Here is a 43,918-nt window from a genome sequence, read left to right on the forward strand (position 1 = left end):
CTGCTGGAACTGGTGAGAAGAGCGGAGTGATGGGAGACTGTCACGCTCCGTTCCGTGGGAGCCCAGGGCTGCGACGCCCTGGGCCACCCGACCCTCGACTGCCGACTGCCGACTGCCGACTGTCGGGGTGGTCCTGTGTGGACTTCGGCGTGTCGGTGCTCGACATGGATGCGGCCACCGTCTGATGATCTTCCGGTTCCTGGCAGAACATGAAGAGCAAGGACGGTGGCCGTGGCCACGATTCTGGACTACCTGGGCGTGCTGTTACCAACCGACCCCCCGCCGGGCGGGCCAGCGGACCCGGCGGTGGTCCTCGCCGACTTCCGGCGGGATCTCTACGCGTGCCTGACCGCTCGGGCGGACGCGTTGTTCGAGCTCGCGGACGCGGTCCTATGTGCTGACGGGCCGATGACCAGCCTGGTCGGATTGCCGTTGGTGGCCGAGTACCGGCGTGGTCACGGCGCCCTGTACGACGGGTTGAACGCCGGCCGGATCGACCTTGCCCGACTGCGGACCAGCCTTGCCAGGCTGCCGCTGCCACGTGCCACCGACGGTCGGATCGTCCTGGCGGTCGATGTCAGCAACTGGCTGCGCCCGGACGCGTCCACCTCGTCCGACCGGCTGTTCTGCCACACCTACGGCCGGGCCAGGAACCAGGCCCAGATGATCCCCGGATGGCCGTACTCATTTGTCGCCGCCCTGGAACCCGGCCGCACATCGTGGACCGCGATCCTGGACGCGCAACGGCTGGGACCGGCCGACGACGCCACCGCCGTGACCGCCGACCAACTCCGCGACGTCGTCGACCGGCTCGTCACCGCAGGCCACTGGCGCCACGGCGACCCACCGATCCTGATCGTCGCCGACACCGGCTACGACATAACCCGACTCGCCCACGTCCTGGCCGACCTACCCGTGCAACTACTCGGCCGCCTACGCGCCGACCGGGTACTACGACTACCGAAACCGCCCCGACCACCCGCGACGGTCGGTCGTCCGCCCAAACACGGGCCCGAGTTCCGCCTCAACACCCCACACACCTGGCCCACCCCGCAACACCACACCACCACCGACACCAGCCGCTACGGCACCGCCAACATCCAAAGCTGGAACCGACTCCACCCACGCCTGACCCGCCGCACCAGCTGGATCGACCACGACGGTGACCTGCCCGTCATCGAGGGCACCCTGATCCGCCTCCAGGTCGACCACCTGCCCGGCGACCGCGACCCGAAACCCGTCTGGCTGTGGTGCTCCACCACCGACGCGACCACCGCCGACATCGACCGCTGGTGGCAGGCGTTCCTACGCCGCTTCGACCTGGAACACACCTTCCGCCTGTTCAAGCAGACCCTGGGCTGGACCCGCCCCAAGATCCGCACCCCACAAGCAGCCGACCGCTGGACCTGGCTGATCATCACCGCCCACACCCAACTCCGCCTCGCCCGCACCCTCACCACAGACCTACGCCGCCCCTGGGAACGACCCGCCCCACCCGGCCGACTCACCCCCGCCCGCGTCCGCCGAGGCTTTCGGAACATCCGCACCAAAAGCGCTCTACCAGCCGGCGCACCGAAACCCACACGACCGGGCCCCGGACGTCCGCCAGGCACACCGAACCACCGACACGCACCCCGCCACGACGTCGGGAAAACCGCCGTCCGCGACCTGAGCATCACCGCCCGCAAACAACGCGCAGGTTAAAGAACAAGCATTAGAGGTTCGAGTCCCCTCGGCTCTGCGAAAGATCCTCGAACTTGATCGAGGTTTGTCGGGTCGGTTCGGGTATCCGTTCACTCCAGCCGTGCTCGTACCAGGGATCGCGGCTCACGTCCGGCGAACAGCCAGCCGAGGGCTGCGGCGACCGACGGGACGCCGACAGCGATCACGAGCAGTTCCACGAGCGGCACGCGCGCCAGCTCGTTGAGCTGGTCGCGGGATGAGCCCGCCACGATGACGGTGTACGCGGCACCGATGCCCAGGATCCCGCCCAGCAGTGCGAGCCCGCCGGCCGTTGTCGAGGTGAGCCTGCGCCGGATGCGACCCGTCGCGCCCGTCGCGGTGAGCGTGCGCAGGTCGGCTGCCGCCTCGGCCCGGATCAGCCCGACGGTCATGGCAAGGATCGCGAGCGCGAGTACGGCTCCGGCCGTTGTCGCGATCGCGCGCAGTGCCAGGAGTCCAGCGCTCTTGTCGCGGTCCTCGATGACCAGGCCCGCGTCGAGCGCGAGTTCCCGTGCTCCGGCGAGCTGCGTCGCGGTCAACGGCCGGGGGTTCTCGACCAGCCAGCCGGTCCGCACTGGTTGCCAGTTGTTGCGGTGCAGCGCCGCCGGTGTGAGGAGCGTCTTCGGAAGCGACTCGAACTGCGGGGTCGGCAGCCGCTGGGTGGCCGCCCGGGGAAAGGACCGCGCGGTCTCGCCAGACTCGGCCGGCAGCAACAGGTCCGAGTCGGGCTGCGTGGTCAGCACGTCCGTTGCCTCTCCGATGCTGGCGGGGTCGACGCCGTAGTACCGCAGGATCTCAGGTGTGGCGACCAACGGTGCCTGCCGCGAACCGGAGCCCGGGTCGGTCTGCGGGCCGACATCGACCGGCAGCCGCCCGGTCCCTCCGCCGTCGGCATCCGCCTGCGGAATCTCGATTGGGTCTATCGCGACTGCGAGTGGGATGACGGTCGGGTTGGTGAGCGTGGCGGTGTACCGCCTGACCTGGGCCTCGATCGCGGTCAGCTGATCCGGTGTGCGGTCGGGAACGCGTAGGCCGGGGACGTCGATCCAGATGAGAAGCTGACGGTCGGAGAGGTTGCTCTCGGCGGTGGTCTGCTCGACGACGTTCGCCGCGAGCACGATCCCGGTCGGGATCGCGAGCGCCACGCTGATCGCGGCCAGCGCGGCGCTCGACCGGGCCTGATGGCGGGCGAGGTCACGTAAGGCTAGTCGGGCAGCGACCGGGAGCCGGGCGCCGACGGCGGCGAGCACCCGGACCGCGAGCGGGGCGACGAACAGAAGTGCGAATCCGATCGCCAGCGTGCCAGCGACGACCAGCGCCAGATCGGCGATCTCCAGCTCGTTGTCACCCGCCGCGTTGTTGCGTTGGGCGAGCCGCAGCGACCCGACGCCCAGCACGAGGAGCACGACGGCGGCCACCGCCGAGCGGCGTGCCCGCTTGGGCCGTGGCGGGCGCGAGGACAGGGCAAGTGTTATCGGTACCCGGGCAGCGGTGCGCGCCGGCCACCAGGCCGCGGCGGTCGCCGTCAGGAGAGTCAGCAGTACGACGGCGACGATCTGCCACCACGGTAGGTCCAGCCGGTCGATGCGGTGTCCCGCCGCCGTTTCGAACCGTGGCGTCACGGCGAACCACATCAGGACGCCTGCGACGGTGCCGACCGCCGACGCCGCGGCACCGACCGCGGCACCGTGGGCCAGCAGCACGAGACGGAGGTGTCGTAGAGTCGCCCCGACTGCGGCGAGCAGGCCGAGCTGGCGCAACCGGCGGTGCGCGATGGCGGCGAAGCCGGCCGTCGCGATGAGGCAGATGAGCAGCATGCTCACCGCGAAGACGCTGAACACACCGGCGGCGGCCTCGACCCACGCGTGCGTGGGGCGCAACTCGTACACGGGCTGGCCGTGCTGCGCGCGGTATTCCGCGAACCGTGCCGGATCGGCGGCGGTGAGCACCGTGATCACCTCCGATGGTTCGGGCTGTGCCGGCGCGACGAGGATGAACTCCGCGCGCAGATCGCCGGGGTTCTCGACCAGGCCGACCACTGTCCAGGTGCGCCCGTCGAGCGTCAGCACGTCGCCGACGCGTACCCGCAGGTCTGCCGCTATCTCGTCGGTGAGCGCCGCCTCGCCGGCCGCGGTCGGGTAGCGACCCGTCAGCAGCTTTAGCATCGGCTCGCTGTACGGTCCGTGTGGATCCTGCGCCCGTAGCTCGACGGTGTCCGCCGAAGCCGGGGCCGGCAGGTACCGGTGCCCGATCACGTCGATCGTGCCGAACCACTCGCGTGCCTGCGCGATCTGTGGATCCGGTGACCGATCGTCGTCGGCGTACAGCGTGAACCGCTGGCTGGCGTCACCGAACCTGGCGGTGCCCGGCGGTGTCAGGTGGTAGCCGGCCGACACGCCCACGACGGCTGCCGTGACGGCGACGGTCAGGAGCGTCAGCACCATGATCTGCTGGCGCCACTCGCGGCGGAACAGCCGCCACGCCCAGCGGACCACCGCGCGCCGGGCCGGCAGGCCGCCGTTACGGCTCACGGGTTCGCTCCCGGTGCCAGGAGGGATTCCGGGCCACGGCTCGGTACCGTCTGGTCGACGACCCGGCCGTCCCGCAGGAACACCACGCGGTCGGCCCAGGAAGCCATCTGGGCGTCGTGGGTCACCACCACGCCGGCCACGCCATCGTGGCTGGCCAGGCGGAGCATGCGCATCACCGTCTCGCCGCTCAACGAGTCGAGCGCGCCGGTGGGTTCGTCAGCCAGCAGCAACCGCCGTTCACCGACGACGGCCCGCGCGATCGCCACCCGTTGGCTCTCGCCGCCGGACAGCTCGTCCGGAAAGCGGGTGGCCCGCTCGGTCAGGCCGAGCTTTGCGAGTACCTCCATCGCGGCTGCCCGGGCAACCCTGACCTTCACGCCGTCCAGTTCCAGCGGAAGCGCCACGTTCTCGACGGCGGTCAGCCCGGCGAGGAGGTTGTAGTTCTGGAAGACGTACCCGATGGACTGCCGCCGCAGCCGCGCGCGGTCGTGGCGGGACAGGCGCGCCAACTTGTGACCGGCGATGACGACGTCGCCGCTTGTCGGTTCTTCCAGCGTTCCGGCGATCGCGAGCAGCGTGCTCTTGCCTGAGCCGCTCGGGCCCATCACCGCCACCAGTTCGCCGGCCCGAACGGACAGGTCGACCTCGCGCAGCGCGTGGACCTCGGTGGGACCCGATCCGTGGACCTTGGATACCTGACGCAGTTCGACGGCCGCACTCATCGCCGTACCCCCGCGATCCTGCGACCGAGGCGGGGCGCGGAGGTGGTGTCCCTGCTCGCGGTGCGGGCCGGTAGGCGCTTGAGCCGGGCGTCCGTGGTGTCGAGCCACCGGACGATCGCTTCTATCCGGAACAGCTCCGAATCCACGACGAGCGACAGCTCCACCTCATCCTCGGCGATCTCGGACTTCAGATGGGTGTACTCCTGCATCGCCTGCACGAGGTGCCGTCGGTGCCCCTGGAGAAGCTCGGGCAGGTCCACACCGGGTACACGCATTGCTACGAGCACCTTGATGACGAGTTCGTCGCGCGGTGGTGGAACCACGTCCGGTGGTGTGCGCAGCCACCCGTTCAGCTCGTCGGAGCCGGTCGGCGTGATCGTGAAGACGTTCTGGGGCCCGCCGGAGCCCTCCGACTCGACGAGGCCGTCGCGCTCCAGGCGCTGAAGGGTGGTGTAGACCTGCCCTACGTTGAGCGGCCATACCTCCCCAGTTCTGGACTCGAACTCCTGCCTTAGCTGAAGGCCGTACTTGGGGCCCTCGCTGAGCAGGGCCAACAGGGCGTGCCGGATACTCATACCGAGTATGATACTCGGTATACTGGTCTCGCTGTCAACGGTTCAGGCGAGTGCCCCTGGCGCGGTGCGCATGGTGACACCTCCGGCCCACCACGCCCACCGAACTGCCTTGTCCGGCTATCTGCCGTGTTCGGAGCCCCATCGCTCGCCGCATGCCGGTGAACGAGTGCGGGGTGCCGGACCGACCCCACGCCGGCCTGGCACCCCTACCCGCTGGCCGGCGAGAACCCGTCAGGTCGCCGGCCGAGTCGTGCTTCGCCGCCTCAACTGCGGCCTCGACGGCAACCACCGCCGATGACGCACCGAAGCCGACGCCCGCCGCGACTTGTTCAGATGGATCGCCTTCCACCGCCGCCATCCCGCACTCGGCTACCTCGCCCCTGCCGACTACGAACCAGCACTCAAACCCACTACGCCGCAACAGATAGCGGCATAAGCCGGTGTCCACATCCCAGGGGGAACCTCGTGATCCGTCGGGCGGGTGGGGCGGCGCAGACGACAAGGTGCAGGGTGCGGGTGGGGGCGGTGTCGGTGGGCGCCAGCGTCCGCCGTGGGCGAGGCTGGAATGCGGTGGTGACAACGTTGCGGGTACGAATAGATGCGGCAGATCGGTGGGGCAAAGCGGCCGAGAGTTCTTCTCGGCCCGATTCGCGCCACCTTTCCTTCGAGGGATTTCCGCTGGCCAAGTCCTGCCTCCGCGCTAAGTTGCGTCCCACTCGCCAACGGCGAGCCTCTGCCGCGGACTTCGACGGCCCGGCAGCCACCTGCTTACCAGGCAACCCCTTCGCCGACAAGATTCGACCTACCAGATAGGACCCGGTGACCTGCACGTATCCCGGGGCACACTTCGGCTTGGTGGTAACACGAGAACGGGAGGCGCCGTGGCTCAGGGGTCTCCTCGCAGTACCGCCTTGCGTCGGCGGTTTCAAAGGGCGGTTCGAAGGTTTTTGGTTGATCTATGCTCTGCCTCCTCTTGAGGATCGTTCTGCGTGCCCGCATAGTTGGTTCTCTTCATATGCGTGGAAATGAGTTCCGGCCACGACCGGCCGGGATCAAGCGTGTCGGAACAGTGCGGTCGCCGTCGGTGGTGAGGGGAGTAAGTAGAGTCCGGTCATGGGTAGAACAGATCGAGCCAGCCTCCTTATCCACGTCGACAGCACGAAGGTGTTCGCCGCCCTGGTGAGCGAGGAGGCGTTGGTCACCTGGTTGCCTCCGAAGGGGATGCATGGCCGGTTCGAGCGGTTCGATATGCGTGAGGGCGGCTCCTACCGCCTCGTCCTGACGTATGACGACGCTTCCGATGCCCCCGGCAAGACGTCGGCTGGTTCGGACGTGTCGGTCGTGCGCATCTCCCGGCTCGTTCCAGGCGAGCAGATCGTGCAGGAGATCGACTTCGAGTCCGATGACCCGGCGTTCCGGGGGACGATGGAGATGGAATGGAATCTGCGCAGCGTCGACGGGGGAACCGATGTCGAGGTCGTTGCGCGGAATGTCCCGGACGGGATCCGCGCCCGTGACCATGCCGAAGGGATCACTTCGTCTTTGACGAGCCTCTCCGCATATCTCGAGCCGTAGGCGACCTGTCGGGCTTCTCCGACTGGTTCGAGGCTCGGGATCGGCGGCGATCGACCAATGGCGTGCTCGCCACCTAACCGCCGGCCCGGTGACGGTGGCCTGCGGTGAGAACTCTCGTTGTTGCGTGAACCCGGATTGCCGCACCAGCCGCTCGTGGATCACCGTGCCCTTGAGTAGTACCTCCGCCCGTAACGACGCGTCGATCATGTGCGCGAACGGCCATCTGGGCCCGTTCCTGCTCTCCAACCTCCTTGGGGCCGCTACCTGTTTGGCCGGGGGCAGCCAGATCGAGCGTCAACCCACGGGCAGGGCGCGTCTTCGGGCCGGCGGGGGCGAGAGGAACCTCTCGCCCTCCGCCGGTGGCGGTGTGGCGATGGTCAGGACTTGGTGAGGGCGGGCGTCGGGGAACCCTGGACGGCCTCGTGTCGGCGGCCGTCGGTGGCGGTGATCGCGATACGGCGCGGCTTGGACGCCTCGGCGAGCGGAATTGTCAGGGTGAGCACCCCGTCCTGCCAGGTCGCGGCGATCTTGTCGAGGTTCAAGCCGTCGCCCAGGGCGATCCGCCGCTCGAAGGTGCCGGTCGGTCGTTCCCGACGGACCCACTGCACGCCGTCGTCGCTACGGGCGGAACGCTCGGCGCGGATGGTCAGCACCTGCCGGTCGATGTCGACCTGCACCGAGCCGGGATCGACGCCGGCGAGGTCACAGTGCAGGACGTAGTGGCCACCGGAGCGGTAGACATCCAGCGGCATTGCCTGGGTAGCGGTGCCCGTGATGGCCGTACCGGTACCGAACACCTGGCCGGCGATACGGTCGAACTCGCGGAAGGGATCGAAAGTCAGCACCACGGATACCTCCTACAGACCTCGTCCACCGGCCCTTCCGGTGGACACGTGGCACTCGGCTAAAGATCGATTCTGCCGAGCCACTGCAGGCTTCCCGCGGCCCATCACCGCGAGCGACCAGCAGCGACACTTCTTATTTAGCACTCCCCGCGGCCGACTGCCAAGTCCTACACGAAGATCCACTCCGGCTGCCGAAGACGCCCGCCGCCAGGGCACAGAGATCAGGTGGCCCGACAGGGGTCTACTCGCTCAGGTCGAGCACGAACCAGCCGGCCGCGGCCCGACGGCGGTGAGCCGACAAACGGAACCTACGCGCGGCGCCACCCTCAGGCGCCTACGACCAGCCTGTTTCAGCCATCACCGAAAATGCGCTAAACGCGATATAAGCACTAAAAGACATTGCAGTAGTGGGGCGCCGAGCACCTCGCATCCACCGAGCAGCTGCGCATACTGCCAGTCACGCGGGGCACCCGGCGCCGGGTTCGAGTCACGCTGGTCGACGAGGAAGGCGCGCTTGTCGACCAGGCGGACGCGGAACTCGGGCCGGCTCCCGCCGTCAACGCGCATTGACCACCGGGATCGCGCCCCGCGAGACGGCGAGGTCGATGTCAACGCCGGCCTGCCCTTACCCCAACCGCTGACAGGCTCTGCGCGGATTAGCGGCGTACGGCACCGCGACCGAGGCGTAATCTGACGCGCGTACCTGGCGTTTGTCCTTCCAGACCACGCCACGTGATACTTGATCATCGCGTTGACGTAACAGGAGACCCCATGGCCAGGCAGGTAATCACCACGCTCATCGACGACCTGGACGGGAAACCGGCCGACCGGACCGTCGAGTTCGGAGTCGACGGCGTCAAGTACACCGTCGATCTGTCCGAGGCCAACGCGGGCAAGCTGCGCACCGCTCTCGACCCGTTCATCGAAGGCGGCCGGCGACTCGGCCGCGGCGGGCCGGCTTCTCCGACGAGCCGGCCGGCCAGCCGATCCGCGGCGGCCCCGAACAGGCGTCAGGAGAATCGTGAGATCCGCGACTGGGCCGCCCAGAACGGTTTCGAGGTCTCCGAACGTGGCCGTATCCCACAGGAAGTACTCGACGCCTACCGCACGGCACACCGGTAGCCGTCTCCACCTTCGGGCGGCACCGTCAGAGCCGTCGGTGAAACCCGAGCGCTTCGCTGTCGGGTCTGGAGGTGTTGGTCGCGGTGGCGGGTCTGCGTCGTGGCGATCGTGACGGATCCTGCGGCGAGGATGGCGGGCGCGAGCATGGCCGGTGGGCGGAACGCGATCGTGACGAGCAGGATGATGGCGCTGGTTGGGATCGGGCTCGGCTGGGAACCTGATGCCCGCGAGCGAGCCCGGCCCCGGCCTGCCCGGCCAGGGCGAGCCCGATCGCCGCGAGCACTTCATGCAGGGGCAGGCTGCGGCGGGCGGTCCGGCGGGTCAGCCCGTCGACCTGCTCGACGAGGGTTCGCCAGGCCCAGACCACCGTCTTGTCAATCACCGCCTGTCGCCGCTCCGCAAGAGAGGAGCTCAGCCTCTCTGACTGGACGCAGGCAATCGCGGGTGATGTAAGGCGCTCCGCGCTGGCGGTCGGCTCCGCGACCGAGGCGGGGACTGCGCAACCTGGCGGCGGTCCGGCATCTCATACCGGCCGCGGGCTCCCCATGCTAGGGCTTGCTGCGCCCCGATTCAGGTTCTGTAGCGCGTGTCGGTGGGATGTCGGGGAAGGGGATGGGATCGCTGGTGACGCCGATGAATGTTCCTTCGTGGCGGTTGTGGAATGCGATGATGACGTGGCGTCCGTTTCGGTCTTTGGTGATTCGGCCGGCGTACAGCGTGTCGTCGGTGAGTGGTCGGGCGTCGGTGATGTTGTAGGGCCCGAGCGGGCTGGCGGCGTGGGCGAGCCAGGTTCCGCCCGATCCGGGGTCTCGTTGACGGGAGTGCGCGAACTCCGGACGCAGGCAGGAGAATACGAGGAAGAACTGGTTGTCGATCTTTTCGATCTGCGGGACTTCGAGTTGGCCGAATCCGGTGCCGGATTGGCTCAGCGGTGGCTGCACCTGCCAGGTGAGGAGGTCGGGTGAGGTTGCGTGGCCGATGACGCCGCGGTCGTCGACCGGTCCGTGGTTGGCGCGTGTGGTGATGAGCATGTGCCATCCGTCGCCGTCGGGGTCGGCGAGGACCCATGGGTCGCGCCAGTGTTCGTCGGGCCATCCGTCGCCGAGCGGTTCGTACCATCGTGGGTCTGTGGTGAGGATGGGGTTGTTCGCTGCCTTGTGCCAGGTCATCAGGTCGGTGCTGGTGGCCAGTCCGATCTGTTGGCGGATGTGCCCGTTGACGTCGGTGGTGCCGGTGTAGAACATGTACCAGGCGTCGGGGGCCTTGATGATGCTGCCGGTCCAGGTGGCGAGGTCGTCGAAGGCGGGTGCGTCGCTCGGGACGAGTGCGTCGGCGACGCGGGTCCAGGTCTTCAGATCGGTTGAGGTGGCGTGGCCGATCGCGGCGCGGCGGTGCCTGCGTTCCGGATCGTGTAGTGCCCGTGATGCGAAGAGGAAAAACAGGTGGTATTGCTCGCCGTCGTCGACGATCCAGCAGTCCCACACCCATGAGTCGGGCAGGCTGAGCATGGAGGTCCTTCCTGTTGTGCGGTGAACGGGACCGGGTTTCAGCCCTTGAGTCCGGTGAGGGCCATGCCTCGCACGAGGTGTCGGGAGCCGAGGATGAACAGCACCAGGGGCGGCACGATAGAGATGACCACCCCGGCGAGGACCACGGCGATGTTGGAGGTCCGGGCGAAGCCGTCGAGGACGGTGAGTCCGAGGGGGATGGTCATCTTGTCGATGCTGTTGATGAAGATGAGTGGGCGGAAGAAGTCGTTCCAGGTGGCTAGTCCGCTGAGCATGGCGACGACGACCAGTGCTGGACGCGACATGGGCAGGATCACGTTCCAGAAGATGCGTAGGTGGCCGGCGCCGTCGAGTCGGGCGGCCTCCTCGTAGCTGGTCGGCAGGGTGAGCATGTGCTGGCGGAGGATGAAGATGCCCATGGGGAAGACGAGGGCGGGTAGCACCAGCGCGGTGCGGGTGTCGATCAGGTCGACCTGCCGGAACATCAGGAACAGCGGAATGACCGTGACCTGGACGGGGATCATGAGGCCGGACAGCATCAGGAGGAACAGCGCGTTGCGGCCGCGGAACTTCATGCGCGCGAAGGGGTAGGCGGCTGCGGCCGAGATGATGCATTGAAGAATCGTCGCCACGGCCGTCACGGCCACGCTGTTCAGGATGAACGAGAAGAAGGGGACGTCTCTGAAGACAGCCGTGTAGTTGGCGGTGTGGAAAGAAGTGGGTAGGAGCGCCGGCGGCAGGTTGAACGAGTCCTTCGGTAGCCGCAGCGACGTGGCCAGCATCCAGCTGAACGGCAGGAGCATGAGTGCGCTGGTCGCGATGAGGACGGTGTGGTTGACGGTCGCGCCGATACGGGGGAGCAGCCGGCTGCGGTTTCGCTGATCATTCATTGTCGTATCGCACCCATCGCTTGCTTGCCAGGAACTGAACGAGCGTGATGGCGAGGATGCACACGAACAGCACGGCCGAGATCGTGGACGCGTACCCGTACCGGCCCGCTTCGAAGTTCTGGTAGATGTACATGGTGACGCTCGTGGACGACGTGCCCGGACCACCGTCGGTGAGCACGAACGGCTCGTCGAAGAGTTGCAGGTAGTTGATGAACGACAGCACGACCACGAGGAAGGTTGTTGGCGTGAGCAGCGGCAGGATGATGTAGCGGAACCGCTGCCAGGCGTTGGCGCCGTCCACGTCGGCCGCCTCGAGGTAGCTGTGCGGGATGTTCTGCAGGCCGATGAGGAAGAACAGGTAGGGCGTGCCGACGAACTTCCACACGCTGAACACGATGATTGCCGGGATGCTCCACGTCGGTGAGACCAGCCATGGGATGTGCGGGGCGCCGAGCTTGGCCAGGTAGTAGTTGACGACGCCGTTGTCGGTGTCGAGCATGAATCCCCAGGCCACCGCGACCGACACGGTGGTGACGATGGTCGGGAAGTAGATGATGGCGCGGTAGATGGATGCGGTGCGCGCGGCCACGCGGAAGGTCGCATAGGCGAGCCCGAGCCCGAGGATGCAGTGCGCGGCGACGAGTGGGAGCAGCATCTTCAGCGTGTTGCCGAATACCTGCGGGACCATCGGGTCGTCGAAGAACCGTCGGAGGTTGTCCAGGCCGATGAAACGCGGCTGGCCGATGATGCGGTAGTCGAGGAAGACGAGGGCGAACGCCCCCAGCATGGGTATGCCCACGAGGATCAGGAACAGCCCGAGCGCGGGTGTCAGGAAGCCGTAGGCCGCCAGCGGCGACCGGGTCCGGCGGCGGGACCGCCGGGGGCGCGGCATGCCGCCGGTGCCGGCGGCGGCTGGCGCGGGTGGGGCTTTGGGGATAACCACCGGATTGCCTTTCGCGGTGCACCGAGGTGGCCTGCGGCTGCGGGCCGCAGGCCACCGGCCAGGGCTAGCTGTCGAGCGCGCGATTGATGTCCTTCGCGGCGTGGTCGAGGGCTTCCTGCGCGGATTTCTGGTTGGAGTAGACCTCGGACAGGGCCTTGACGAAGATTGTCGACACGTCGGTGTATCGCACTGGTGCCTGGATCGCCTTGACGCTGTCGGCGGATTCCTTGAAGATTCCGCCATTGGCCGGGGGCGCCGCGGTCGTGACGGAGGTCATCACGTCCTGGCGGGACGGGATGGAGTCCACCGCGAGGAAGTTTGTTTGCGAGTACTCGCTGGCCGACAGCCACATCGCGAACTTCTGCGCCTCTTGCGGGTGCTCGCTCGTCTTGAGGACGGGAAACGTGCCGCTGCCGAAGGCCGCCGTCTGCGACTGGAACGTGGGCAGGTACTGCACGTCGAAGTCGCTGAAGTCGTTCTGCTGGTAGCTCGCGACCGGCCACCGCCCTGCGGGATACATGGCAAGTTTGCCGGCCATGAACAGCCGTCCGGCGTCGACGTTGGGGCCGGGCACCGGCGAGACGCCGTGGGTGTAGACGAGGTCGTGCATGAACTGCACGACCTCGACGGCGTTCGGTTGGTTGACCGTTGCCTTGGTCATGTCCTCGTTGAGAACGCTGGCGTTGTTGCCGTACAGGAAGGCGGTGGTGAGGAAGTAGTCGTTCGGGATCATGAACCCGTACTGCTTCTGGCCGTCGACGGTCTTGGTCAGGGCCTGTGCCGCCTTGAGGAAGTCGTCTTTGGTCCAGTTCTCGGCGGGCAGCGGTACGCCCGCTTCCTCGAACAGTTTGGTGTTGATGTGCATGACGACGTTGTTCCAGTCGAAGGCGTAGCCGTATGTCTTGCTGTCGATCTGGAGCGGTGCCTGGATGTTGGGATGGATCTGGTCCAGTCCCAGCGAGGTGACGTAGTCGCCGTGTTGGGCGGCGTAGTCGTCGAACGGCATGGCGAGGTCGTCGTCGACGAACTGTCGGATGCCTTCGACCGCCAGGCGTAGCAGGTCCGGGGCGTCACCACCGGCGACCATGGTCTTGACCTTCGTGATGTATTCGGACCAGCTCGTGAACGGAATGAACACGTACTTGACTGATACATCGGGGTTCGACTTCTGGTATTCGCGTACGAGTGCGTCGAGCTTGGCCTGAGCGTTCGGATCACTCGGGTAGGCCAGGGTCAGGGTGACCTTCCCGTCGGACTCGGATGAATCGCCGACGCCGCATCCGGCCACGCCCGCTGCGAGTATGGCGGTGGCGGCTATGGCAAGGATCTTGCGGAACATGATGTCTCCTACTGGATGAGACCGGTGGTGGGGGGCAGGTCGCGGACGCGGTCCTCGCTTGGAGGCAGTGGCGCCAGGCGTGCTGGGGTCGACTGGTACCAGAAGGCGACCGCGCTGTAGTCGTCGCTGCGTTCGAACAGGCAGACATCGGCACCGTCGACGGTGCCGGCAGCGCGGTACAGCAGCGAAGCGTCGCCCAGCGCCGCGAGGGCGGTGGCCCTGCTGCCCGCGCCGAGCTGTTGGATGGTGACCCGTAGGCTGGAGTCGAAGTAGATCGGGTCCGGGACGTGGAACCGGTACAGGGAGTAAAGCCCGGCTTCGTCGTCTACCAGGGGTGCCCCCTGGTAGGGACTGACCACTTCGGGCGTGCCCCAGGCACTGCCGATGTAGTCCTCCGTGCCGGTGCCGCAGATGGTCGGAAAGGTCTCGCCGTCGAGGTAGAACTTCACCTCCCCCTCGCCCCACCACTCCGTCTTGTCGGTGTAGAGGCTGCGGATGCCGATGACCGTGCCGAGGAACACTCCGGGACCGCCACCGGCGTCCAGGATCACGAAGTCCTCACCCAGGGGAACCGGGTTCTGTCGCCGGAACGACGCGTGAAACAGGCCCGCTGCGGCCAGGTCGTCGCCGAGGGTGTAGTCGACCTGGTAGAAGAACATGGCGACGTCGGTGGAGGACTCGTTCGTCACCGTGATCCTGGCATTGTCGTGGAACGGCATCGGGATCCAGCAGTTGAAGCCGGTCGCGCCCTGCATGGCGACGCACGCGGTGTGCAAGGGCCGCTGCTGACCGTGCGAGAGACCAAAGAAGTCGCCGATGGGCACCTCGACGCTGGGATACTCACAGCCGTTCCAGTACATCCGCAGGATGACGTTGCGCAGATGGTCGGGATCCCCTGGCGGCAGGGTGCACCAGATCCGTCGAACGACGCCCGGGCCGGTCGCCTCGAGTAACGTGACGCTCTGGCCGCGGGACAGCGGCTCGATACAGGGTCGACCCTTACGTCCGTTGTTGGCGCGACCACCCGCGCCCGGCTCGCCGGTCGGGTTCTCGGCTGTCACCGATCGAGATGCGACATTCTTGGGCAAAAGGTACATTTCAGGTCCAGGTTGGTTGTTGTCGGGTAAGGATCTGTTGGCGGAGGTGCCGTACGGGCTCGTCGGAGCGGTGCGGGCCCCCGCGTCAGGCGGTCTCCGCCGGCGGCCGGTCCACCGAGTCGCGTCGAATCAGCGGAGCCGGCATCATGCAGGTACGTGGCAGAGGGTCTTTGTCGCCGGCGAGCCGGGTCAGTGCCGTCCTGGCTGCCCATCGCCCCATGTCGAGGTGCGGTAGCTGGATGGTGGTCAGCGGCGGCGCCACGGAGTCAGCCACGAACTCCTGGTTGTCGAAGCCGACGACGGACAGGTCGGTGGGAATCGTCAGGCCGAAACCACGTGCGGCCCGGTAGGCCCCCATCGCGATTCGGTCGCTGAAGCAGAACAGGCCAGTGGGCCGATCGGGGCGGGCGAGCAGCCGGGCCGCCGCCTCGGACCCGTGGACCGCGGTGTTGCCGTCCGCGGCGACGACAAGCGACTCGTCGACCGTGAGCCCTGCCTCTTGATGGGCGGCGATATACCCGGCGAGACGACTTCGGGTAGCGGGTACGTCCTCGCGTTGGGTGCACATGCCGATGCGGGTGTGACCGGCCTTGATCAGTTCACCGACCGCGGCGCGGGCGCCGCCCTCGTCGTCGGGCACCACCCAGTCGATCGGACGTTCGGGCGGCTGACTGGCCGGGCGGCCGTCGAGGATGACGACGGGCAAACCGTCCGGAAGCGTCGGCAGCTCCACAAGTCGGTGGTACATACACGCGTAGATGAGCGCGTCGATGTTTCGTTGCGTGAGCGCCCGGACGGCCGGGGCGTCCAACTCGTGGTTGCCGCCCGTGTCAATGGTGAGCAGCAGGTAACCGCTGCTCCACGCCTCCTGCTGGGCGCCGGCAAGCATCTGACCGGCGAAGGGGGTGCTGGCCACCGCGTCGGACAGCAGACCGATCGTGTGCGTACGCCTCGTCTTCAGACCACGGGCGACCAGATTCGGAACGTAGCCGAGTTCCTCCGCCGCGCGCCGCACCGCTGCACCGACCGACGGTGTGACCCGACCCGCGTCACGGCCGGCCAACACCATCGACACCGTGGCCACCGAGACGCCGGCGCGACTCGCCACGTCCTTCTGCGTCGCCATCGCCCACCTCCACGTCGCAAAGTTCACTGGATCTCAACATGGTCGGCCATCGACTCGCGCCGGTGTCAGGCCCGGCACCTGTCCGCAGCGGGGCGCTGACGACACCGTCCACAACCACAGACCGACGACCCTCGACGTGGACTGCCTCGGTTGCCTCGGCCGCAACTCTCGGTCACGGCCGAGGTGTACGCGGCGGCGGCGTGTGCCATGATGACCACCTCCGTTAAACGACTAACTAGAGGTAAGCACATGGGTCGGCGTGTGTAAACAGTCCGTGGCAAATCTGTGTCATCCGTGCTCCACCTGCCGTCTGACCTGCATAGACGCGCCATCGGGGCGCGCGGGTCTGGCCGCGGAAGGCGTCAGTCACTCTGAGTGAGCAGATTCAAAGTTGGGAGTCAAAGTTGATCTTGGTTGTAGGTGAGTCCCTCGTCGACGTGATCCGGCGCGGCGACGGCACGCGGGATGAGCGGGCCGGGGGCAGCCCATTCAACGTCGCAGTCGGCCTGACGCGCCTCGGACGACCCACGATGCTGGCAACCCGCGTCGGGGAAGACGAACGAGGGCGTCGACTTGTGTCGCACCTCCGCGACGAAGGCGTGCATCTGCTCGGCGATCCGACTGGTCTGCCGCGCACCAGCAGTGCGGTCGCCGATCTCGACGACCAGGGAGCCGCGAGGTATTTCTTCGATCTCACGTGGGATCTACCTTCTGCGGCTCTCCCGGCGCGGGCGACCTTCCTGCACACCGGATCCCTCGCCACGATGATCGAGCCCGGCGCGCAGACGGTTCTGGAGCTCATGCAGCGCTCGAGGCCGAAAGTGACCATCTCGTACGACCCCAACATTCGGCCATCCTTGATAGCCGATCGGAAGCACGCGGTCGCCCACGTCGAACGCTCCGTGGCTCATGCTCACCTCATCAAGGCTTCTTCGGACGACGTCGAGTACCTCTACCCGGGCGAGCCGACGGACGCGATCGCCCACCGCTGGCTGGGCTTGGGGCCCACCGTCGTAGTGATCACCTCAGGCGCTGGCGGCGCCTCGCTGTACACCCGCCACCACACGCGACACGTTGCGGCTCCAGCCGTCGCCGTTGTCGACACCGTAGGTGCCGGCGACGCATTCATGGCCGGCCTGATCGACGCACTCGCACGCGCGGATCTTCTGCAACCACAAGCGTTCTCCTTCATCAACACCCGCACCGCGGAGACGCTCGACAATCTGCTACGACATGCCACGAGAGTCGCATCGCTCACCTGCCAACGTGCCGGAGCAAACCCGCCGACGCGGCAAGAACTCGACTGGGCAAGCCAACACGAAACCGCATGACTGGGCCTCGTCCTGGTGGTCCGCCGGCTGACCACATGCGAGAGGGACGGTTCTGAACTTGGTCGCGGCGGTGCTGCCCTGGTCGGCCACGCCGGCATCGACACCGACACCGAACAACTGGCCGCCCACGCCGACGGGCCGCGCCGGCTGCTGGTCTCCAGCGACTTCTATGCCGTGTGAACCTCAGCCGGCAGGAAGCCGACGGGCTGGTCAACCTGTACGGGCGGGCCCGATGCCCGGCGCCACCTCGTACGTGCCGGCGATGCCAACTGCACGCAGCTGCGGCACTGGACGTCGGCGTCCCCGGCCCGCATCAAGACCCTGCACGCCGCGCACGAGCAGGTGATGGCCGCCTGGGAACAGGCCCCGCGCCCGCGAGGTCCTGCGGCAAACCGGGGTGCGGATCGAGGAACTGGTCGAGCTGGCCCACACCAGCATCCGCCAGTACCAGCGCCCCAACGGCGAGGTCATCGCCCTGCTGGTCATCGCACCGTCCAACACCAACCGCGAACGAGTCGTCCCCATGTCGGCTGAGCTGTTCCACGTGATCGCCACCATCGTGCTCCGGCAGACCGCACACGGTCCGGTCCCACTCATCCCGCGCTACGACGGCCACGAACGGGTCTGGACAGCACCGATGCCCTACCTGTTCCAGCGGCAGATCGGCGGAGTCCGTCGGGTGACCAGCACCGGGACGATTCTGAACAACCTGCGTCGCCGTTGCCAGATCCTCGGAGAAACGAACCCGGCGTTCCGCGGGCTGCACTTCACCCCACACGACTTCCGCCGGCTGTTCGCCACCGATCTGGTGAACAACGGGCTGCCCATCCACATCGGCGCCGCCCTGCTCGGCCACATCAACGTGCAAACAACGCAAGGCTACGTCGCTGTCTTCGAGGAGGACGTCATCCGCCACACCTAGGACTTCCTCGCGCGTCGCCGCGCCATGCGTCCTCAGGAGGGATACCGGCCGGCCACCGAGCAGGAATGGTGCGAGTTCGAGGAACACTTCGACAAACGCAAGGTCGAACTCGGATCGTGCGGGCGCCCCTATGGAACCAGCTGCAACCGGGCGGCAGTCCTGCCACCACGGCCGGCGGGGCTGGCTGCGGGGTGCCAGGCAGAGTGCTGTCGGGCCGGCGAGTCCAGGATCGGTTGCCTAGTGTCCAGCAGCCCCACATCCGAGGCGGTGATGGGGACGGATCATCATGGTGTTGCTCCTCTCTGTGGAGCGGCGGGCGGCCCTTGGCTGTCAGGGCGGTGGGCCGCCCGCGCTGAATACGGCGTCGGCTAACGCCAAGCGGCGGTAGTCGCCGCTGTAAGGCCAGGGGCGATGTTGGCGGCGAGCTGCTGCGAGTTCGTAGGCGTCCTCGAGCAGGCGGCACAGGCCGGTGAGCAGGTCTCACATTGCCCGGCGGGGTTCGTTGACGTCTTCGGCCACCGGCTATGTCCCAGGGCCCCGGCAAAGTCGTCAGGTGATGCCGAGTAGCGCGAGGGGGCGGGTGCTGTCGCGGGCGTGATGCCGGTTGGCGGCGGCGATGTTGGTGACCCCGGTCAGGCGTAGGGCGCTGATGGCGGCGTTGCGTAGCGCGGCCATGACCTCGGGTCCGGTGCCGGTGCGGATCTGGGATCGGTCTTCGTCGTAGGTGACGTCGCGAACCCAGTGGACCTTGTTCTCGATCGACCGGTGGCCGCGGATCCATGCCGCCAGTTGTGCCGGTTTCGCTTGGTGCACGCGGAGGTCGGTGATGGCGTAGACGGTCTCGGTGGTGAACCGTTTCGGCTGGTCCAGGCGCCGTCTGCGGCGGCGGGTCTGGATGGCTTGGGCGGCGTTCGGGAAGTCGATGCCGGTGGCGATCGTCAGGATCTTCAGGCTGCGGATCTCGCGGCGGCCGTGCCCGCGGTCGGTGTCGCGTGCGGCGTCGGGGACTGCCCGCCAGGGCAGACCGGCGAGTTGGCTGTGCGGGCTGGGCTGGTTGCCTTTGACGGTCAGGATCCAGTGCCCGCCGCGTTGCGCGAGGTAGGTGACGTGTTCACGTTGGCAGTGCGGGGCGTCGGCGGTGATCACGGTGTCGCGCAGGTCGCTGATCTGGTCGAGCAGCGGTGCGTACCGGGTGATCTCGTTGGTCTTGCCGTCGACGTCGATGCCGGCCAGGACCACACCGGTGGCCTGGTCGCAGGCGGTGATCACGTGCCGGGCGGCGGTGTCGGTGGTGCGGGAGCCGCGCAGGGTTTTACCGTCGACGGCAATCGCCTGCGGGGTCGTCGAGGCAGCGGTGGTGGCCCGGCTGGCGAGCCAGACGCCGATCGCGGCGGTCAGTAGCTGCGGGTCCATGGCCTGCAACAGCCGACGAATCATCGCCTCCGACGGGCGCCGATCGGGAGTCATGCCCAGGGCGAGCGCCGTCGTGGCCGGAACATCGGCGACCCATTCGGCGATCGCCGCGTACGAGCGGTAGCCGGCGACCACGGCACACACCGCTGCGGTGACCACGACTGTCAGTTGGTGCCGGACACCTCGCCGGGCCCGTGGATCAGGCAGACCGGCGAGCGCTTCGGGTAGCCCACCAGCGGTTTCTGGCACGGTCAGAGCCGGTGCGTGGGACAAGGACGAGATCAGCGATGATGGCAGCGCGGGCATGACTCACTTCGGATGATCAGCATGGCGTAGAGAACCTTGATGATCTTCTGAACAGGTCATGCCCGTCTTGGTGCCACCAACAGCGGCGCTTCTACTCCAAGACCTACAAGTCAGACACCGTCACGACTTTGCCGGGGCCCTGCATCGCGGGGCGACGAAGCACGCCGTTCACCTGCGTCAGATGGTGCTGACGTACCTCACGCAGAACGAGATCGGAATCCTGACCGTTACTCATCGCTGCCGATCATGACATGGCGGCGAAGCCCCTGAATAGGCACGCTGTTCTCGGCTACGCGGAAGCCGAGCGAGTGCCGTGGTGAATGGTTTCTCGTTGCGCAACGTCACCAGGCCGGCCGCCACCATCGATACTGCTCAGATCAAGTTCCTCGTTCGCAGCCGACTGGCGACGCTATGAGCTCCCCGCATGATGCGCTACGGGCTTGTGTACCGGTCCTGAGCGGGCATTTCCGAGGTCGCCGAACGCGAGGGTTTCGCCGGACGTTGTCGTTTGATAGTGGCCTTTGATCTGGACTCGCATTACCCAGCGTACGGGCACATGATTGCCGTCGTATTCGCACCACAGGACCCGGGCATCGGCCAGGATGTCGCCGGCCTGGCGTCGTTCGGTCAGCCACTCCTGAAACTCGGGGTGTCGCCAGACCTGCAGCGGGATCTGTCGTTCCTTGGCGTTACGTCGTGCGCCGTCACCGATGATCGCTACCGCCGCCGCCGCGGCGGCATCAAGGGTGCTGGTGACCGGTATGGCGTTGCGTGTGGCGCATTCGCGAAGGTATCCGACGTGCGCGGCGGTTGTCGGGGCGCCGAGGACGACGCGGCCGCTGGCTTCCCATCGACCGAATTCCACGTTGGTTGTCAGGCCTGGTAGATGCCGCATGTCTCTCGGTACCCAGAACACGATGACGTCGACGATGGCGAGCCAGCGATCTTCCCAGGTGTGGTGGTCGTACTTGAGCGGTATGCCGTCGTGGGGCTCGGGTACGAACACGACGAGTTCGCCGGTTCCGGTCCAGGCGGCTTCGATGGCTTTCAGGGCTTCTGGGCGCCAGGACGGGATGTCGGTGGTTCTCGGCATCGGTCCGGCGAGGAACAGCGATGCGTCCCATGTGTCGGGTGGTTGCTGGTTGGCGTAGATCACCGTGACGGTGCCGGTCATGGCTGGACTCCGACGCGTTCGCACAGGGCGCGTAGCTCGGTCCATCCGCTTCCTCGGCGGGACTTCTCGAGCAGGTGTCGGACGGTCTCGCTGACCAGGGGGGAGAGCCGGACGCGTTGTGGCGCGAGGCGTTCGGCGTGCAGCAGCATCCGTAGCGCTTCGGTGTCTTTGTTGATGTTGCTCAGTGCGCGAGCGGTGTCGATGTAGAACGCCGCCTGGCGGGAGCGGGACACCGCCGCGAGTCCGGCGGGGTCGGCGTCCTGGGCGATTCTGACCGCTACTCGTGGGTCACCCGCGTCGGCGTTGATGCTGACGCGCCAGACGTCGATGGCTGTCGGGCCGAAGTTCAGGCCGAGTGCGGGCGATTGTCCGGTCAGTTGTGCCAGCTTTGCCGCTTCCGCGATCGCCGCCTCCGCGGTGGTGGTGTCTCCGAGCGCCCATTTGGCGAATCCCGTCACCATGTAGAGCTGGCCGAGCATCTCCTTGCCGTGCAGGTTGCCGGTGTGGGGTTCCAGCTCTGTGACGGCGCGTTCGGCTATACGTAGTGCGCGGGCGTACAGACCGCAGCCACTCGCCGCGTGTGCCTGGGACCAGGCGGCCATGCCGAGCATGACCGGATCCTGGAGGTACGAGGCGGCCTGTCGCCCGCGGTCGGCGATCATGACCGAGGAGGTCGGGTCACCGAGGTACCTGACCACGAACGACGCGGTGTCCTGGGCCAGCACCAGTGCCTCTAGGGCGCGCTCGCGTTCGTCGCCGAAGGCGGCGGCATGCAGGTCCTGCAGCAGGGAGGGTATGAGTTTGGCGGCACCGATGTAGTCGCACTTGAGGCGAAGGTCGACGACGAGGTCGAGCCGCTCGACCAGTCGCTCGATCGGTGTCGCCGCGACGGCTGGAGCGTCCTCGAGGTCGGCCTCGATGACGGCCTGCATCGTGTGGTAGATGGCCGTCTTGGCCTCGGTTCCTCCGTGCTCGAGACCGACGGCGCCGGAGCCGGTGAGCTCGGCCAGTGGCACGTTGAGTGCTTTGGCCAGGGCGGCGAGCATGAACCGGTTGTCGGCGCTGCGCTCACCGCGTTCCAGTCGGCCCCACTGGACGTGGCTGATGCCGGCGAGTGAAGCGGCGTGACGGATGGACCAGTTGCGTTGCAGCCGCAGCATCCGCAGTCGATCACCGATCGGTTCGGTGGCGATGCTACGTGATCTCATTCCTGCTCCCCGGAGGTTCCGGTCCTGCCCGACGAACTGACGGAACCACTTGGTACCAGTGTGGCACGGATCTGACGGTAGATTCCATCCATGCCCGGCTGGGCGATTGCCGCGTCGACCAGCATCGCTGGGACGGCCGGTACCGCTTTGGCGCCGGCCGCTTTACGGCTCGCGGCCGCACCGCCTGATCCATCGACCGATCTGCCGCCGAAACGGCAGTGAGGAAGGGAGAACGTGATGAACCCTTCGCGGCCCGCGACGGTGATCGCTCCGCTGTTCTCGCCCACGGCGCTGCTGCCGCTGAGCGAGCCGGGCGGGGTCTCGTACCCGATGGAGCACACGCCCGGCCCGCTGCGTCCCTACTCGGCCACCCTGGCGGTGCCGATGCCACAGGTCGGCAAACATCACACGACCAGCACCAGGCCGGCGACGGCGCTTCCCACCCAGCGGTCCAAGGACGGAGAAGTCGTCTCGGACACCACGCAGGACACCGGTATGGACAGCTGAGGCAGACCGTCGTGGACACATCCGGCACCGTGCTCGTTCTGACCTGCGCCGACGATCCGACCGCCGATGCCGTCATCGCCGAACTGTCACGCCGCAACGCCCGTGTGGCCCGGATGGACACCGGCGACTTCCCGACCGCCCTGAGGTTGACCGCGACCACCGTGGGCGGCTGCTGGACGGGCCGGTTGGCGACCGACGACACCCATGTCGATCTTGCAGACGTGGGCTCGGTGTACTTCCGCCGGCCGACCCGGTTCCGGCTGCCGCCCGGGATGTCCCCGGCCGACGAGGTCTTCGCGGCCGTCGAGGCACGACACGGCTTCGGCGGTCTGCTCGCCGCGCTGGACGTCCTGTGGGTGAACCAGCCGATCCGGCAGGCGGCCGCCGAGTACAAACCACTGCAGCTTGCCACCGCGGCCGCCTGTGGCCTGCGCATCCCCGCGACTTTGCTCACCAACCAGCACACCGAGGTCCGCGACTTCGCGGAGCAGGTTGGTGGGCCGGTGGTGTGCAAGCAGTTGTCGTCGCTGGTGTTCAGCGAGGACGACGAGATGCGGGTCACCTACACGACGGTCATCGGCCCCGCCGCGATCGACCCGGCCGCGTTCGCGGCGACCGCGCACCTGATTCAGGAGTTCGTGCCCAAGGCGTACGAGGCGCGGGTGACCGTGGTCGGTCGGACACCGATCGGGGTAGCGGTCCGGTCGACGTCGGCGGCGGGACGGATCGACTGGCGCTCCGACTACGACGCGTTGACCTATACATGGATCGACGTTCCGGCGACCGTGACGCAGGGCATCAACCGGTTCCTGGACGCCCTCGGACTTCACTACGGCGCGTTCGATTTTGTGATCACACCGGACGGCGAGTGGGTGATGCTGGAGTGCAACCCAGCAGGGCAATGGCTGTGGCTGGAACACGAGACCGGCGCGCCGATTGCCGCCGCGCTGGCGGACCTGCTCACCCAAGGACCCGCACGATGACCGACTGGCAGCCGTACGCCGCCGCGCTGGCCGACGACCTGACACGCGCCGGGGTGCTGACCCCGCAGTGGCGTCCGGCGTTCACGCACGTGCCCCGGCACCTGTTCGTGCCCGAGTTCTACACCAGCGACGACGAACTGGTCAGCGGCGCCGACCCGGCGCAGCACGACCGCTGGCTGACCGCGGTGTACTCGGACATCTCGTTGACGACGCAGTTGCGGACCGCGCCCGGCACCGACCTGATGTGGCCGACCAGTTCCTCGACCCGCCCCAGCTTGATGGCCCACATGCTGGCCCTGCTCGACGTGACCGATGGCCACCGCGTCCTGGAAATCGGCACCGGAACCGGCTTCAACGCCGGCCTACTCAGCCACCGCCTGGGCGACGCCCACGTCACCAGCATCGACATCGACTTCACACTCGTCGAGACCGCCAGCCAGCGACTCACCGCCCTCGGCCACCAGCCCCACCTGGCCAATGGCGACGGCGCGAACGGCGTTCCGGCACGGGCACCGTACGACCGGATCATCGCGACCTGCGCGGTACCCTCCATCCCCGCCGACTGGATCACGCAACTCGCCGAAGGGGGTCTCATCGTCGCCGACGTACGCGGCGAACTCGCCTCCAGCCTCATCGTCGCCCACAAGAGCACCCCGCATTCCGTCACCGGCCACTTTCTCCCGTCACCGGGACACTTCATGTGGCTGCGCGCCAACGCCGACAACCCCCTACGCGACGGCGGCGAACTCGCCGCGACGTACGACTTCACCTCCCCGCAGACCGACACGACGACCGTTCCCCTGTCCGCGTTCGACGACGACAACTTCCGGTTCGTCCTCGAGCTCGCGGTTCCCGGCCTCGGCCCGATCGGACACACGCTCCACGACGGCGGCGACGGCATATTCGTCACCGCCAACGACGCCTCCTGGGCCGAAATCAAGCCAGGCAAGGAGACCGAGTCGACCGTCCTGCACGGCGGGCCACGCCCGATCTGGCCCCGCATCGCCGACGCCTGGCAACGGTGGAACGAACTCGGACGCCCAAACCGCTCCCGCTTCGGACTCACCGCCCACGACGACGGCCACCAACACGCCTGGCTCGACCACGAGGACCAGCCAATCCACCTGCAACTGTGCTGAGTCGGCGGTCCCATCCGGACCGATCCGGCCAACCCAACCCACTACATCGCACAACGGGGATGCCGGCAGCGATGCTCGACAGAGATTGGAGAGCCGGGACGTGGAAGGCGTCCGCGAATGGACGGCGGAGCACGTGCGAGCATTACGCGAGGCATCGCGTATGAACAAGACCGACTTCGCTCGCACACTCGGAATCACTCTGCGGTCCGTGACGAACTGGGAAAACGGGGCACCACTCGCCCCGTTCAGCGAATCCATGCTGGACAGCTATCTCACAACCTTGAGCGGCGACGTACTGGAGCGATACCGCGCCAATCTGCACCGGTTGAACCCCGGGCACGAATCCGACAATCGGCATGATCGAACCGGAGACGAAACCCGCAAACAGTCGCGGTCGCCAATCGACGACGAGACACCCAGCCCACGCGACACGATCAACCACCTCGCTCAACGCTCCGGCCCACCAGTCACGATCGGTGCCACAATCGGTCAACTCCGCCGACAGCTTGACACCTCACTAACCGCGAACGGAGTCAACGACTCAACCGTCGAGCAGTGGCAGGCAATCGCGGACAGCTACGGCCGCACCTACCGGACCACGCCGACGCTGGACTTCCTGACGCGCATCACCCAGGACATGGCCGGACTGAGGACAGCAATCGACCAGTGGCGCACCGAAGCGCAACGCCGGGATCTCCTCCGACCTGCCGCACAGATGGCAGGGCTGCTGGCGACCGGCCTCGTGAACCTGGCCGATCATCGCGAATCACGCAGTTGGTTCCAGACCGCCCGACGCGCGGCACAAGAATGTCACGACGCCACACTCGAGGCCTGGATCATCGTCAGGCACGCGGTCAGCGCCCTCTACTGGGACGACGCCCACGGCGCCTTGGCCCTGACCGGACAAGCGATAGCGTTGACGGCCACGACTCCTTGCATCGCGTCAGCGTGGGCCCCGGCGGTTCAAGCACGAGCCTATTCCCGGCTCGGCCCCAGCCGAAGGGAAGACACTCGCGCGGCGATCGACCGCGCCGAGGTCGCATACGAGGACTTCGCGGCCGGCCACGGCGAGCAACACGCCTACGGCTACACAATCGCACAATTGCATTTCTACCGAAGCAACGCGCTGACCGAAATCGGCGACACGGCTACCGCATATGGTGCCCAGGGTGCCGCATTGGCCTACTACGAGCCCAAGGCGTCACTGGACTCCACCCTGGTCCGCATGGACAGGGCATTCTGCCTATCAAAGGATGGCGAACATGAGGAAGCCGCGCGCTTCGCGACACAGACACTGAAGGCGCTTTCCCCAGAACATCTGGCCCCCATCGTCATCCGACGGGCCAACGAATTCGCCTCGGAACTGCCGCGAGCATGTCGAAACCTTGTCCCGGTCCGCGAACTGGAAGACGTGCTACGCGGATCAACGAGGGCTGGAGGCGGCTCCGACGATGAACTCTGACGCCGGCCAGAAACGTCCCGGAATCCCTCCGCTCGCGCTGCGACAGTTCCGTGAAGGCGACTTCGATGAACTGGCAGCGCTCAACGCCTACGGCCTAGCGGCCGCCGGCATCAAGGCGGCCGACGACTACTACTCCGACCAGGACTTCCAAGACCTTCAGAACACCTACGCCGAGCCCGCCGGAGGAACCCTGCTGGTCGGCGAGATCAACGACAAGATCGTCGCAATGGGAGGAATCCGCCGAACCAGCCCGTCATCCTGTGAACTACTCCGCATGCGCGTCTACCCGCAGTACCAAGGGCGGGGATACGGCACACTCATCCTCGAATCGTTGGAAACCGCGGCAAGACAGTTCGCCTATCGGCGGATCACCCTCATCACCGGCCGAGACCAGCACCCAGCGGTCGATCTCTACGCGCACCACGGCTACCGGACCTTCAAGGAGGAGTCCCTACTCGGGATCCCCTGTGTCCACATGGCCAAAGAGTTGTAAACACGGATACCTACGACACCACGGGCTGAGGCATCGCCGTCCTCGGGCCGAGCCTGATGGCCGCGGCACCAGTGCGGACGAACCCAACCGGAAACGGACCGGACCGCACCGGAAACGACACCGGTACCCGACCGGTACCGGCACCCTGGGGCCCGAGGCGTCGATCGATACTGTGATCAGCAGCAGACGGCGGCGCAGAAATGGCACACGCTCCGGCTCGCGGACGTGGTCGTTGGTTCGATCTCCGAGATCGTTCCCGCAGGTGCGGAGGAACTGTCATCCGGGAGTCGTCATCGCCTCCAGGGCATCGATGACCACGCCCCACTCGAATGAGTCGGCGTCGTCTTTTGGGCGTATTGCGCTGGTGGGAAGGACATGGATTCCGTGGCCGGCAAGGGTGCTTAGATGGCGCGGAAATGCGGGGTGGCGGGTAAGGGCGGTCTTGGCGTAGGGGGCGAGCAGGGTTGGGGTCTGGTTCCCCAGGGCTTCGTTGAGGATGCCGAGGGCGAGGCTGTCGTTGATACCCGCAGCCCATTTGTTGATGGTGTTGAAGGTTGCGGGAACCACGGCGACGGCATCGGCCGGTGGGAGCGGGCGTGGCTCGTCGGGGTGGCGTTGGCGGTGCAGGACAGGGTGTCCGGTGCGTGTGGCCAGGTCGTCTATGTCTAGCCAGGTTGCGGCGGTGGAGGTGGCGATAACGTGGACAGACCAGCGATTGCGCTGGAGAGCATCGACGAGTTCAGCTATGCGTCGGACCGGCGGGGCGGCGCAGACGACCAGGTGCAGGGTTCGGGTTGGTGGGATGTGGGTGTGCACCAGTCGGTGAGGCTTGCGCAAGGGGCGAGGCGGATGCGAGGCGGTAGTGGGGTGATGGATGTGGATCGATAGACTGGGTCCGTGGGGCGATAGGGGCGAGAGCTTCCCAGCCCAGTTAGGCACGCGCTCGCTTTCAAGGGGTTCCCACTGGCCCAAGTCCGACCTCCACTATGGCGATTCCGCCGCACTCGCCGGCGACGATTTCTTCGTTTTCAGGCAACGGGCTCGCCGACAAGATCGCTTCGTGGGACGAGATCGAGCTGACGGTTGTGGGTTCCTGCCCGAACCCGATCGGAACGGGTCACCGTTGCAGGTCGGCGAATGGTGTCCAGCGGGCGTGGCTGTCCCGATCCTGCACAGTTCGAAGGCGGAGTGCGAACTCGTCAGTGATGCCGGGGGTGCTGCGCAGCAAGGGAGCGGCTGCGGCGATCATCTTAAGTTCGCGTGCCTGGCGGAGTACCGGCCAAGCGGGATCGGTGGTGACGTCGCGGCCGTAGGCTGTGGCCAGGCGGCGGTGTGCGCCGTGGCGCCCGAAGCGGGCTTCGCCGACCGGGACTGCGGTGAGGTCGACCTGCCAGGGGCCGAGGCTGGTCGCGTCGAAGTCGCAAAGGACCACGCCGCCATCTGGGGTGCGTAGGAGATTCCCGGTGTGGGCGTCGCCGTGGATGAGCGTGGGCGGTGCTGTGTCGCGCAGTGCGTCGACTTGTGGCGCGAGTTGGTCGCACCACGTGAGTAGATAGTCATGGTCGTGTTCGCTGAGGCCCTCGGCGTCGGTGATGCGTCGGCGGGCGTCTCCTACTGGGTCCCATGCGGGCAGGTCGAACGGCGGTGGGGCGATGCGGTGGAAGTGTTGGAGGACGTGGCCGAGGTCCTCGATGGTGGGTTCCGGTGGTGTGGGCGGGATGTAGTCCCAGATGGTTGCGGCGAAGTCGTCGACGAGGACGGGTTGGTCGATTCCGGGCGTCAGGCGGATGGTCGCGGCGTTGGTGGCGGTGAACCAGATGCCGAGGGCGGCAACCTTGTCGGCTCGGTCGCGTAGCCGTTGGGTGCGGCTGATCCGGATGACGATGCCCGGCTGTGGGAGGGCGAAGACGGCGTTGTTGGTGAGCTGGAGTAGCCGGGCGTCGGTGTGAGGGACCTGTAGTTTGCCGGTGATCCGGTGCAGGATCGCTGTCATCGTTTCAGCGGTAAATCGGCCGCTCGTACGATCGGTCACAGAATCACCGGCTCAACGCGGGTCAGGGCATGCTCGAAGTCGCGGACTGCTGGGCGGGCTCGGTGCGCGGTGAGGTCCCTGCGCAGGTTGCGTACCCGGTCGGTGACTCGGGCGGAGACCAATCGCCGGGTACGGGACAGGAGGGTGTTGCCGGTCGTGACCGCCTCGTCGGGTGCGCCGGCGATGAATAGCGCGCTGCACAGACCGACCTGGTTCAGAACGGTGCTGCGTACGTTCTGCGGGCCGAACGCGGTAATGGCCTGGGTGGTCCAGTGCACCGCCTGGTCGCCGAAGCGGGGATCCTGGCGGGCCATGTCGCGGTACACCCGTCCGTACTGGGCGTAGACCTCGCCGAGGTCGAAGAAGGCCATCCAGTCCGGCTCCTGGGTGTGGTCGGCCTGTTCGAACGCACCGGTTGCCGATACCAATCGGGCCTGCGCGGCGTCGTGTTGGCCGAGCGCGGCCAAAGATGAAGCCTCGGCGCCGTCGAGCATCGCCGTGATGGCCGGGGTCGCCATCACGCCCACGTGTTCCCTCGCGAGTCGTACCGTCTCAACGGCGTCGCGATTGTGGCGTAGGTGCTGGAACTGGCGTGCCTGGCAGTAGCGGATTCGCGCGGCCAGGCGCGCATCGTCCGCAGCCACCGCGGCCCGCTCCGCGGACAGCCAGTGCCGTTGCGCGTCGGTGTGATGGCCGGCGTCGAACGCCGTCCAGCCGGCCAACTGCCTGACTTCCGCACACGCGGTGAGCAGTACCGGTCGGACGGTATCGCTGACGGAGCCGTGGAGAAGATCGGAGACGGTTTCGGCGAAACGGGCCACCTCCCGGTAGAGGGCACCGCCACCATGCTCGTAGTCCACAGATCGGTACAGGGTGGTGATCGCACGGACCCGAGCGACATCGGTCATCCCGAACTGGCCAACCGGCCTGCTGGTACCCAATAGGCCGGAAGCCGCAGCGACGGCCGTGACCCCGGCGAGCAACGTGCGACGCCGCTCGAGCTTGACCTGGCCGGCACCATCTGCCGAGCTGCTTGCGGCGAGTATGGAGAAACGCTTCAAGACCTCATCAGCCACGCCACTCAGATATCGGTCGAGCAGCGATTGACTGAACGGGGACAGCGGCCGCCCCTCCTCCCAGTTCGTGACCGAGCGCAGCGTGACGCCGAGCTTGCGGGCGAACTCGGTCTTGGTCATCCGGGACGCGGTCCGAAGGGCTTTGACGTTTTCTGCTGACCACTGGTGCACATCCCCCATGCGCCTCCCCTCTCCGATCTTGGCTGTGGAGTACTGATCTTTCCGGTGAGCTTTCCGGCCGCCTATCGCCTGATTCCACTTCGATGCGTTCCCACCGGTCAAGTCCTGCCCCAACCTGGTCATCGGGCGCTGGGTTCCAGACCGTCGATACTCCGCATCGGACACCCGCCGAAGCGAACGCGCCCTTGCCATACCAAGCTCGTGGCCGGCGTGACCTGGATCTCTGCCCGGCCGGAGCATACGAGAAAGGCCAGGGAGAGGATTCTGGATGACGGATCGCGAGCTGCCAGATCCTGCTCACACGGCCCGAGACGGGGCTGGAAGCGACGACCCGTTCGGTGCAGCTACGGATCGGCCCAGCGCCGCCCGGGTGTACGACGTACTGCTTGGTGGGTCGGCGAACTTCGAGGTCGATCGCGAGATGGCTGGTCGGATGCTGGCGGCAGAGCCGCAGGCTGACCGGTTTGCGCGGGCGAACAGGAGCTTCCTTCGGCGTGCGGTGCAGGGATTGCTGGATGAGGGCGTCGACCAGTTTGTTGATCTTGGCTCGGGTTTGCCGACGGTGGGGAACGTGCACGAGATCGTGCATGCCGCGAACCCTGATGGTCGGGTTGTGTACGTCGATGTGGATCCGGTGGCTGTCGGGTACAGCCGGTACCTTCTTGCCGGCGTGGATGAGGCCGCGGTGGTCCAGGCCGATGTCCGTGACGTGGATGCGGTCCTCGATGCTGCCGAGACTCGGCGGCTGATCGACTTTTCCCGGCCTGTCGGGGTTCTCGCGGTGGCGGTGCTTCACTTCGTCGACGACGACCCGGCAGGGATCCTCGACCGGTTTCGGATGGCCACGGTGCCGGGCAGCTACCTGGTGCTGTCGCACCTGACCACACCGGCGCAGATGACGCGGGAGACCGTTGGGGTGGTCCAGCGGTACCGGGAGTCGACCAGGTCCCCGTTGACGTTCCGGAGCCGGGACCAGGTAGTGGATCTGTTCGCCGGCTGGGAGTTGCTGCCGCCGGGGGTGGTGCCGGTCGACCAGTGGTCGCCGGAGCCCGGAGACCTTGAGGAGTCCGCGGATCTGGGCCCGGTGCCGATCTGGGCGGGTGTGGGTCTGCGGGGATCTGTGTAGCTGTCGCCGGTCGGGGCCGGCGGCAGGAGTCCGCAGGGTCTGGCCGGTGGATCGGCGCGCCCATCGCGCGCCTGTTTTATCCATCTGGGGAGGATAAGTGAGTATCGGAATCATGCGCCGCGCAGGCGCTGCGGCGGTGGTCGGCCTGCTGGCTCTTACCGCCGGGTGCACCACCGGCACGCCGGCGAAGACGCCGGACGGCGTGGACAGGGTCACGTACCTGACCGCGGTGGCGTCGTTCGGTCGGGAGGCGTACGCCTGGGTGGCGCTGGAGAAGGGCTTCTTCCGCGACCGGAACATCGAGGTGGAGATCAAGCCCGGGCAGGGGTCGGCGGACAACCTGAAGCTGTTGGCGGCTGGTCAGGCGCAGTTCTCCGCGAACGACCTGTCCGGGGTGATGGTCATGCTCGGGGAGGGGAATCACAAGGGTGGTGTGCGGGCGGTCGCGGCGATCCAGCAACGGACGCTGAACTCGATCACCGTTTTGCGGGAGTCGGGGATCAGCGTGCCGGCGGACCTGGTCGGGAAGAAGATCGGCGGGGTCCCTGGTGGTGCGCCTATGTTGTTGTGGCCCGCTTACGCGAAGCTGGCCGGGATTGACCCTACGAGGGTGCAGTGGGTGAACGTGCCCGCGCAGCAGACTCCGGCGACCCTCGCCTCCGGGAAGGTCGACGGGATCGGTCAGTTCACTGTCGCCCGTGGCACGGTCGAGAAGGCGGCCCAGGGCCGGCCGGTGCATCTGTTGCCGTACTCGGATGTCATCGCTGACCTGTACGGCAATGCCCTCATCGCCCCGACCCGGTTGATCGACGAGGATCCGGATCTGGTGCGCCGGTTCAGCGAAGCCCTGCTCGAGGGTCTCGTGTATGCCATCGACCACCCGGACGAGGCCGGCCAGATCCTGCACAAGCACGTCCCGTCGGCCGACCCGGCCGCGGCCGCGCAGGAGGTCGCGCTGATGCAGCCCTATGTGCTGTCGAACGCCCGCGCCGGCGTACTCGACCCGGAACGGATCGCCCGCGCCATCGCCGTCCTGCAGGGTGCCGGTGTCATTCCTGCCGGTCTGACGCCCACGGATGTGGTCGCGACCGGGTTCGTCCCCGCCTGATCTTTCCTCCCCAGCAGGGTGGGCCGGGAGGTTCCTGGGCGCCTCCGGCCGGATGCTCCCGGCCCACCCGCCTCTCATCTGGAGTGCTCGTCATGACCGACGCGACTGTCACACCACACGGTTACGCCTACGACAACGACCAGCCGTCTGCCCGCCGGCACCTGTCCGCGCTTGCCAGGGCCCTGGACGACTTCACCATCGGCCGGCTGCAGCATCTGGGCCTGGCCGGTAAGCGCTGCCTGGAGATCGGTGCCGGCGGCAGCGAGATCGCGGTCTGGCTGGCCGCTCAGGTCGGTCCGGCCGGCACAGTCATTGCGACGGATCTGAAGCCGCGGCACATCGGTTCGCACCCGCGGCTGACCGTGCTCCGGCACGACATCACCACCGATCCGCTTCCCGACGGCCCGTTCGACCTCATCCACGCCCGCCTGGTCCTCATGCACCTGCCACAGCGGGAGCAGCTCCTCGCCATCCTCGCGGCCGCCCTCGCTCCTGGCGGTGTCCTAATGGTCGAGGACTGGCACGCCACCGCCGACGCCGTCGTCCTCGACGCGGCCACCGACGACGACCGGGACCTGTTCACCACCTACCAGCGTGCGGTCAACCAGCGCGTCTTCCAGGCCGCCGGCTCCGACCCGCAATGGTCGCTGCGCCTGCACCAGCAGATGCGGCTCGCCGGGCTCCACGACGTCGACACGGTCATCAACGCCCCGGTCTGGCACTCCGGCAGCCCAGGACTGATCCTCGCCCTGACCGCGATCGCCGAACACCGCGACCGGCTGCACGCTGCCGGCCTGACCGACGCTGACCTCACCCGCGTCGAACGCCTGCTCATCAGTTCCGACGGCGGGCTCGTCGTACGCGGCCACCAGCTCTACTCGGTCAGCGGTCGCAAGCCGTGACCGCCCGCCGCGCAGCAACCGCCGCTCCGCCAATCGTCGGCACGGCGCCAGCCACCGTGCAGCAGATTCCGCGGCTGCCGGCAAAGGCCGGAACCAGCGCGTTCGCCAGTGGTACCGCGATGTACGGCCGGCAGCGCCGAACCCGAACCTGATCCTGACCCGCACATCGCTGCCGTCCACCGCTTTAGCGCCCGCCGGGTAGATGGGGCGAGACGTCCGGCCCGTGCCACGCCGACACGTCTCCCGTCGCTGGCCGATGGGTTTCCCACCGGCCAGCACCACCGTCTACCTACCGCCAACCGGGCCCTGCCTGGCCAGCCAAAGGAGAGACCACTGGGTGCGGGCCACCTCCTCGGCCCGCACCCCGGGGTCCAGCCGGCGTCCGAGCCGACCATCGGCCAACGTGCCGACTGTCCTCGCCACGTCTTCTCGTCCACCTGCCCACCACGGAGCACCACCGCCATGGACCGACCGCGTTGGCCTGACAACCCCAGCGAGCCCGACGAACGCCGCAAGGCGCCGCCGCGCCGCTGGCCGGCGTTGCCGCCCGAGCCGTTGCAGAAAGGGTTCGCGGTGCGCAGGGACTGGCCCGACGGCACCCACACCTTCGTCGGGTTCAGCCACACCGCCGATCAGGCCCAGCGCCGGCTCGCCGGTGACCGCGACTACTGGCAGCGTGGCCCGCTGCGGCCAGCAGGCTGGTCGATCGTCGAGATCACCCGCTACCAGATGAACACGCACTACAACCAGACCGACTGCCGCTCACCGGCCTGCCCCACCGGCATCCCCACCGAGACGCCATCCGCCGGCCGCCTCACCGCGCCACCGGAGACCACTGAACAGCAGGAGCCCGCGATAACGGCGGGTGGCCGTAGCTGGTCGCCGCGCGCGCTGCTGCGGCGACTCATCGGTCGACATCTTCCACGGCTGGCGGACAACGTACGCGCCTTCTGGCAGCCGCCGCCACAGGCCGGGCCGCACACCCACCCGACGGACAAGCCATGACGCGGGCACTGCCCTGCGGCCCGAATCTCCATGCCCTGTCCAGGCCATCATCGACCCGCCAGCAGAGGTACACCATGGCGCCAGACCCATCCAACAAACCCGAGTCCGACCAGCCGCCTCTCGTCACCAGCAGGCCGCTCCTGCTCGACGACGGCCGGGTGGTCACACCGCGATACCTCGGCGGAACCTACACCCTGTGTGAACTACTGCACCGACCCGACACCGGCGAACCGGCGACAACCCGTCAGGGTCTGGATCTCCGAAGCTTCCGCCCCGCCGGCAGCCTGGTCCCCCTGCCCAACACAACCCTGGCCAGCGCAGCACCCGTCGGCGCCGACCCCGCAACTGGCGGGGCCCGCCACCGTGACCAGCCGCGGGTTTGAGAGACCCAGACGCCGCCGGCCACACCCAACCCGCCCCTGCAAAATGCCCATCTCCTCAAGGAGCAGTGTCGTGCCATACAAGCGGCCGCCGACCAGCCTGCGCGCACGATGGCTGGCCGAGCAGATGCGCCGCCTGCGCAAAGAACGCGGCGTCACCCTGAAGACCGCCAGCCGGCACCTCGGCATCGACCACTCCGCCCTGGCCAGACGAGAAAAGGCCGAGTGGCCGTTCCTCGACGGGGTCGCCTCGCTACTCGACGTCTACCAGCTCGCCGACGGTCGCCGCCGCACCACGCTGTTGCGCCTTGACGCAGACACCCACCGACGCGACGCGTGGGATCGCGACGACATCCCGCCAAGTAACCCGGACCAGCAGGAGAACGCTGTGCCCTTCCCCGAACGTCACCGGCCAACCGTCCGTAACCAGTGGCTGGCCGAACAACTCCGACAACTACGCGTCGACCGCCGACTCACCCTGCAACAGGTCGGTACGCAGCTCGGCGTCGACTGGACCAGCGTTGGCCGGTTAGAACGCGGCGAACTCAAACTCAAGTACGACATCGTCACCGCACTGCTCGACCTCTACCACGTCTTCGACGACCGCCAGCGCGACCAACTGTGCTCCCTCGCCCTCGACGCCCGCCACGGCGACCACTGGGACGTCGACTTCGGCGACGAACTCGACTACCGCCCCTACGTCAACCTCGCCTGGCTCGAAACCCGCGCCACCCGCATCCGCTACTACGCCACCACCCGCATCCCCGACCTGCTCCAAACCCCCGAGTACACCGCCCGCCTCATCCATACCCAGATGGGCATCCGCCACCCCACCCCCGAACACCAGGCCGCCGTCGCCGCCCACGCCGCCCGCCGCACCGCGTTCCACGAGGGCAAGACCCGGCTGTCCGCCGTGATCACCGAAGCCGCCCTACGAACCCACGTCGGCGACGCCCACCTGATGGACCAACAGGTCGCCCACCTGCACAAACTTGCCGACCAGCCCCGCTACACCATCCGCGTCCTGCCCGACGGGCACGAGATCGCCGCCCGATACGACACCCCGTTCACCGTCTTCGACATGCCCGACCCCTACCCACCCGTCGCCGTCACCCACAGCCTCGCCGGCCGCCTCTACCTCGAACACCCCCGCAGCCTGCGCTTCACCGTCGCCCACGACCACCTCCACACCGCCGCCCACAACCTCGTCCCCGACCCGGCCAGCCCACCCACCCAACCGAACGAGACCGCCAGCCGTGCCTCCATCGCAGCAATCCCGCGCACTCTGAACGACGCACGTCACCGCACAGCGGCCACGAACGGCACTGCCCGCACACAGCCGAACCCGACCGCTCCACGCGTCAACGGCCCACACCACACGCCGCCTACCCCGGCACCCGGCCAGAACAGCAGGGAGGAACGATGAGCCAGTCCTTCCACACCGCTGACGGCACGGCGCTGTGGAGTCCGTCGAACTCGATCGCAGCCCTGTTCGCCGGGACAGCGCAGACCCTCACCCAGATCACCGCCACCCCCTCCGGTATCGCACCGCCAAGCCAGGATGGGTACGTCGTCGACCTCGACGAGTTCATCGTCTTCGTCGCCGCCGTCACCCGCTGGTACGACAGCACCCGCCACGACTGCCGGCACGCCCTGGCCGCCGGCTGGCTCTCCGTCGCCCGCGCCAAGTTCCTCGGCGAGACGCCGCTACCCGGCCACACCGACATCCAGGTCATCGACCACAGCCTCCGTCCGGCGATCGACCACACCGCCCGGCTCACCGACTACGTCCGCGCCTTCCTCACCTGGGAACCCAAGCGCTGGCCAACCGATCCGTTCGGGGCCGAGTTCCTCGCCGACTACATCGACACCGCCCACACCCGACTCCGCGAAGGCAGCAGCGACTACATACCGACCTTCTTCGGCGGCGGATACGACATCGACCTGCGCGGCGCGGTCCTGGACGGCATGCCCCTGGACGACGCCTGGCTGTGCGACTGCAACCTCGAAGGCGTCTCACTACGCGACACCCGCCTCTACAAAGCCAACCTCACCCAAGGACGACTCGACCACGCCGACCTCACCGGCGCCCTCCTCCGCAAAACCGACCTGTACAAGGCGTCGGCACGCGGAACCATCCTGCGCGCCGCCGACCTGCGCGGCCTCTCCGCGTTCGACGCCAACCTCCGCGACGCCGACCTGTCCGGCGCAGCACTCCACCACGCCTCACTCAACCGCGCCGACCTACGCGGCGCCAACCTACACACCGCCAGATTCGACAACGGATGGATCAGCCTCGAAGGCGCCAAAATCGCCGACGCCCGGTTCGACGGCGCCATCGGCTGCATCTGGGGACCATGCGACATCAGCGACACCAACAACCCCCACCTACTCGACGGCACCGAACTCGAACAATGGTTCACCGACAACCACCCCGACGCCCAGATCACCATCCGACGCACCCCACGCCGATCCACTGCCGCAGCAGCAACGCCGCCGTGACCGACCACCGCTCTAAAACAATCCGCGAGAAGGCGACCACTACTAACCAGAGACAAGCACGATACGTTCGGGCGTTGGTCAGAATGCCTTTCACTCTCACGTCCGTTCTATCTACGGCTGCCCGATCGCGCAGCATTGCCGCCCCACCGTCCTTTTCGAAGACGGCGAACAGGACGAAATCGGCAACCCAGTTCGGTTCCATTAAACATGGTTCACTCGATCGTGGACTTGATCCATGGTCACGCAGTGGCGAAGCCTGACAAGATGCGTCGATCTTCGACCGCATCCCGACAGGCATCTCGTCTTTTCAGACTGACTACCTGCGAATCGAGGTTTCCAGCCATGAATTCGTTTACCAGTATCATGGGCTTGTGTGTCGGAGTCGGCCTACTGCTCATCGTCGGAATCGGCTACAAGCTGGTCTGGCGTGGCGTACCTGAGCAGGGGACATCGCCAGCTCCACCCACATCCTGGGCGGGCTGGTCGATCACCCTCACCGTCACTGGCGTCATTCTTACTGTTTCCGGTGGCATCATGTATCTCTTCTATCCCCTCGACCTCCCCGGTGAACAGTCGAAGAATTTCATCTTCGGTGAACCGTCCGCGGTCTTTGGTCTCCTGCTTATCGCGGCAGCCGCATATCTGTGGCGGCGCGGAAACCACCTCACCCTCGACCGGATCTACGCCGTCCTGTCACCGATCGCCCTCCTCGTCGGGGGCATCGGACTGGTCATGGCATCCAACGCGGTCGGTGCTCTTGGTAACCAGATTTTCGAGACCGCGCCGGAATGTGAACCCGTCCTCGGCACCTGGCCCTCATGGATCATCGGCCCCGTGCTCACCACCATCATCACCGTTCTTCCCGGGCTTGGCTGCCTCGCGTTCTCGGCCGCAGCATGGTCGCGAAAGCGGGCCGCCTGGCTCCTGTGTGGAACGGCTTGGACCCTCGCGGGCATCGGACTGGTTGCCTTGGGGGCCTTCGTGGCCGGCGCGCACATCTTCATGGAATATTGCGCGTTGAGTCAATGAAATGCATTCGTCTGCACGCCTGGCGCGGGAGTCACTACATCGGCGCGGCAGAGCTGCTTACCACGCTCGGCCGGATCACTGCCGAACTGTCATGGGAGCTGCAGATCGACGAAGTCGCACCCGGCCCAGCAGGCGCAAGAATCGAGGCGCTTGTACGGCAGTCACGAGTTTGTACGTCTGAACTGATACTCGCCGCCTTCCTCGACGGTCAAATCATCGACGGCGAACTGCGCGGATACGTCGATGACGCCGACGAACCGTACATAGTCCTGCGAGCTGTGGATAGTACCGACTGGGACATCGAATGCGTCGACCCGGCGGTGTACTTCGCAGTCAAGACCGCACTTGTCAACTCAGTCGATACCTCCTCGTTCGTGGGCCAGGATCGATACAAGGCCGGGCCCACGGAGATCGCACCCTATGCTTGAATTGAATTCCTGGCTATCCCGCCTAGAGATTGGGGTGTCTCAGTCTCATTGGACGACTTTCGGTCCGTGGCCGTCGTGCGTCATCAGAGCCCAGACCCCATGTGCCTGCCTCATGTTCCGCAGCGCTGGTGAAAGGCTTCCCGCCGACGCCACAGTCATTGTCAGACGCATGGCGTGGTGACAAGTTTCTGGCCCGCGAGCGGCTGATCGTCCGTCAGTCGGCCCGCTGGTCCAGGTCGCAACAAAGCCAACCGGCCAGACCCATTGGGCGAACGGGACATGATCCGCCAGCCCTCTATCCGAAGGATTCCGATGACATCAGGTTGACGACGCGACCACCTTGCGCGCGGCGATGGTGGCAGCGGTACGCGACGAAGGGCTCGTCACCACCGACAGCGTCGCCGCGGCTATGAACGCGGTGCCCAGGCACGACTTCGCACCCGGCGAGCCGCTGGAGAAGGTGTATCAGACCAACACGACCCTGGTCCCCAAGATCGACGCGCAGGGGCGTCAAAGACCTGCCGGACCCGCGGCCGGCGGCGGGACTGTCTCGCGAACGGCACCTCTCTGACGCCAACGCCTTGACACAGAGAGGTGCCGTTAAATCCACAGACCCCAGGTCGGGCGGCCGGCGCCTCGGTACCACCCGCCCGACCCTCCAAAGGTCGCAAGTAACGCGAATAGTCGAACAACATTGGCAGTCCGCTGAAGCCCGCCGGTGGCCTTCGGTTTGCACCCGTTGTTGCGTCTGCTGAACCGGCGCCTGGCCAGGGCCTGTCTCGGGAACTTGACACTCCCGACCGGCACGCCGAAGCCCACGAGGTTTGCAGTGCCGCATCCATTGGGAGGGGTAGACGAGTTACCCACAGTAGAGGTCGGCGACGACAAGCGAGAGGTCAGGCTGCGGGCCTAACCTCGCGTTGCTGTGGCGTTGCGTTCATTGGTCGTGTGGCAGCCTGATTGACGTGACCTTGGACGGGGATGCCGGCGACCCAGGTCAGAACCCGGTCTAGGTGTTCGGGCGTGAGGCCGATGTGAGGGTCGGGTTGGATGAGCAGGGTCGGTGCCGTGGTGGCGGTTCGGTGGGCGGCCCATTCGTGGTCGAGGAGGGTGAAGTCGTCGTCGATCCAGGCGAGCGGGTCGTCGGCGGCCCATCGGGTGACGTGGTCGCGTTTCCAGAGGTAGCCGTTGGGGTGGCTGGTGGTGATGGCAGTCCGGGGTAGGTCGATGACGTCGAGGTCAGGCAGGCCGATTCGGGGGCCGATGTGGGTGTTGGCGTCGTGGCGCCAGCTGGTGCACCAGACGGGGTGAAGTTGGTGGGTGTCGAGCAGGTTGTTGATGAGGGTTTCGTGGCGCGGGTTCAGCCAGATGGGCACGGGTTGCGTCGGGTTGTGGCCGGTGGGGACGACGAGGTGGCGGACATGGGTTGGTGGTCCTTGTTGGTCGGTGTTGGGGAACGGGATCAACACTCCGTCGATGTCGAGTAGGAGGTGAGGCAGGTTCACGATTGTCTCCTCGCGGTCCGTCAGGTGGGGTGTGCGGTCATGATCAGACAGCCCGGCCTGGTGGTGGGAGGGAGAAACTGCTGGTCGTCGACGGTGAATCCGTGACGGGTGAGTAGATCGGTCCAGCCGGCTGGGCTGGGTATCCAGCGGGTGATGGGCCGGTGCTGTCCATCGGGTAGCGCGAGTGTGTCGGCGATCGGTCCGGGCGGGTTGTCGCTGCGGATGTGCGGCACACTGAATCCGAGTCGCCCACCGGCGTGCAGCCGTTGCCGGATACCGGCCAGGATCGGGTCGGGTGGGCTGAGGCCCAGCGCGCCGAAGGCGCAGTAGACGACGTCGAACGTGCGTTTGGTCGTGGTGAGGAACTCGGTAGCGTCGGCGGTGAGCAGGGTCAGGCCATCGAGGTGCCCGTAAAGGACCTTGGCGCGGTGGATCTGGGCGCGAGCGGCGTCCACGCCGATACCAACCGCTTGGTGATGGTGGACGAGGTGGGCGAGGTTGTGGGCTGGGCCGCAGCCGAGTTCGACAACGAGCTGGCCGGCCAGGTCGCCGAGGAGTTCCGCGCCGGGGCCGGTGTTCGGGTGCTGTGTCCATTGCATCCGGGCGGGTGGTGTACGGGCTTGCGGTGCCGTGTCGGCGAGGCGCTGTTTGGCGTGGGCCTGCCACGCCGCGGTGTTCGCCGCAGTGGTGGTCATGGGGCGAGCAGGTCGGCGGCTTCGCGCAGGTGCCTGCGCGCCGCGGTGATGTAGACGGGGTCGGTGGCCGGGTCGTTGATCCAGTGGACGGCCTGGTCCAGGTACCAGGTCACGGCCCAGACGCGGTGCCAGCCCAGCGCCCACTGCTGTGCCGGCAGCCCGCCACGCGGGGCCAGAACCTGCCGGTGGCCACCGGCGTCGGCGTAGGCATCGAGGAGTTCACGCAGCCGGGTGCTGTCGGGATCGTCGATGGTGCCGTGCCAGGAGGCCAGGTCGAGCAGGCCGGGTCCGTTGAACGCGCGGGCGAAGTCCAGCAGGCGCCAGCCACCTTCACCGATGTGCAGTGATGTCGGATGAAATTCGGAGTGGCAGAAACCGAAGGGTGCCAGCTGCGCTCCGGTCGCTCGCGCCGACGCGCAGCGGGACAGGGCGTGGAGTATGTCGGCGATGTCGTCGACGCCGGTCCACCGGCCGGAGTCTCGCAACGTGGTCACACGCTGCAGCGCCTGGCCGGGCAAGGCGGCCAAGCGTTGCTGGTCGAGGGTGTCGAGACCGGGTACGACGCCAGTCGCGTGCAGGCGGGCTGCGGCGGTCGCCCCGTCGTGGATGGTCGCCTCCCGCAGCGGGGCGCCGAGGTCCTCCAGGATCATGCCGAGGGTGCCCTTGCGCACCGTTGAGGCGTGCAGCTGTGGTACGGGCACCCTGCGGTTAGCGGCGAGGATGAGGGCTTTGTCTTCGGCGGTGAACGGGGCCGCCGCGTACTTGAAGATGACGGTGCCGGTGTCACTCAAGTGCAGCCGTTCGACGCCAGACAGCGTCCAGACCCGCAGCGGCTTACGGGCCGGCGTGCCGATGCCGGTCGTATCGACCAGGTCGCGGTAGAGATCGTCGATGACGTGAGCGTCCACGGGAGGATCCTGTCCGTCGGCGAAGGGGAGATGACTGTGCAACGAGTGGGTGCCCCGGGCAGGGGCGCCCACTCGCCGTTGTCGATCCGAAGCGGTCAGACGGTGACGCGCAGGGCGTCCACGGCGGCGACCCACTCGGTGCGGAAGGCCGACAGCTCGGTGCGGAACGTGTCCAGGGACGCACCGTAGGGCACGAGCGCGCCGCCGGACTGGTTGGGCACGGACTGGCAGCCGTGGACCAGACGGCCGCCGAGCGCGGCGTGGGCCTTCACGGACTCCAGCCGGCGGTGCTCGTTGAACCAGGTGCCGTGGTAGACCTCGTCGAGCATCTGGCCCTCGGTGTCGTCGAGGTCGAAGACGACGCCGGTGGCCGAGGGGAAGAACCAGCACGGGCCGACGTTGGAGATGCGCCCGTCGTCCTCGACCTTGTTCAGCGCCATGAACGTGGCGACCTGGCGCAGCATCCGCAGGTGATCGGCGGTCACCCCGTCCAAGCCGAGGCCGTTGAGGTGCTCCTGTCGGAACAGGTAGTCATAGACGTGCCAGGCCGTGGTCAGGACCTGGCCGGCGTCGCTGGTGGAGCGGCTGTAGGTCTTGATGAAGTCCAGGGTGACCTGCTCCAGCGCGGTGTCGGCGGTCTCGTCGACGCTCAGCAGCTCGGCTTCGACGATGGCCCAGTCGCACAGCAGCCAGGTGGAATTCTCGAACCGAAAGAAGTAACAGGCCGGATCGATGGTCACCGTGGTGCCGTCAACGGTGATGCCGGGAATCCGGTTCCAGCGCGGGTCGAATGCTTCGGGCATCTCGACGGTGACGAGGTCGGATGCGACGACGTTGGTACTGGTCATGTTCCATACTCCCTGGATGGCAGAGGTCTCAACGTTTGCCGGCCCCTTCATCAAAGCCCCGCCAGCCGACACGCCGGAATGACCGGCTGTGGCACTTGTGTGGCACATCGCGACCACCACAGTCCGATCTCATGCTTCGATGGCAGCCAGGGAGGGAGGTCGGGTCCGTGGCGACGGTTCAGCAATGGAGCGGGCTACAGACGCGGGCACTGCGCCGCGCGATGCGCATGAGCGTCCGCACGTTCGCCGAACATCTCGGCGTCGCCGTCCGCACGGTGTCCAAATGGGAAAACCTCGCGGCCGGCACCGTCCCCAGGCCCGAAACCCCAGGCAATCCTCGACACCGCTCTCGCCCGCTGCGAACCGGCGACGCACCTGCGATTCGAGATCCTGCTGGCCGAAGACCCCGCCAGCACCTCGCGCAGGCCGGCCGCTATACCTGGGCCCCGGTCGTGGGACCACGAGTCCTGGACCGAGGATATCGAGCGCAGCGTTGCCGCGCTTGACGGTCAGAACTTTTCGTTCGCCGCCAGCTTGCTGGACCGGTGGCTGACGCGCTACCCGCCCCACGACCTCGACGCTACAGGGCTCTACCTGTTCGCCCGGACTACCGCCTTACGCGGCGACCTGCTGCGGGATCAAGGCACGGTGGTCGGGCCACTGTCGGCCGGACGCTGCTACGCCCGTGCCCAGTCGGTGTTCGAGCAGCTCGACATCCCGCGCCGCGTCGCGCAACTCGACCTGTCCCTGGCCGTGGTCGCCGAGATGGCCGGACACCTGGACACGGCTGCTCGCCGCTACGAAACCCTTGCCGCCGACCAGCGCCTGTCGCGCCGCGACCGGGCCCGTGCGCTGATGTGGATTGGTACCGCACTGAGCAAAAACGGCGAACACGCCTATGCCACCCGAGTGATGACCGCCGCCTGCCGCGACTTCGAAGACCTTTCCGAGCCGGAGGACTGGTCCGTCGCACACCAAAAACTCGCCCTCGCCCACCGCGGCGCCGGCGACCTCACCACCGCGCTCCACCTGATCAGCATCGCCCGCAACACGGCTACGAGCCACTCACCGCTGCAACGTGTACGCCTCGACACCGCCTATGGGCACATCCTGCTGACCGATCCCGCCACCGCTAACAACGGCCTGACTGTCCTCGCCGGAGCCGCCGGGTCTGTGGATTTAACGGTGTTTCCGGCCTGACCTGCCAGGCGTTGTGCCTGGTGAGGAGGGTGCCGTGATGACCGCGACACTGAACGACCAG

General features: G+C 67.1%; 41 protein-coding genes. 21 read left to right on the plus strand and 20 right to left on the minus strand.

Annotation, left to right across the window (positions count from 1 at the left end; all coding sequences use genetic code 11):
* Window positions 1-306: 306 nt before the first annotated feature.
* A complete protein-coding gene (locus AB0I42_RS33180) occupies window positions 307-1,704 on the plus strand; it encodes an NF041680 family putative transposase (protein WP_357543746.1) in 1,398 nt (465 codons plus the stop codon).
* An 89-nt stretch (window positions 1,705-1,793) separates the two neighbouring features.
* On the opposite strand, the gene AB0I42_RS33185 is transcribed toward AB0I42_RS33180, so the two are convergent.
* Genes AB0I42_RS33185 through AB0I42_RS33195 form a run of 3 tightly spaced genes read right to left on the minus strand, consistent with a single transcriptional unit; the run spans window position 1,794 to window position 5,550 of the window.
* On the minus strand, window positions 1,794-4,253 hold the full coding sequence (locus AB0I42_RS33185; RefSeq protein WP_357543704.1) for an FtsX-like permease family protein: 2,460 nt from the start codon (window positions 4,251-4,253) through the stop codon (window positions 1,794-1,796).
* The gene (locus AB0I42_RS33190; RefSeq protein WP_357543705.1) at window positions 4,250-4,975 is read right to left on the minus strand and encodes an ABC transporter ATP-binding protein; all 726 of its coding nucleotides are present in this window, start codon (window positions 4,973-4,975) and stop codon (window positions 4,250-4,252) included. The genes AB0I42_RS33185 and AB0I42_RS33190 overlap by 4 nt, the downstream gene beginning before the upstream one ends.
* Window positions 4,972-5,550 (minus strand): PadR family transcriptional regulator, encoded by a 579-nt coding sequence (locus AB0I42_RS33195; protein WP_357543706.1) that lies wholly within the window; start codon window positions 5,548-5,550, stop codon window positions 4,972-4,974. The genes AB0I42_RS33190 and AB0I42_RS33195 overlap by 4 nt, the downstream gene beginning before the upstream one ends.
* Before the next feature lie 1,113 nt (window positions 5,551-6,663).
* On the opposite strand from AB0I42_RS33195, the gene AB0I42_RS33200 reads away from it, so the two are divergent.
* Window positions 6,664-7,125: an SRPBCC domain-containing protein gene (locus AB0I42_RS33200; RefSeq protein ID WP_357543708.1), complete on the plus strand. Its 462-nt coding sequence runs from the start codon at window positions 6,664-6,666 to the stop codon at window positions 7,123-7,125.
* A 377-nt stretch (window positions 7,126-7,502) separates the two neighbouring features.
* On the opposite strand, the gene AB0I42_RS33205 is transcribed toward AB0I42_RS33200, so the two are convergent.
* Window positions 7,503-7,973 (minus strand): Hsp20/alpha crystallin family protein, encoded by a 471-nt coding sequence (locus AB0I42_RS33205; protein ID WP_357543709.1) that lies wholly within the window; start codon window positions 7,971-7,973, stop codon window positions 7,503-7,505.
* Between the two features lie 768 nt (window positions 7,974-8,741).
* Between AB0I42_RS33205 and AB0I42_RS33210 the strand changes: the two genes are divergently transcribed.
* The gene (locus AB0I42_RS33210) at window positions 8,742-9,092 is read left to right on the plus strand and encodes an Lsr2 family protein (RefSeq protein ID WP_357543710.1); all 351 of its coding nucleotides are present in this window, start codon (window positions 8,742-8,744) and stop codon (window positions 9,090-9,092) included.
* Between the two features lie 548 nt (window positions 9,093-9,640).
* Here AB0I42_RS33210 and AB0I42_RS33215 read toward each other — a convergent pair.
* The 6 genes from AB0I42_RS33215 to AB0I42_RS33240 all read right to left on the minus strand — a co-directional run bounded on the left by AB0I42_RS33215 (window position 9,641) and on the right by AB0I42_RS33240 (window position 15,995).
* A complete protein-coding gene (locus AB0I42_RS33215) occupies window positions 9,641-10,600 on the minus strand; it encodes a family 43 glycosylhydrolase (protein WP_357543711.1) in 960 nt (319 codons plus the stop codon).
* Between the two features lie 38 nt (window positions 10,601-10,638).
* Entirely contained in the window at window positions 10,639-11,490 is an 852-nt protein-coding gene (locus tag AB0I42_RS33220; protein WP_357543712.1) for a carbohydrate ABC transporter permease, read from the minus strand.
* Complete coding sequence (locus AB0I42_RS33225; protein ID WP_357543713.1) at window positions 11,483-12,433, minus strand: sugar ABC transporter permease; 951 nt, start codon at window positions 12,431-12,433, stop codon at window positions 11,483-11,485. Before AB0I42_RS33225 ends, AB0I42_RS33220 begins: the two co-directional genes overlap by 8 nt.
* A 64-nt stretch (window positions 12,434-12,497) precedes the next feature.
* The gene (locus AB0I42_RS33230) at window positions 12,498-13,772 is read right to left on the minus strand and encodes a sugar ABC transporter substrate-binding protein (RefSeq protein WP_357543715.1); all 1,275 of its coding nucleotides are present in this window, start codon (window positions 13,770-13,772) and stop codon (window positions 12,498-12,500) included.
* Between the two features lie 8 nt (window positions 13,773-13,780).
* Window positions 13,781-14,869, minus strand: a complete 1,089-nt coding sequence (locus AB0I42_RS33235; protein WP_357543716.1) for a glycoside hydrolase family 172 protein — start codon at window positions 14,867-14,869, stop codon at window positions 13,781-13,783.
* An 85-nt stretch (window positions 14,870-14,954) separates the two neighbouring features.
* Complete coding sequence (locus AB0I42_RS33240; protein ID WP_357543717.1) at window positions 14,955-15,995, minus strand: LacI family DNA-binding transcriptional regulator; 1,041 nt, start codon at window positions 15,993-15,995, stop codon at window positions 14,955-14,957.
* Window positions 15,996-16,399: 404 nt separating this feature from the next.
* Here AB0I42_RS33240 and AB0I42_RS33245 point away from each other — a divergent pair, with 404 nt between their 5' ends.
* From AB0I42_RS33245 to AB0I42_RS33255, 3 genes are all read left to right on the plus strand, one after another.
* Entirely contained in the window at window positions 16,400-17,326 is a 927-nt protein-coding gene (locus AB0I42_RS33245; protein ID WP_357543718.1) for a carbohydrate kinase, read from the plus strand.
* A 15-nt stretch (window positions 17,327-17,341) separates the two neighbouring features.
* Complete coding sequence (locus tag AB0I42_RS33250; protein ID WP_357543719.1) at window positions 17,342-17,506, plus strand: hypothetical protein; 165 nt, start codon at window positions 17,342-17,344, stop codon at window positions 17,504-17,506.
* A gap of 202 nt (window positions 17,507-17,708) precedes the next feature.
* Window positions 17,709-18,248 (plus strand): site-specific integrase, encoded by a 540-nt coding sequence (locus tag AB0I42_RS33255; RefSeq protein ID WP_357543747.1) that lies wholly within the window; start codon window positions 17,709-17,711, stop codon window positions 18,246-18,248.
* A 549-nt stretch (window positions 18,249-18,797) separates the two neighbouring features.
* On the opposite strand, the gene AB0I42_RS33260 is transcribed toward AB0I42_RS33255, so the two are convergent.
* From AB0I42_RS33260 to AB0I42_RS33270, 3 genes are all read right to left on the minus strand, one after another.
* Window positions 18,798-19,967: an ISAs1 family transposase gene (locus tag AB0I42_RS33260; RefSeq protein ID WP_357543720.1), complete on the minus strand. Its 1,170-nt coding sequence runs from the start codon at window positions 19,965-19,967 to the stop codon at window positions 18,798-18,800.
* A 409-nt stretch (window positions 19,968-20,376) separates the two neighbouring features.
* Complete coding sequence (locus AB0I42_RS33265; protein WP_357543721.1) at window positions 20,377-21,141, minus strand: nucleoside 2-deoxyribosyltransferase domain-containing protein; 765 nt, start codon at window positions 21,139-21,141, stop codon at window positions 20,377-20,379.
* On the minus strand, window positions 21,138-22,349 hold the full coding sequence (locus tag AB0I42_RS33270; RefSeq protein WP_357543722.1) for a helix-turn-helix transcriptional regulator: 1,212 nt from the start codon (window positions 22,347-22,349) through the stop codon (window positions 21,138-21,140). The genes AB0I42_RS33265 and AB0I42_RS33270 overlap by 4 nt, the downstream gene beginning before the upstream one ends.
* Before the next feature lie 237 nt (window positions 22,350-22,586).
* On the opposite strand from AB0I42_RS33270, the gene AB0I42_RS33275 reads away from it, so the two are divergent.
* The 5 genes from AB0I42_RS33275 (at window position 22,587) to AB0I42_RS33295 (ending at window position 26,933) form a co-directional block, all read left to right on the plus strand.
* Window positions 22,587-22,856 carry a hypothetical protein gene (locus tag AB0I42_RS33275; RefSeq protein ID WP_357543723.1) on the plus strand — a complete coding sequence of 90 codons (270 nt, stop codon included), beginning with the start codon at window positions 22,587-22,589 and terminating at the stop codon, window positions 22,854-22,856.
* An 11-nt stretch (window positions 22,857-22,867) separates the two neighbouring features.
* Window positions 22,868-23,839, plus strand: coding sequence for an ATP-grasp ribosomal peptide maturase (gene tgmB / locus AB0I42_RS33280; RefSeq protein WP_357543724.1), 972 nt, complete (start codon window positions 22,868-22,870; stop codon window positions 23,837-23,839).
* Complete coding sequence (locus tag AB0I42_RS33285; RefSeq protein WP_357543725.1) at window positions 23,836-24,978, plus strand: methyltransferase domain-containing protein; 1,143 nt, start codon at window positions 23,836-23,838, stop codon at window positions 24,976-24,978. Before tgmB ends, AB0I42_RS33285 begins: the two co-directional genes overlap by 4 nt.
* Before the next feature lie 160 nt (window positions 24,979-25,138).
* Window positions 25,139-26,440: a hypothetical protein gene (locus AB0I42_RS33290; protein ID WP_357543726.1), complete on the plus strand. Its 1,302-nt coding sequence runs from the start codon at window positions 25,139-25,141 to the stop codon at window positions 26,438-26,440.
* Entirely contained in the window at window positions 26,430-26,933 is a 504-nt protein-coding gene (locus AB0I42_RS33295; RefSeq protein ID WP_357543727.1) for a GNAT family N-acetyltransferase, read from the plus strand. Before AB0I42_RS33290 ends, AB0I42_RS33295 begins: the two co-directional genes overlap by 11 nt.
* Window positions 26,934-27,209: 276 nt before the next feature.
* On the opposite strand, the gene AB0I42_RS33300 is transcribed toward AB0I42_RS33295, so the two are convergent.
* From AB0I42_RS33300 to AB0I42_RS33310, 3 genes are all read right to left on the minus strand, one after another.
* Window positions 27,210-27,749, minus strand: a complete 540-nt coding sequence (locus tag AB0I42_RS33300) for a flavoprotein (protein WP_357543728.1) — start codon at window positions 27,747-27,749, stop codon at window positions 27,210-27,212.
* Window positions 27,750-28,050: 301 nt separating this feature from the next.
* Complete coding sequence (locus tag AB0I42_RS33305; protein WP_357543729.1) at window positions 28,051-28,926, minus strand: phosphotransferase; 876 nt, start codon at window positions 28,924-28,926, stop codon at window positions 28,051-28,053.
* Window positions 28,927-28,961: 35 nt separating this feature from the next.
* Entirely contained in the window at window positions 28,962-30,461 is a 1,500-nt protein-coding gene (locus tag AB0I42_RS33310) for a helix-turn-helix domain-containing protein (protein WP_357543730.1), read from the minus strand.
* Window positions 30,462-30,489: 28 nt separating this feature from the next.
* On the opposite strand from AB0I42_RS33310, the gene AB0I42_RS33315 reads away from it, so the two are divergent.
* The 9 genes from AB0I42_RS33315 to AB0I42_RS33355 all read left to right on the plus strand — a co-directional run bounded on the left by AB0I42_RS33315 (window position 30,490) and on the right by AB0I42_RS33355 (window position 39,272).
* Window positions 30,490-31,347 (plus strand): SAM-dependent methyltransferase, encoded by an 858-nt coding sequence (locus tag AB0I42_RS33315; RefSeq protein ID WP_357543731.1) that lies wholly within the window; start codon window positions 30,490-30,492, stop codon window positions 31,345-31,347.
* 262 nt (window positions 31,348-31,609) lie between these two features.
* Window positions 31,610-32,455 carry an ABC transporter substrate-binding protein gene (locus tag AB0I42_RS33320; RefSeq protein ID WP_357543732.1) on the plus strand — a complete coding sequence of 282 codons (846 nt, stop codon included), beginning with the start codon at window positions 31,610-31,612 and terminating at the stop codon, window positions 32,453-32,455.
* 92 nt (window positions 32,456-32,547) lie between these two features.
* Complete coding sequence (locus tag AB0I42_RS33325) at window positions 32,548-33,357, plus strand: methyltransferase domain-containing protein (protein ID WP_357543733.1); 810 nt, start codon at window positions 32,548-32,550, stop codon at window positions 33,355-33,357.
* Window positions 33,358-33,819: 462 nt separating this feature from the next.
* Window positions 33,820-34,362: a hypothetical protein gene (locus AB0I42_RS33330; protein ID WP_357543734.1), complete on the plus strand. Its 543-nt coding sequence runs from the start codon at window positions 33,820-33,822 to the stop codon at window positions 34,360-34,362.
* A 453-nt stretch (window positions 34,363-34,815) separates the two neighbouring features.
* The gene (locus AB0I42_RS33335) at window positions 34,816-36,168 is read left to right on the plus strand and encodes a Scr1 family TA system antitoxin-like transcriptional regulator (protein ID WP_357543735.1); all 1,353 of its coding nucleotides are present in this window, start codon (window positions 34,816-34,818) and stop codon (window positions 36,166-36,168) included.
* The gene (locus AB0I42_RS33340; protein WP_357543736.1) at window positions 36,165-37,244 is read left to right on the plus strand and encodes a DUF6086 family protein; all 1,080 of its coding nucleotides are present in this window, start codon (window positions 36,165-36,167) and stop codon (window positions 37,242-37,244) included. The genes AB0I42_RS33335 and AB0I42_RS33340 overlap by 4 nt, the downstream gene beginning before the upstream one ends.
* Before the next feature lie 342 nt (window positions 37,245-37,586).
* Window positions 37,587-38,273 (plus strand): DUF981 family protein, encoded by a 687-nt coding sequence (locus AB0I42_RS33345; RefSeq protein WP_357543737.1) that lies wholly within the window; start codon window positions 37,587-37,589, stop codon window positions 38,271-38,273.
* Complete coding sequence (locus AB0I42_RS33350) at window positions 38,270-38,701, plus strand: hypothetical protein (protein WP_357543738.1); 432 nt, start codon at window positions 38,270-38,272, stop codon at window positions 38,699-38,701. Before AB0I42_RS33345 ends, AB0I42_RS33350 begins: the two co-directional genes overlap by 4 nt.
* A gap of 352 nt (window positions 38,702-39,053) precedes the next feature.
* Window positions 39,054-39,272 carry a hypothetical protein gene (locus tag AB0I42_RS33355; RefSeq protein ID WP_357543739.1) on the plus strand — a complete coding sequence of 73 codons (219 nt, stop codon included), beginning with the start codon at window positions 39,054-39,056 and terminating at the stop codon, window positions 39,270-39,272.
* A gap of 325 nt (window positions 39,273-39,597) precedes the next feature.
* On the opposite strand, the gene AB0I42_RS33360 is transcribed toward AB0I42_RS33355, so the two are convergent.
* The 4 genes from AB0I42_RS33360 to AB0I42_RS33375 form a co-directional block, all read right to left on the minus strand.
* Window positions 39,598-40,206 (minus strand): HAD domain-containing protein, encoded by a 609-nt coding sequence (locus AB0I42_RS33360; protein WP_357543740.1) that lies wholly within the window; start codon window positions 40,204-40,206, stop codon window positions 39,598-39,600.
* 20 nt (window positions 40,207-40,226) lie between these two features.
* Window positions 40,227-40,901 carry a class I SAM-dependent methyltransferase gene (locus AB0I42_RS33365; protein WP_357543741.1) on the minus strand — a complete coding sequence of 225 codons (675 nt, stop codon included), beginning with the start codon at window positions 40,899-40,901 and terminating at the stop codon, window positions 40,227-40,229.
* Window positions 40,898-41,809 (minus strand): hypothetical protein, encoded by a 912-nt coding sequence (locus AB0I42_RS33370; protein ID WP_357543742.1) that lies wholly within the window; start codon window positions 41,807-41,809, stop codon window positions 40,898-40,900. The genes AB0I42_RS33365 and AB0I42_RS33370 overlap by 4 nt, the downstream gene beginning before the upstream one ends.
* A gap of 95 nt (window positions 41,810-41,904) precedes the next feature.
* Window positions 41,905-42,657 (minus strand): hypothetical protein, encoded by a 753-nt coding sequence (locus AB0I42_RS33375; RefSeq protein ID WP_357543744.1) that lies wholly within the window; start codon window positions 42,655-42,657, stop codon window positions 41,905-41,907.
* A 534-nt stretch (window positions 42,658-43,191) separates the two neighbouring features.
* Between AB0I42_RS33375 and AB0I42_RS33380 the strand changes: the two genes are divergently transcribed.
* Window positions 43,192-43,857, plus strand: coding sequence for a hypothetical protein (locus tag AB0I42_RS33380; RefSeq protein ID WP_357543745.1), 666 nt, complete (start codon window positions 43,192-43,194; stop codon window positions 43,855-43,857).
* The last annotated feature ends 61 nt before the right edge of the window (window positions 43,858-43,918 follow it).

It is taken from the genome of Polymorphospora sp. NPDC050346, from assembly GCF_040655695.1.
Classification (GTDB): Bacteria; Actinomycetota; Actinomycetes; order Mycobacteriales; family Micromonosporaceae; genus Polymorphospora; species Polymorphospora lycopeni.

What these genes read in the sequence shown, in the direction of transcription:
- AB0I42_RS33190 (WP_357543705.1), bottom strand. Translation starts at nt 4,975, where the DNA reads ATGAGTGCGGCCGTCGAACTGCGTCAGGTATCCAAGGTCCACGGATCG.
- AB0I42_RS33345 (WP_357543737.1), top strand. Translation starts at nt 37,587, where the DNA reads ATGAATTCGTTTACCAGTATCATGGGCTTGTGTGTCGGAGTCGGCCTA.
- AB0I42_RS33340 (WP_357543736.1), top strand. Translation starts at nt 36,165, where the DNA reads ATGAGCCAGTCCTTCCACACCGCTGACGGCACGGCGCTGTGGAGTCCG.
- AB0I42_RS33275 (WP_357543723.1), top strand. Translation starts at nt 22,587, where the DNA reads ATGAACCCTTCGCGGCCCGCGACGGTGATCGCTCCGCTGTTCTCGCCC.
- AB0I42_RS33260 (WP_357543720.1), bottom strand. Translation starts at nt 19,967, where the DNA reads ATGCCCGCGCTGCCATCATCGCTGATCTCGTCCTTGTCCCACGCACCG.
- AB0I42_RS33265 (WP_357543721.1), bottom strand. Translation starts at nt 21,141, where the DNA reads ATGACCGGCACCGTCACGGTGATCTACGCCAACCAGCAACCACCCGAC.
- AB0I42_RS33285 (WP_357543725.1), top strand. Translation starts at nt 23,836, where the DNA reads ATGACCGACTGGCAGCCGTACGCCGCCGCGCTGGCCGACGACCTGACA.
- AB0I42_RS33200 (WP_357543708.1), top strand. Translation starts at nt 6,664, where the DNA reads ATGGGTAGAACAGATCGAGCCAGCCTCCTTATCCACGTCGACAGCACG.
- AB0I42_RS33310 (WP_357543730.1), bottom strand. Translation starts at nt 30,461, where the DNA reads ATGCTCCGGCCGGGCAGAGATCCAGGTCACGCCGGCCACGAGCTTGGT.
- AB0I42_RS33240 (WP_357543717.1), bottom strand. Translation starts at nt 15,995, where the DNA reads ATGGCGACGCAGAAGGACGTGGCGAGTCGCGCCGGCGTCTCGGTGGCC.
- AB0I42_RS33350 (WP_357543738.1), top strand. Translation starts at nt 38,270, where the DNA reads ATGAAATGCATTCGTCTGCACGCCTGGCGCGGGAGTCACTACATCGGC.
- AB0I42_RS33235 (WP_357543716.1), bottom strand. Translation starts at nt 14,869, where the DNA reads ATGTACCTTTTGCCCAAGAATGTCGCATCTCGATCGGTGACAGCCGAG.
- AB0I42_RS33325 (WP_357543733.1), top strand. Translation starts at nt 32,548, where the DNA reads ATGACCGACGCGACTGTCACACCACACGGTTACGCCTACGACAACGAC.
- AB0I42_RS33355 (WP_357543739.1), top strand. Translation starts at nt 39,054, where the DNA reads ATGGTGGCAGCGGTACGCGACGAAGGGCTCGTCACCACCGACAGCGTC.
- AB0I42_RS33315 (WP_357543731.1), top strand. Translation starts at nt 30,490, where the DNA reads ATGACGGATCGCGAGCTGCCAGATCCTGCTCACACGGCCCGAGACGGG.
- AB0I42_RS33210 (WP_357543710.1), top strand. Translation starts at nt 8,742, where the DNA reads ATGGCCAGGCAGGTAATCACCACGCTCATCGACGACCTGGACGGGAAA.
- AB0I42_RS33230 (WP_357543715.1), bottom strand. Translation starts at nt 13,772, where the DNA reads ATGTTCCGCAAGATCCTTGCCATAGCCGCCACCGCCATACTCGCAGCG.
- AB0I42_RS33375 (WP_357543744.1), bottom strand. Translation starts at nt 42,657, where the DNA reads ATGACCAGTACCAACGTCGTCGCATCCGACCTCGTCACCGTCGAGATG.
- AB0I42_RS33270 (WP_357543722.1), bottom strand. Translation starts at nt 22,349, where the DNA reads ATGAGATCACGTAGCATCGCCACCGAACCGATCGGTGATCGACTGCGG.
- AB0I42_RS33330 (WP_357543734.1), top strand. Translation starts at nt 33,820, where the DNA reads ATGGACCGACCGCGTTGGCCTGACAACCCCAGCGAGCCCGACGAACGC.
- AB0I42_RS33195 (WP_357543706.1), bottom strand. Translation starts at nt 5,550, where the DNA reads ATGAGTATCCGGCACGCCCTGTTGGCCCTGCTCAGCGAGGGCCCCAAG.
- AB0I42_RS33220 (WP_357543712.1), bottom strand. Translation starts at nt 11,490, where the DNA reads ATGAATGATCAGCGAAACCGCAGCCGGCTGCTCCCCCGTATCGGCGCG.
- AB0I42_RS33305 (WP_357543729.1), bottom strand. Translation starts at nt 28,926, where the DNA reads ATGACAGCGATCCTGCACCGGATCACCGGCAAACTACAGGTCCCTCAC.
- AB0I42_RS33365 (WP_357543741.1), bottom strand. Translation starts at nt 40,901, where the DNA reads ATGACCACCACTGCGGCGAACACCGCGGCGTGGCAGGCCCACGCCAAA.
- AB0I42_RS33290 (WP_357543726.1), top strand. Translation starts at nt 25,139, where the DNA reads ATGAACAAGACCGACTTCGCTCGCACACTCGGAATCACTCTGCGGTCC.
- AB0I42_RS33295 (WP_357543727.1), top strand. Translation starts at nt 26,430, where the DNA reads ATGAACTCTGACGCCGGCCAGAAACGTCCCGGAATCCCTCCGCTCGCG.
- AB0I42_RS33215 (WP_357543711.1), bottom strand. Translation starts at nt 10,600, where the DNA reads ATGCTCAGCCTGCCCGACTCATGGGTGTGGGACTGCTGGATCGTCGAC.